The sequence below is a fragment of the Rhizobium mulingense genome, assembly GCF_029194105.1.
Classification (GTDB): Bacteria; Pseudomonadota; Alphaproteobacteria; order Rhizobiales; family Rhizobiaceae; genus Rhizobium; species Rhizobium mulingense.
Genome location: NZ_JARFVE010000002.1, coordinates 677,695 through 734,049 on the forward strand (window position 1 = coordinate 677,695; position 56,355 = coordinate 734,049).

The window sequence follows — 56,355 nt, forward strand, 5'->3', positions numbered from 1 at the left end:
GCATATAACCCTAAAGCCGGCCCACGTCAACGCGGATTTTCAAGCTTTCCGGCGGCAAGCGCCGAAAAGCGTTCAACGGTGATTAAAGGCAGGTTTGCGCTTCTCGACAAAGGCCGCCATGCCTTCTTTCTGATCATCGGTGGCAAAGAGGCTGTGAAACAGGCGGCGCTCGAAGCGAAGCCCTTCCTCCAGCGTCGTCTCAAAGGCACGGTTGACCGCCTCCTTAGCCATCATCACCGAGGGCTGCGAAAGGGAGGCGATCTTTTCGGCTGCGGCAAGAGCCTCATCGAGAAGACGCTCGGGCGCCACCACACGCGAAACGAGTCCCGATCGTTCGGCTTCCGCCGCATCCATCATCCGGCCGGTCAGGACAAGATCCATCGCCTTCGCCTTACCAACGGCGCGCGTCAGTCGCTGCGAGCCGCCCATGCCGGGGATGACGCCGAGGGTAATTTCCGGCTGGCCGAACTTTGCCGTCTCCGAGGCGATGATGAAATCGCACATCATGGCAAGCTCGCAGCCGCCGCCGAGGGCAAAGCCGCTGACGGCGGCGATCACAGGCTTGCGCGCCTTGGCGATGTCGTCCCAGCCGCTAATGAAATCACTCTTATAGATGTCGGCGAACTGGAGCGACTGCATCTCCTTGATATCGGCGCCGGCGGCAAAGGCGCGTTCGGAGCCGGTAATGACGATGGCGCCGATCGCCTCGTCGGCATGGAAGGCGGCGTAGGCCGCCTTCAACTCCTTCAGGACGGTGGAATTCAACGCATTCAGCGCCTGCGGGCGGTTCAGCGTGACGAGGGCGACATTGCCTCGGGTTTCGGCGATCAGGGTCTCGTAAGCCATGCTGGTCTCCCGGTTCTCTCTTATTTCTGGCAGGCGGCGCAATAGAAGGTGGAGCGACCGGCCTGGACGATACGGGCGACCGTACCGCCGCAGCCGGGCGTGCCGCAAGCCTGACCTTCGCGATCATAGACGGAGAAGGAATGCTGGAAATAGCCGAGCGATCCGTCCGTCTGGATATGGTCGCGCAGCGACGATCCGCCGGCGGCGATCGCATCGGCGATGACGTCGCGGATCGAGGCGACGAGCAGGCCGAGCCTTTCCTTCGGCTTGCCGCCCGGCGTCACCAGCGTGCCGGCGGCGCGAATCGGCGAAAGATGCGAACGCCACAGCGCCTCGCAGACATATATATTGCCGAGACCGGCAATATTCTTCTGGTCGAGAAGCGCGCTCTTCAAGGGCTGCGCCTTATCGCGGAAACGGTCGGCGAGATAGTCGGCGCCGAGATCGTTTCCCGTCGGCTCCGGGCCGAGATCGCGGAAGAAAGGATGGGCGGCAAGCTCGGCACGTCTTACCATATCCATGAAGCCGAAACGGCGCGGGTCGTTATAGACGACGCGGCACGGGCCGCCCGAGCCATCGAGATGAAAGACCACGTGATCGTGCTTCTCGTCCTTGGTGCGCGCATGGTGGAATTCGCCCGGCATCGCCGAGGTCGCACCCTCCTCGATGCGGAAGGAACCGGACATGCCGAGATGGGAAATCAGCGTATTGCCGTCGTCGAGATCGACCAGCAGATATTTGGCGCGGCGGCCAAGCCCAATAATGGTGCGGCCGGAAACCCTGTCCGCCAAGGCATCGGGAAAGGGGAAGCGCAGATCCCTGCGGCGCAGCTCCAGCCTCGTGACGCGAGCCCCCTCCATCGCCGGCGCCAGCCCGCGTTTGACCGTTTCGACTTCTGGTAATTCCGGCATCTTAACCCATCTATATCGAACGTGTTTCAACCGAGGACGATGTGCGCTATAGCGCCAGTGAGCCGCCGAGAGCGCGGCCCAGTGATAACGTCGCGCGCGGTCTTTCGCTATGGCCGCCATGCCCGAATCTTGAAGGAATGGAGCAGCCTGATGTCAGAAAGCCGCACTTCCGCCGATGGCGGCATGGAGACCTCCTACGGCTTTCGCGAAGTGCCCGGCGGCGAAAAGCAGGGCCTGGTCAACCAGGTGTTCCACAAAGTCGCCAAACGCTACGACATCATGAACGACGTCATGTCGATGGGCATGCACAGGGTCTGGAAGGATGCGATGATCGCCGCGCTCAATCCGCGCAAGGAACCGGGTTACAAGGTGCTCGACGTTGCCGGCGGCACCGGCGACATCGCCTTCCGCATCGTCGAGGCTTCGGGCCGGCAGGCGCATGCGACCGTGCTCGACATCAACGGCTCGATGCTCGGCGTTGGCGCCGAGCGGGCGGAAAAGAAGAAGCTTTCCGGCAATCTGACCTTCGTCGAAGCCAATGCCGAGGAACTGCCCTTCGAGCCCGCCAGCTTCGACGCCTATACGATCGCCTTCGGCATCCGCAACGTGCCGCGGATCGATGTCGCGCTGGCTGAGGCCTATCGCGTGCTGAAGCGCGGCGGCCGGCTGCTGGTCCTGGAATTTTCCGAAGTCGACATGCCGCTGCTCGACAAGATCTATGACGCCTGGTCGTTCAACGCCATTCCGCAATTCGGCAAGGCGATCACCGGCGATGCCGAACCCTACCAGTATCTGGTGGAATCGATCCGCAAGTTTCCAAACCAGGAGAATTTCGCGGCGATGATCCGCCAGGCCGGCTTTTCGCGCGTCAGCTACACCAATTATACCGGCGGCATCGCCGCACTGCATTCCGGCTGGAAGCTCTGAGGGGATGAAGAAAAACGAGACGAACCTCCGTCGCCGGGGCATTCCTGCATGAGCACTTTCGGAGCCTATTTCCGCCTTTGGCGCGTCGGCTGGGTGCTGGTGCGTGAGGGCGTCGTCTCGGCTCTTCCTTCCGAAGGCCTGCCGCCTTCGGTCGCGCTCGCCAAATCCTTCGTCACGATTTTCGAGCGAAGCAAGGCAAAACATCAGAAGCGCAGCGACCGACTGGCGCAGGCCGTCGAGCGGCTTGGTCCCTCCTATGTGAAGATCGGCCAGTTCCTAGCGACGCGGCCGGATGTCGTCGGCGTCGAATTCGCCAACGACCTGTCGCAGCTGCAGGATCGCATGGCCTTCTTTCCCTCGGCTGCCGCAAAGGCAAATATCGAAGGTTCGCTCGGGCGGCCGATCGGCGAACTCTATGCAAGCTTCGGCGAGCCGATCGCCGCAGCCTCGATCGCCCAGGTGCACCCGGCCGAAATCGAGACATCGCAGGGCCGCAAGAAGGTCGCCGTCAAGATCGTGCGACCCGGCGTGCGCCAGCGTTTTGCCCACGACATCGAGGCCATGTACCTCGTCGCCCATATGCAGGAGCGTTTCATGCCGTCCAGCCGGCGGTTGCGGCCGGTCGAGGTGACGAAGACGCTCGAACAGACGACGAAGGTGGAGATGGATCTTCGCCTGGAGGCGGCAGCGCTTTCGGAAATCGCCGAAAACACCGACAGCGATCCCGGCTTCCGCGTACCGAAGGTCGACTGGGAGCGCACGGGCCGCGACGTCATCACCATGGAGTGGATCGACGGCACGAGAATGTCCGACGTCGAGGGGCTGCGCGCGGCCGGTCACGATCTCAACCTGCTCGCCGACACGCTGATCCAGTCGTTCCTGCGTCATACGCTGCGCGACGGCTTCTTCCATGCCGACATGCATCCGGGCAATCTCTTCGTCGATGCCGGTGGGATGATCGTCGCCGTCGACATGGGCATCGTCGGGCGGCTCGGCAAGAAGGAACGCCGGTTCCTCGCCGAAATCCTCTACGGCTTCATCACCCGCGATTACATCCGCGTCGCCGAAGTGCATTTCGAGGCGGGCTATGTGCCCGGCCACCACAATGTCGAGAGCTTTGCCCAGGCAATCCGGGCGATCGGCGAGCCGATCCATGGACAGCCGGCCGAGACGATCTCGATGGGCAAGCTCTTGACGCTGCTTTTCGAAGTAACTGAACTCTTCGACATGGCGACACGGCCGGAACTGGTGATGCTGCAGAAGACCATGGTCGTGGTCGAAGGCGTGTCACGCATGCTCAACCCGCGCTTCAACATGTGGAAGGCCTCCGAGCCGGTCGTCGGCGACTGGATTCGCAACAATCTCGGGCCGAAGCGGATCGCCACCGATCTCAAGGACGGGCTGAAGGCGGCGGTCAAGCTTGCCGAAGCCGTGCCGGAAATTGCGGCAAAGACCGAAAAATTCCACCATCAGCTTCTGCATATGAGCGAGCACGGCCTGCGTTTCGACGAGGAGACAGCCGAGGCGATCGGCAAGGCGGAAGCACGGCACAACCGCTCGGCCAGGATCGCACTGTGGGTCATCGCATTCACGCTTCTCTATATTGCCTGGATGCTGAGCTGACCGCCTGCGGATAACATGCTGTGTTCGGCATTTAGGATATCCCATGTAACGGAGGGCTCGCTTAGTCTCACCGTTAGAGCATGATGCCGAAAAAGTGTGAGCGGTTTTCGGGCGACATCATGCTCTGGCTCTTTAATTTAGAACAGGATTCAGATTTTCGGCCGGACCGGCCTAAAATCATCCTGTTCTAGGAGATCTGGCACATGCAGCACGAACGCCCTGGCATCGAACTTTCCGGACGGCCGCTCGGTTTTGCCGAGATGGTGACCATCGGTGCGGGCAAGGTGGTGATTTCTGCTTCGCCAACCGGCATGGCGCGCATCGCCATCGCCCGCGAGATCGTCGAGGATGCGATCGCTTCCGGAATGCCGGTCTACGGCTCGACCACCGGTGTCGGCGCCATGAAGGATGTGGAGTGGTCGGCCGACGAACTCGACACCTTCAATCTCGGCCTGGTGCGCGCCCATCATTTCGGCACCGGCACGCCGTTTTCCTGCAACGTCGTGCGCAACGCCATGGCGATCCGCGTCAATACGGCGCTGACCGGCCAGGTCGGCTGCACGCCGGAGCTGATCGAGGCCTATATCACGATGCTGGGGGCCGATCTCATTCCGGTCGTGCGCCGCACCGGCTCGATCGGCTGCGCCGATATCGGCCTGATGGGGCAGATCGGCGCAGTGCTGACCGGCGTCGGCGAAGCGGTCTATCGCGGCAAGCGGATGCAGGCAGCCGACGCCTTCCGCGCGGCAGGGCTGGAGCCGGTGCGGATGGCGCCGCGCGACAGCCTCGCCTCGCTCAGCGTCAATGCGGTGAGCTTTGCCGCGGCCGCCGAAACGACACGCAATGCGGCGGCCTCGATCCGTGTCCTGCTGGCGACGGCGATGATGGCGGCCGGCGCGCTCGGCGCCTCCCGCGATCCCTGGAAGGCCGTCCGCCATGTCGGCACGGCGCGCGAGGCGCTGATCGGCGCCTGGCTCTGCAATGCGTCGGACGACTGGAACTGGCCTGTTGCAACGCATGTGCAGGATCCGCTCAGCCTGCGCATGATCGCCCAGGTATTCGGCGCCGTCATCGAAAACCTGCTGTCGACCGGCCACAAGATCCTTGCCGCCACTGGCCGCTCGGACGACAATCCCGTGGTGGTCGAAGGCAGGGTGATGACCTCGGGCGGATCGCTGCCGCTCGATGTGACCATTCTGCTCGAATCGGCCGCCCTCTGCATGGCGCATGCGGCGCGAAACGCCTTCAACCGCTGCGTCATTCTCGGCAATGGCCAGCGGCGCGACTTGCCGGTCAACCTGGTGCCGGCGGGTCGGATCGCCACCGGCTTCGGGCCGATCATCAAGCTCGCCGGCGAGATCTTCTCGCGCGTCCTGTCGATGTCCGGTCCCGTTTCGGCCCAGTCGCTGGTCGTTGCGGCCGGCCTGGAGGACGAGGCGGCCTTCCTGCCGCTCGTCATCGAGCGCTTCGAGCGGCAGATGCAGGCGCTGAAGCGGCTTGCGGCACTCGAGGCGCTGCTGTCGGCCCAGGCAATCGACATTCTCGGAGACGAACCGAAGGGCGTCGCCGGCATGCTTTATCAGGTCGTGCGCAAACACGCGGCTTTTTATACGGTCGACCGGCCACTTTCGGCCGAGGTGGAGGCGATCGAGGAAGAGCTCGGATCGGACGACTTTCTGGCAAAACTGACCGAGCAGGTGCCGATTGCCTCCTTCGATGATTTCTTCGCGCTCGGCTCGCCGGAGCCCATCGAGGAGCGGCTGGCCAGCCGAACAGGATGATGTCAGCCAGGGCCTGAAAATTGGGATCCTGTTCTACATTAACCACTCGGGGCACGAATGCCGTGCGAAAGACGCTCGCGCCTGGCACCCTGCCCCGGCCGGCGACGGTCTGACTTCAGTTAGGAGGAACGGCATGGACTTCGATCTCGTTCTACAGGGCACGGTGGTGCTGCCGGACCGCATTCTCGAAGAGGGCTATGTCGCCGCCCGCGACGGCAGGATCGCCGAGGTCGGACTCGGCGTGCCGCCTGCAGCGCGCGAACGGCATCTGCTCGGCAGAGCGCTGATCCTGCCTGGCGCGATCGACGCCCAGGTGCATTCGCTTTCCCAGAAGAACCAGGAGGACTTCGTCTGGTCGACGCGGTCGGCAGCGGCCGGCGGCGTCACGACGATCGTCGACATGCCCTATGACGAAGGCGATCTCGTCTGCTCGGCGGCGGCAGTCAAACGCAAGGTCGACCATGCCGGCCAACAGGCGCGTGTCGACTTCGCGCTTTACGGCACCGTCGATCCGGAAGAAGGCACTGCGCGGATCGGCGAGATGGTCGAGGCGGGCGTTGCGGCTTTCAAATTCTCGACATTCGGCACCGACCCCAAGCGCTTTCCGCGCATCCCGCCGGCCCTGCTCGACGCCTGCTTTGCCGCCATCGCGCCGACGGGGCTGACATCAGGCGTGCACAATGAAGACGACGAGGCGGTGCGCAGCTATATCGAGCAGGTGAAGGCACGCGGCATCACCGACTGGCGGGCGCACGGCCTGTCGCGGCCCCCGATCACCGAACTCCTGGCGATGCACACGATCTTCGAGACGGGTGCAGCCACCGGCTGCCCGGCGCATGTGGTGCATTGCTCGCTCGGGCGCGGCTACGATATCGCCCGCGCCTATCGGCATGACGGCTTTTCGGCGACCGTCGAATGCTGCATCCATTATCTGACGCTCGACGAAGAGAACGACGTGAAGCGCCTCGGCGGCAAAGCGAAGATCAACCCGCCGCTGCGGCCGCGCGCAGAGGTGGAGAAGCTCTGGCGGAAGGTGGCCGACGGCGATGTCTGGCTGGTTTCGACCGATCACGTCAGCTGGTCGGAGAACCGCAAGACCAATCCCGACATGCTCGCCAACGCATCCGGCGTGCCGGGTCTCGAGGTGATGGTGCCGCTTTTCGTCAAAGGCGCCGTCGAGCGCGGCATTCCGCTGACTTGGGCGGCCAGGCTGATGGCGGAGAATCCGGCGAAGCACTTCCGGCTCGACCATATCAAGGGCGCGCTGACGCCGGGCAAGGATGCCGATATTGCCGTGCTGGAACCGCGGGAAAGCATCTATGATGCATCGGCAAGCGGCAACAATGTCGTTGACTGGAGCCCCTATAACGGCGTGGCCCTGCCCTGGACGGTGGCGACAACCTACCTGCGTGGCGAAAAGATCGCCGAGGGCGGCAGGGTGCTGGCCAAACCGGGCACCGGCCGGTTCGTCCGGCCACCGCCGCGCCACGTCATTGCGGGAGCCGGTGCATGAGCCGCAATCTTCCCGTCAATGCCAAAAGGATCGCTGAGGATATCGAGGCGCTGGCCGCGATCACCGAGCCGGGGCATCCCTGGACGCGGCGGGCCTCGCCGCTCTTTCGCGAAGGCCGGAGCTATCTCGAAGCGCGGATGAAGGCGGCCGGACTGGAAACGCGGATCGACGCGGCCGGCAATCTGATCGGCCGGCGCACCGGCCGCAAACCATGGCTCGGCACGATCATGCTCGGTTCGCATTCCGACACGGTGCCGGACGGCGGCCGCTTCGACGGCATTGCCGGGGTGATCGCGGCGCTTGAGGTGGCGCGGGCGCTCAGCGACCAGACAATCGAGCTCGACCATGATCTGGAGATCGTCGATTTCCTCGCCGAAGAAGTCAGCATCTTCGGAGTGTCCTGCATCGGCAGCCGCGCCATGACCGGGCAACTGCCGGAGGCCTGGCTTTCGCGCGTCAGCGGCGATCTCGATCTTGCCGGGGGCATTGCCCAGATGGGCGGCGAGCCTGGTGTCCTGGCGCAGCAGAAGAGGCCGGATATTGCGGGCTTTCTCGAGCTGCACATCGAGCAGGGGCCGGTGCTCGAAGCCGAAAGGAAGGATATCGGCATCGTCACCGCGATCGCCGGCATCACCCGCATCGAAATTGCCGTCGAGGGGCGACCCGACCATGCCGGCACGACGCCGATGGACCGGCGGGCGGATGCACTGGTGGCGGCATCGCAGCTGGTGCTCGACATCCGCAACGCCGCCGCCGAACTTGCCAGAACGCCGGGGCATTTTGCGGCGACGGTCGGCGAATTCAGGATCGAGCCGAATGCCGCTAATGTCGTGCCGTCGAAGGTCGTGCTGCTGATCGACGGGCGCGCCGAAATCCGCGCCGACATGGAGGCCTTCTGCCGCTGGCTCGACGGCCATGTCGAAAAGCTGGCGACCGCCTATGGCGTGAGGATCGAAGCGCCGGACCGGGTGTCCGACAATCTGCCGACGCCGGGCGATGCCGGGCTGCTTTCGACGCTCGAGGCCGCCTGCGAGCGCGTCGGCGCGAAACATCGGCGCATGGCCTCGGGCGCCGGACATGACACGGCCTGGATCGCCAAGGTGGCGCCGGCGGCCATGATCTTCGTGCCCTGCCGGGCGGGCCGCAGCCATTGCGCCGACGAGTGGGCCGACAATGACGACATCGCGCTCGGCGCCGCCGTGCTGTTCGAGGCGGTGCGCGAGATGGACACGGATTCGAAGCGGGAGAAGGCCAATGGGACGCATACTGGTTGAGAAGGACGTCGAAGCGGCCGTCAAGGGCGGCTCCGTCTATGCCGCCGGCGGCGGCGGCTGGGCCGATCATGGGCGCATGCTCGGGCTGGCGGCCGTCAATGCCGGCAAACCGGAGCTGGTCTCGGTCGACGAACTGCGAGACGATGACTGGATCGCGACGGCCGCGGCCATTGGCGCGCCGGCCTCCACGACGCCCTGGGAAATGCAGGGCATCGATTACGTCAAGGCCGTGCAACTCTTGCAGGAGGCGCTGGGCGAAAAGCTTTCCGGGCTGATCATCGGCCAGAACGGCAAGTCCTCGACCCTGAATGGCTGGCTGCCCTCGGCGATCCTCGGCACCAAGGTGGTCGATGCCGTCGGCGATATCCGCGCCCATCCGACCGGCGACATGGGCTCGATCGGCATGGCCGGCTCCCCCGAGCCGATGATCCAGACCGCCGTCGGCGGCAATCGGGCCGAAAACCGCTATATCGAACTGGTGGTGAAGGGGGCGACGGCGAAGATCTCGCCGGTGCTGCGCGCCGCCGCCGATCAATCCGGCGGCTTCATCGCCAGCTGCCGCAACCCGCTGCGCGCTTCCTATGTCCGCAGCCATGCGGCGCTCGGCGGCATTTCGATGGCGCTCTCCCTTGGAGAAGCGATCATCGCGGCGGAGAAACGCGGCGGACCCGCCGTCATCGACGCGATCTGCAAGACGACGGGCGGACATATCCTCGCCGAAGGGGTCATCTCTCGAAAAGACGTCGTCTACACCAGGGAAGCCTTTGACATCGGCACGATCATCATCGGTTCGGGCGCAAAATCGGTGACGCTGCATGTGATGAACGAATATATGGCCGTTGACGATGCCGATGGCGGGCGGCTTGCGACCTTCCCCGCAGTCATCACCACGCTGTCTCAGGAGGGCGAGCCGCTCAGCGTCGGCCAGCTCAGGGAAGGCATGCGGGTCTTCATCCTGCATGTGCCGAAGGATATCATCCCGCTGTCGGCAAGCGTGCTTGATCCCACCGTCTATCCCGTCGTCGAAAAGGCGATGGGGATCGAGATCGCCCGCTATGCGCTTGAAACGAAGGCCTGAGCCATGACGCGCGATCGCGGCCTCGAAGAACTGCTGCGCGACGAACTCGGCGATCAGTCGGGGCTCAGCGAAAAATCGATGTTCGGCGGCCGGGCCTTCCTGCTGAACGGCAATCTGCTTTGCGGCGCGCGCAGCGACGGCATACTGATCCGCCTCGGCAAGGGCAATGACGGCTGGGCGCTGGCCTTGCCCGGCGTGATCCAGATGCTGTCGGGCGAACGGGTGATGCAAGGCTGGGTGCGGGCCACGGCCGAGGTTTATGGCGACGATGGGCTGAGACGGCGTTTGCTCGATGCGGCGCTTGCCTATGTGAAATCGCTGCCGGCCAAATAACCTGCCACTCCCCTCCTCCCTCACCGGGGACAAGGGAAAAGCAGAGAATCAAGTGAGGAAATCACCATGCCGAAGGCCAATCCACGCCATCCGAAATTTCCGATCCCCGGCGGGCCGGAGCTGCGCGCCAAGGGCTGGCGACAGGAAGCGTTGCTGCGGCTGCTCGAAAATGTGTTGTCCGTCGGCGAGGATCCCGAAAACCTGATCGTCTATGCCGCACTCGGCAAGGCGGCTCGCAGCTGGACGGCGCACAAGGGCATCGTCAAAGCGCTGACCGAGATGGAGGAGGATCAGACGCTGCTGATCCAGTCCGGCAAGCCGATCGGGCTGGTGAAGACGCATGCCAAGGCGCCACTCGTCATCATGGCGAACTGCAATATCGTCGGGCAATGGGCAAAGGCCGAGGTGTTCTACGAGCTGCAGCGCAAGGGACTGATCTGCTGGGGCGGACTGACGGCGGGCGCCTGGCAATATATCGGCAGCCAGGGTGTCATCCAGGGAACCTACGAGATCTTCATGCGCATCGCCGAGCGGCGCTTCGGCGGCGATCTCGCCGGCCGCTTCGTGCTGACGGCCGGCCTCGGCGGCATGGGCGGGGCGCAGCCGCTCGCCGGCCGCATGGCAGGGGCTGCGATCCTCTGCGTCGACATCGATCCGGAGCGCGCCCGCAAGCGCCAGCAGATCGGTTATCTCCAGGAGATCGCGCCCGATCTCGATACCGCCCTTGAGATGATCGATGCGGCGGTGAAGGACAGGCGGGCGCTCTCCGTTGGCCTCGTCGGCAATGCGGCGGAGGTCTATCCCGAAATCGCAAGGCGCGGCATCGTGCCCGACATCGTCACCGACCAGACCTCGGCGCACGATCTCGTCTACGGCTATGTGCCGAAGGGCATGAGCCTCGATCAGGTGAGAGAACTGCGCGACGATGGCCAGGGGCAGTTGATGGCGGCAAGCCGCGCCTCGATCGTCGAGCATGTGACGGCGATGCTGGACTTCCAGAAACGCGGCTCCGAGGTCTTCGACAACGGCAACCTGATCCGCACCCAGGCGAAAGATGGCGGTGTCACCAATGCCTTCGACATTCCGATCTTCACCGAGGCCTATCTGAGGCCGCTCTTTGCCCGGGCGATCGGCCCCTTCCGCTGGATGGCGCTGTCGGGCGAGGAGAGCGATATAGCCCGCATCGACGATCTGCTGCTCGAGATGTTTCCCGACAACAAGATCATCACCAACTGGATCCGGCTGGCCCGCGAGCACGTTCCCTTCGAGGGGCTGCCAGCGCGCATCGCCTGGCTCGGCCACGTCGAACGCACGATGCTGGCGCGGCGCGTCAATGCGCTGGTCGCAGGCGGCGAACTGAAAGGCCCCGTCGCATTTTCCCGCGACCATCTCGATGCCGCCGCCATGGCGCATCCCAATATCATGACCGAGCGGATGAGGGACGGTTCCGACGCGATCGCCGACTGGCCGCTGATCGACGCGATGATGCTGTGCTCGTCGATGGCCGATCTCGTCGTCGTCCATTCCGGCGGCGGCGGCTATGCCGGCTACATGACGAGCTGCGGCGTCACCGTCATCGCCGACGGCACCGAAGCCGCCGACGAGCGGCTCGACCACGCACTGACCAACGACACCGCCTTGGGCGTCATGCGGTATGCTGATGCGGGCTACGAAGAGGCGCTGGATGAGGTGGTGAAGAAGGACGTGCCCTATATCCGTCTGGATTGAACCCGCAAGCCGGTATCGGCCTATCGAGCGTCAGTCGATCAGATTCGAAACCTCGATGAGATTGCTGTCAGGATCTCGGAAATAAACCGAACGCAACCGTCCGGTGGCGCCGGTGCGTTCGACCGGACCTTCCTCAATCACAATGCCCGATGCCCGCAGATGGGCGATGACGTCGACAATCGGCGTTTCGGCGATGAAACAGAGATCGCCGGAGCCGGGGATTGGATGTCTGGCCTTGGGTTCGAATTCGTGGCCGGCCTGATGCAGATGGATCTTCTGGCCGCCGAATTTCAGTGCCGTGCGGCCCTCCGCGAAGGTTTCGACCGACATGCCGAGGATCTGGGAATAGAAATCGCAGGTGGCTGTGATATCGGCGACGGTCAGCACGAGATGATCGAGACGGTCGATGCGGATCATGTTTTTTCCCTTGCAAGACGCTGCGCGGCACAGGCGGAGATAAAAGCGAGCGTCAGCATGACAAGGGTGAAGGCGACGACGGCGGCCCAGCCGTCGATTGCGAAGAACCAGCCACCCGCCGACCCCATGAGGCTGGAGCCGACGTAATAGGCCAGCATATAGAGCGACGAGGCGTGGCCCTTGGTGCCATGCGCCAGCCTGCCGACGAGGCCGCTGGCAATGGAATGGCTCATGAAGAAGCCGGCCGTCAGCACAATAATGCCGAGAATGATCGATGGCAGCGCGGCGAAGAGCGTCAGGGCGCTGCCGGCGGCCGTCAGCGCCAGGCCGAAGAGCAGCACAGTGAAGTGCCCGATCCGATCTCCGATGAGGCCGCCGATCGACGCGGCGCCGATACCGAAGAGATAGACGGTGAAGATCAGGCCGAGTTCGGTCTGGTTGAGACTATAGGGCGGCGCCACGAGACGGAAGCCGGCATAATTGTAGATCGTCACGAAGGAGCCCATCGCCAGGAAGGCGATGGCGAAGACGAAGGGCAGCGCCGGATTTTTGAGATGGCCAAGCCAGGCCTTCGCATGGAAACGCGGGTCGAAGCCCGGCCGGCGGACGAAATTCCTCGACCGCGGCAGCAGGGCGATGAAGCCGAGCGCCGCGGCAAGGCCGATGGCGCCGATGAGGAACAGCGCCGGCCGCCAGCTGAGATATTCGGCGAAGATGCCGGTCAGCACGCGGCCGGACATGCCGCCGAAGGCCGTTCCGCCGACATAAAGGCCCATGGTGGCGCCGAGTCCGCGCGGATCGATTTCCTCGGCGAGGTAGGCCATGGCGACGGCGGGCACGCCGCCGAGAACGAAGCCCTGCAGGGCGCGAATGACGAGCAACAGTTCCCAGTTCGGCGCGAAAGCCGTGGCCACCGTCAACAAGGCCGCGCCGACCAGCGATATCGACATCAGGCTGCGGCGGCCAAGGCCTTCCGAGACGGCGGCGGCACAGACAATGGCGAGTGCGAGGAATCCGGTGGAGAACGACAGCGCCAGCGAGCTTTCCGCCGGGCTGACGGAGAATTCCTGCGAAAAGATCGGCAGCAGCGGCTGCACGCAATAAAGCAGCGAGAAGGTGGAAAAGCCGGAGAGGAAAAGGGCCAGGCTGGCGCGGCGATAAGCGCCGGTGCCGCGCGTCAAATAGTGCTTTTCTCCTGTGGGCACAGTCTTCACGACGTGCGCTGAGGGCGGCATATCTTCATCCTGACGAACCTTCGAATTCATGGATTATCCGCCATATCCCAATAGGGCGGATCGCCAAAACTCTTCTTCAGATGGTCGGCGATGGCGCGCAGCTTGGCCGAGGGATTCCCGGCGGGATGGGCCATGTAGATGAATTCGGCCTCTGGCCTGTGACCGACATCGATTTCGGCAAGCAGGCCCTCGCGGATGGCCGGGCCGGCAATGAAGGCCGGCAGCAGCGCAATGCCGAGGCCGGCGATCGCGGCATCGCGGAGCATATCGCCGTTGTTGATGCCGAGCGCCGGTTTTGCGCGGACGAGGATCGCACCCTCCGGCGTCTGGAAGCGCCAGTCGGCAACACCGCGATTGGTGTAAAAGATACCGCGATGGCTGTCCAAGTCGGCGAGCGAGGTCGGCATTCCCTGGCGGACGAGATAATCCGGCGACGCGCAGAGAAGGCGGCGGCTCGGCGCAAGCTTCCAGGCGACCAGCCTGCTGTCGGCGAGCGGGCCATTGCGGATGATGGCGTCATAGCCGTCCGACGCAGCATCGACACGGCGGTCGTCGATATCCAACGTCAGGTGGATGTCGGGATGTTCGGCGAGAAAGGGATAAAGCGCCGGACCGAGATGCATGCGGCCGAAGGTGACGGGTGCAGCAATGCGGATCGGCCCGGACAACGTGCCGCGCCGCTCAGCCATGTCGGCGGCGGCTTCATCGATCTCGCGCACGATGCGCCCGGCCCGTTCCAGGAAGACCGCACCGTCCTCGGTCAGAGCGAGTTTGCGCGTCGTTCGGTGCAGCAGCGTGCCGCCAAGCGCCTTTTCGAGTTCTGCCAGCCTTTCGCTGACGACGGATTTTGAGAGCCGCAGCCGCCGGGCCGCCTCGCTGATCGAGCCGGCCTCGACAACGGCAACGAAAGCCGCAATGCCTTCGATCCTGATCATTGTTCGATCTTTCCGAATTCGAATTCCCTGATCTGGAGACTAATCCGAACGAAAGGAAAATGCCATCTTCCATTCAACGGAAGGCACGGCAGGGGCCGCGCCGTTTCAACTAGGAGATGGAACCATGAACCGCCTGAACAACAAGGTCGCAATCGTCACCGGCGCAAGCTCCGGCATCGGCCGCGTCACGGCCAACCTCTTTGCCGCCGAAGGCGCCAAGGTCGTCGTCGGCGCTCGCCGAGAGCGCGAACTCGACAGCCTGGTGGCGGAGATCAAGGCCGAGGGCGGCGACGCCGTGGCCGTTGCCGGCGACGTCCGGTCGGAAGACTACCACAAGGCGCTGGTCGCGGCCGCGGTCACCAATTACGGCAAGCTCGACATCGCCTTCAACAATGCCGGCATCATCGGCGAGGCCGGTCCGAGCACCGGTGTCTCGGAAGCAGGTTTCAGCGAGGCGCTGGCGGTCAATCTCACCGCATCCTTCCTCGCCGCCAAACATCAGATCGGCGCGATGGCGGAAAATGGCGGCGGGTCGGTGATCTTCACCTCGACCTTCGTCGGCTACAGCTTCGCGTTTCCGGGCGTTGCCGCCTATGCCGCCAGCAAATCCGGGCTGATCGGGCTGACGCAGGCGCTCGCGGCCGAATTCGGACAACAGGGCGTGCGCGTCAACGCCGTGCTGCCGGGCGCCGTCGATACCGACATGTACCGCGACATGAACGATACGGCCGACAAGCAGGCTGCTGTCACCAATATGCATGCCTTGAAGCGTGTCGCGACGCCGGACGAAGTCGCCAGATCGGTCCTCTATCTCGCTTCAGACGATGCGAGCTTCGTCACCGGCACGGCTTCGCTGGTCGACGGCGGCATTTCGATCACGCGCAGCTGAGACGGCGCGGCATGATATCGGCCGGCGGGCTGGGGATCCATCTCCAGCCCGTTCGCGCGATTGCATGTTCTGCGCCAAAGGCTTAGGGTCGAGGCCGGGCAAAAAAGGCGACGGGTAGAAAGCCATGGCTCTTAGCGGCAAACGCATCCTCCTCATCATCTCAGGCGGCATCGCCGCCTATAAAAGCCTGGATCTGATCCGCCGGCTGCGCGAGCGCGGCGCAAGCGTGCGCCCGATCATGACCAAGGGGGCGCAGGAATTCGTCACGCCGCTCGCCGTCGGCGCACTGGCCGCGGATCATGTCTTCACCGATCTGTTTTCACGGCAGGATGAACAGGATGTCGGGCATATCAGGCTGGCGCGCGACTGCGATCTTGTGCTGATTGCGCCCGCCAGCGCCGACCTGATGGCGAAGATGGCGAACGGACTTGCCGACGATCTCGCTTCGACGGTGCTCCTGGCAACGGCGAGGCCGGTGCTTGCGGCTCCGGCGATGAACCCCAGAATGTGGGCACATCCGGCCACCCGGCGCAATGCGGCAAGGCTGAGGGACGATGGCGTCCGCTTCGTCGGGCCGATGGCCGGCGAGATGGCGGAAAGCCACGAGGCCGGGCTCGGCCGGATGGCGGAGCCGCTTGACATCGTCGCTGCCGCCGAAACCATGCTCGATGACGGGGAAAAACCGCTGAAAGGACGCAATGCGATCGTCACGTCAGGACCGACGCATGAGCCGATCGATCCGGTGCGCTACATCGCCAACCGCTCTTCCGGCCGGCAAGGCCATGCGATCGCCGCTGCCCTTGCCAAGCTCGGAGCTGAAGTGACGCTCGTCTCCGGGCCGGTGGCGATCGCCGACCCCGTCGGCGTCCACACCGTGCATGTCGAGCGGGCGGAGGAAATGCGTGATGCCGTGCTGGCGGCGCTGCCAGCCGATATCGCCGTCATGGTGGCGGCGGTGGCGGACTGGCGCGTCGCCTCGGCAGCCGACCAGAAGCTGAAGAAACATCCGGGCGAATCCATTCCGACGCTGGCGTTGACCGAGAACCCCGACATTCTCAAAACCGTCGGCCATCACACGATGCGGCCGAAGCTTGTGATCGGCTTTGCCGCCGAGACCCAGGACGTGGAAAGCAATGCCAAGGCGAAGCTCGAGCGCAAGGGCGCCGACCTGATCGTCGCCAATGACGTTTCTCCGGCGACGGGGATCATGGGCGGCAGCCGCAACAGCGTCAAACTCATTCGCCACGACAGTGTCGAGCAATGGCCCGACCTGACCAAGGAAGAGGTTGCCGAACGGCTGGCGGCGCTGGTCGCCAAGGGTTTCCACGCATAGCTAGAGCATGTCTCGCAAAAGTGTGCAGCGGTTTTGCGATGAAGACATGCGCAAAAGCAAAGACCTAAAGCGTGACAAGCGAATCTGAAAGATCGCGACACGCTTTAGAAAATCGCTTTCGATTTCGACGAGGATTATGCGGAGGCGGCCAAAGCCTGAAGCTTGGCGACGCTCCGATTTTCCGGCCGGAAATCCGCGACGTCGATGCCGTTTTTGCCGACCGTCACAGCGCTGCCATCGGGAATTTCCGTCCAGGCGTCGCCATCATCGTTCAACGGCTCGGAGACGAGGCAATAGCCGGCGCCGACCGGCGAGGCGTAAAGCGTCGGGGCCTTGCGATCCGTGGCATATCGGATCGCATAGAGCGTATTGCCGTCGGAGAAGGCGGCGGTAAAACGCAGCAGTATCGAGCCGATGATGTTTTCGGCCAGGTCTTCGACGAAGCCGACCATAGCGGCCATCGCGGCGATCGGCGCCTCGCGCAGGCCGAACTGCAGCGCCAGCAGGAACATCAGCTCGGAATCGGTCGTGCCGCTGCGGACATTGAACAATTCGTCGTCGAGCATCGCCTCCATCGGCCGGCGCAGGCGCTCGAAGCCCGAAATCTGACCGTTATGCATGAAGGACCAGGTGTCGTGGGTGAAGGGGTGGCAGTTGTCGCGGCGCGTGCCGCCACCCGTGGCGGCGCGGACATGGGCGAGAAAGAGCGGCGAACGGATCTGCCGCGCCAGGCTCTTCAGATTGCAGTCCGACCATGCCGGCAGGATATCGCGGTAGCGCCCGGGCTCGGGCCTGTCGCCATACCAGGCGATGCCGAAGCCATCGCCATTGGTCGACGTCTTGGCGCGTGTGGCGCAATGGGACTGCTCGATCAGCGAATGGGCGGGCGAGGATACCAGCTCCTCGAGATAGAGAGGGTCTCCGCGATAGGCTGCCCAGCGACACATGGCTTTTGCTCCGGGACCCGCCGCCGCTTCGGCGGGAATGCTGAAATTGTCGAACGTCAAGGCTAATAACAGCTTAACGTGCGGCGGGCTTGCAAGCGCAAGATGACGGTTTCGTGGCGCGCGGCGCCTTCAAATTCAGCAAAGCTCTGTGTTTTTTTGTGAACGGTCAGATCCGCAGAGGCCGGGCACAGACGGGGATTTCTACTTGCATCTCGAAAGAATCGGCCTACCTTGGGTCTATCAGCAACAGAACGAAAGGAAGGTGATCCAATGTCTAATGAGATTTCGGACCTCGTAACGGGCATGGAAGTGGTGATGAAAGCGAGGCAGCCCTCGCTCTAAGACCCGCCTTCCTGGGGCTGCATTGACAGTCCAGGCCAGTTCGAGGCCAAACTCATGGAAAGGGTCGCTGAGGCGGCCCTTTTTCATTGCCCGGATTTTGCTTTGACGAGAAGGAGAAAGTCCATTACTCATAAAGTCATCCGATGACTTTATGAGTGTTCCATGCGGGCGATCAGCAGGACAAATCTCGCCGATGCGGCAATCGAGGCGATCCGCGGCGACATTCTCGGCAAACGCTGGGCGGTCGGCGATAAATTGCCGAATGAAGCCTCGCTGTCGGCCATGCTGTCGGTCAGCCGCGGCACGGTGCGCGAGGCCGTACGCGTTCTCGTCTCCCAGGGCTATCTCGAAACGCGGCAGGGGTCGGGCACCTATGTGCGCTCGACCAGCGATGCCGGCCGGCCGCTGACGATGGCGCGGCGCGCCAGCCTGCGAGACCAGTTCGAGGCGCGCCTGGCGCTCGACGTCGAGGCCGCCCGACTGACGGCGATCCGCAAGACGCCGGAGACGGTAATGGAGCTTCGCCGGCTGCTTGCCGAGCGCGGCACCTACGACGGTGGCGACAAGGCCGGCTTCATCGAGCGCGACCTCGCCTTCCATAAGGCGGTCATCGCCGCGTCGGGCAACCGGGCGATGGTCGAGATCTACGATTTCTTCTCGGCCTCGATCGCCGAGACCATCGCGGCGACGCTGGGGAGCGATATTCCCGAACCGGATATGCAGGCGCATGCCGATATCGTCGACGCGATCGAAACCGGCGATCCCGACAAGGCGGATGCGGCGGTGCGCCGCTTCATGGCGCCGGTTCTCGCCGCCATTGAGCGGATGATCCTGTCATGAATGCGCCTTCCAACGATCTCACCGCCATGCTCGACCCGGCCGACGAACTGCTTATAGACGCCGAGGCCGGCAGCCTGCCGCCGCCGACACCGGTGGGTGGTGCCGCGGATCGATTTCTGCTTGGCGCCAGCCTCGTGCTGATCGCCTTCAACCTGCGGCCGGTCTTTTCAAGTGCCTCGGCGCTTCTGCCGGAAATCCGCTCGGAACTTGGTCTCACAGCACTCGGCGCCAGCCTGTTGACAACGCTGCCGGTCGTCTGCCTCGGCGCCTTCTCGCCGCTGGCGCCGCGCCTTGCCCAGCGCTTCGGTTCGGAGCGTATGCTGCTCGGCGTCCTCGTCCTCCTGGCACTTGGCACTGCATTGCGCGCGTTTTCCTCTGTGCCGCTGCTCTTCATCGGCACGGCGCTCGCCGGCGCCTGCATTGCCGTCGGCAACGTGCTGCTGCCGGGGCTGGTCAAACGGGATTTCGCCACGCGCACAGCGCTGATGACCGGCTTCTACACGATGGCGCTCTGCGCAGGTGCGGCAAGTGCCGCGGGGCTGACACTGCCGCTCGAGCACGCGCTCGGCGGCTCGCTTGCGGGTGCGCTCGCCATCTGGGCGCTGCCGGCGCTCACCGTCGGCCTGATCTGGCTGCCGCACGTTCTGCGCAGCAGCGGCTACGCAAGACGAAACGGAACCCACGTCAAAGGCCTCTGGCGGGACCGGCTAGCCTGGCAGGTGACGCTCTTCATGGGCCTGCAATCGGCGCTCGCCTATTGCGTCTTCGGCTGGCTGGTTCCGATCCTGCGCGAACGCGGGCTCGACGGCGTCACCGCCGGGGTGATCGTTTCACTGTCGGTGATGGTGCAGGCCGCATCCTGCCTTGTTGTGCCGCATATCGCCGTGCGCGGCCGCGATCAGCGGCTGATCAATGCCAGCCTCTGCGGCGTCGCTGTCGTCGCTCTGCTCGGCCTGCTCTTCGCGCCGCTGTCGACGGTCTGGCTCTGGGCTTTGCTGCAGGGCATCGGCCAGGGCGGGCTGATCGCGGCGGCGATGACGACGATCGTGCTGCGCTCGCGCGATCCCGATGTCGCCGCCCATCTTTCCGGCATGGCCCAATGCGTCGGTTATCTCCTTGCCGCCATCGGCCCGCTCATTGTCGGCCTCATTCGCGGCTGGACCGGCAGCTTTTCCTGGTGCGCGCTTCTCTTCGTCGCGCTCGGGCTCGCCGCCGCGATCAACGGCTGGAAGGCCGGCCGGCCGCTGGAGGTACATGTACGTGGGATCGGGAAGGCATCCTGAGTCGCTCGCTCACGCGCTCACTTGCTCACTCCGTTGCTCGCTCACCGGCCCATCACCATCTCTTGATGCCGATCGCCTGCCGCGGATGCTACGCTATCTCACCCGCATGCCGCACCGCCGGAGGAGACATTTTGCGTATACAACCCCTGTTTCTGCTGGCCGCGCTTGCAGCGTCTCTGGTCCCTGCCCTTTCTCCCGCACAGGAAGGCGATCAACCGAAGGCGAATGTCGAGGGCAGCGTGCGCGACGGCGTGCTGAAGCTGCTGCCGGCCGATTCCGTCACCGAACACGAACTGACGATCGGCGGCCGGAAGATCGCCTATACCGCAACCGCCGGCACGCTCGATCTCTTCGGCCAGGACGGCGCCCGGACCGGCGCGATCTTCTACACCGCCTATGTCGCGAAAGACGCCGGGGCCGACCGGCCGGTGACCTTTGCCTTCAATGGCGGGCCGGGGGCGGCTTCCGCCTTCCTGCATCTCGGGCTGGTCGGACCGAAGGTGCTCGATTTCGGACCTCAGGGACGCGACGGCGCCAATGCGAAGCTGGTCGATAATCCCCAAAGCTGGCTCGATTTCACCGATCTCGTGCTGATCGATCCGATCGGCACCGGCTGGAGCCGGACGGTCAAGGCCGACGACGCTTCCAACTATTACAACGTCAACTCCGACGCCCAGAGCATCGCCAAGGCGATCGCGCTCTATGTCGCGCACAACAACCGTTCCAACTCGCCGAAATATTTGCTCGGCGAAAGTTATGGCGGCTTCCGCGCCGCCAAGGTCGCGTCGCTTCTGCAGGAAAGCCAGGGCATCGTCGTCGCCGGTGCGGTGATGCTATCGCCCCTGCTCGAAGGCCAGTTGATGTTCAATGCCGATCAGTTCGCGCTCGGCGCGGCACTCGAGCTGCCGTCGCTGGCAGCAGCCGAACTCGACCGGCGCAATGCCTTCGACGAAGAGAAGCAGCGCGAGGCCGAGAGCTTCGCGCTCGGCGATTATCTGAAGACGCTCGCCGGGCCGCCGCCGACCGGCGCTAATGCCGCCGCCTTCTATGGCAGGATTGCTGGACTGACGGGTATCCCTGAGGATATCGTTACACGCAACCGCGGCTTCCTCGGCAACTCCTTCGTCAAACATTCGGACGGCGGCAGCGGTGAAGTGATGAGCCCCTACGACGCTTCCTTTGCCGCACCCGATCCCTATCCGGAATCGGACTACGACCGTGGCGACGATGCCATTCTCGACGGCTTCACCCGCGCCTATGGCGGCGCTTTTGCCGACTATGCCCGCAACGAGCTCGGCTTCAAAACCGAGATGACCTATTCGCTGCTCGACAGCGATATCAGTCGGCGCTGGGAATGGGGCGGTGGGCGCGGCGGCGGATCGCGAGCGCAGGTCAGCGCTACCGACGACATCCGACAGCTACTTGCCGCGAACTCGGCATTCCATCTTTTGATCGCCCATGGCTACAGCGATCTGGTGACGCCTTACGGCGTCAGCCGCTACGTGGTCGACCACCTGCCGCCGTCGCTCGCCGGCGGCCGCGTCGGGCTGAAACTCTATCGCGGCGGGCATATGTTCTATACCAAAGCCGATCAACGGGCCGCCTTCACGGCGGATGCCAAGGCCTTTTATGCCAAGCGGCCGGCGGCCTCGCCGGCAGATTGAGGACTTGCCGATGCATATCACCGGAGGATGCCATTGCGGCGCGGTCCGCTATCAAGCGGAGATCGACGCGGAGCGGGTTTCGATCTGCCATTGCACCGATTGCCAGCGGCTGACGGGTTCGGCCTATCGCGTCACCGCCCCGGTGCGATCGGAACGCTTCACGCTGAAATCGGGTGAACCGCGCGAATATAGCAAATATGGCGAGAGCGGCGGCCTCAGCCGGCAGTTCTTCTGCGCAAACTGCGGATCTCCGCTCTACCGCACCGATGAAAAAGGCAGCGCGATCGGCATCCGTCTCGGCAGCATCGACCAGCGGCGGGAACTGGCGCCGAAGAAACAGATATGGTGCCGTTCAGCCTTGCCCTGGGTGGACAATATCGGACCGTTGCCGCGGTTCGATCGCGAGGGCTAGCCTGGGGTCCGAAGCCATCACGCCGCCTTGGCGGCGTGATACTCCTTGATCGCGACCATCTTGATTGCCGGATAGCGCTCCGCCTCATAACGCAGCGAGAAGGCATCCTGGGCGAGGAAGACGGGATCGCCGTCGAGATCGCGGGCGATATCGCCGCGCTTGACGGTGACGAATTTTTCGAGATCCGCCGGCTGATCGGCGGAGATCCAGCGGCAGACGGAGAAACGTGACATTTCGAAGGAGACCGGCAGGCCGTATTCGGCCATCAGCCGCTCCTTCAGGACGTCGAGCTGCAGGGCGCCGACGACGCCGACGATCGCCGGCGAGCCGTCTTCCGGCGAAAACAGCTGCACGACGCCTTCCTCGGCCATCTGTTGCAGCGCTTCCTTGAGCTTCTTCGCCTTCATCGCATCTTCGAGACGCACGCGGCGCAGGATCTCAGGCGAGAAGTTCGGCACGCCCTGGAAGACCAGCGATTCGCCTTCGGTCAGCGTATCGCCTATCCTGAGCGTACCATGATTGGGAATGCCGACGACATCGCCGGCATAGGCGGTGTCGGCGAGCTGGCGCTGCGAGGCGAAGAAGAATTGCGGCGCCGTCAGGCCGAGCTGCTTGCCGGTGCGGGCAAGCCTCGCCTTCATGCCGCGTTCGAGCTTGCCGGAGCAGATGCGGGCAAAGGCGATGCGGTCGCGGTGGTTGGGATCCATGTTGGCCTGGATCTTGAAGACGAAGGCCGTCATCTTGTCGTCGGTCGCGTGCACCGTCCTGGTATCGGCGACCTGGTCGCGCGGCGGCGGCGCGAACGCGCCGAGCGCGTTGATCAGGTCGCGAACGCCGAAATTGCGCAGCGCCGAGCCGAAGAAGACCGGCGTCATATGGCCTTCGAGGAAGGAGTCGCGGTCGAAGGGGCGGCAGGCCTCGATGGCGAGCTCGGTTTCGTCGATGAAGGCCTGGCGCTCGTTTTCCGGCAGCCGGTCGGCGACCGCCTTCGGGCCGTTGACCGGCGTCGTCTCGACTTCTGTGTCGGAACCGCGGGCGGTGCTGTTGGCCAGATGATAGGAGCCGCAGAAGGTTTTCGAGCGGCCGATCGGCCAGGTGATCGGCGCCGTATCCAGCGCCAGCTTCTCCTCGACCTCGTCGAGGATCTCGAAGGGATCGCGGCTTTCACGGTCCATCTTGTTGATGAAGGTGATGATCGGGATATCGCGCATGCGGCAGACTTCGAAGAGCTTCAGCGTGCGCGGCTCGATGCCCTTGGCGGCATCGATGACCATGACGGCGGCATCGACGGCGGTCAGGGTGCGATAGGTGTCGTCGGCAAAATCCTCGTGACCGGGCGTGTCGAGGATGTTGAAGACATTGTCGTTATATTCGAAGGTCATCACCGAGGTGACGACGGAGATGCCGCGCTCGCGCTCGATCTTCATCCAGTCGGAGCGCGTCTGCATGCGGTCCTTCTTCGCCTTGACTTCGCCGGCAAGCTGAATGGCGCCGCCGAACAGCAGCAGCTTTTCGGTAAGCGTCGTCTTGCCCGCGTCCGGGTGGGCGATAATAGCGAATGTGCGGCGGCGGGAGACCGCCTCGGCGAGACTTTCGGCCATACTATGAATCCTGTGGAATTGCCGCGTATCTAACGATTAAAGCCCGGCTTTGCAATTGACCTCGACGCTGCGGGCGCAAAGTAATGGGCTATGACCATTCATCACACGCGCCCGACGCTGAACGTCATCCGCCTAGCCAACGGCGAAGGCCTTGACCTGCCCGCCTATGAAAGCAAGGGAGCGGCCGGCATGGACCTGCGCGCCGCCGTCGACGCGGATGCGCCGCTGACGCTTCTGCCCGGCAAACGGGCGCTGGTGCCGACCGGCTTCATCTTCGAAATCCCCGAGGGTTTCGAAGGCCAGGTGCGGCCGCGCTCCGGCCTCGCCTTCAAGTACGGCATCACCTGCCTCAACTCACCCGGCACCGTCGACAGCGACTATCGCGGCGAAGTGAAGGTGCTGCTTGCCAATCTCGGCGAGGACGCCTTTGTCATCGAACGGGGCATGCGCATCGCCCAGATGGTGATCGCGCCGGTGACCCAGGCGCGGGTGGCCGAGATCACAGCGGCAGGCGAAACCGCGCGCGGCGCCGGCGGCTTCGGCTCCACCGGCGTGTGATCGACGGCTCGAACAGTGAAGCAACCGAACGATTGATGAGCAGCGTTGTGGGACGCTTATGCTATTCAAGAGAGCGCCATAGGGCGTGGTTATGGGTCTGGCGGCAGCGCTGATTGCGGCGCCGGCGCTTGCGATCGATTCAACAAAGCTCCAGTCGATTCGCTCATCTTTATCTGCGGAACAGATCGTCGCATTTGCCATGGCGAAATCGACAGTGCCGATTCTCGACATCGACAAAACCATCGAGATGAACGTCGTCCTCAATGCGAAAGGCATGGAGAAGAGCGATATTCAATCCTTTCAGATTGAGCTTTTGCGCGTTTTCTCTGCGATCAGCGCTTACGCGGAGATCAGCATCAATCTCAATGCCAGTCGATCCATAGATTACTCGTCTGCTGTGCCATATGTGCCTTTCGGTGATCAAAACCAGCCGCCGAATACTCAGACACTCGACGCATTCCTCGATGGTGATGCGCTGGAACTGGCAAAATTGGGCCAAATAGCAGTTCACGATGTAGCCACGCTCCGAAGCAAGCCGGATACATCGACATGCTATCACGAGAGCGGAATCGGAAACCCGGTTATCAATGTGCTCGTGGACCGCGACATCAATCCGGTGGGCTGTCTTTATGGTGTTCTACTACAATCGGTCGGAGTTACGGATGCTTTTGGCCGAGATGCTGCGACTTTCAATCCCGGAAGAATTCCCGGTTTCAGAATTAACGCTGAAATGGCGGCAGCATATGCCATTCGCGAATGCCCGATCTCTCATCGACAAAAAAGTTCAGTTTGAAAAGTGCCTGAGACAAGTTCTCGATGATGGTAAGTCGGTACCGCGTTGACCAACGCCGTCAGCGGCGGCAGGCGGCGCTTGACCGACGTGTGATCAGCAGTTCAAACATTCAAGCTAATAATGGGTTGATCAGCGGCGGGAGCGGTGTTTGTTGGAGGCGCTTATGTCATTTAGGAAAGCGCCATGGCGCGTGATTGCGGGACTAGCCACAGCGCTGATTGCGACACCGACGCTTGCGATCGATTCAACAAAGCTTCAGTCGATTCGCTCATCATTGTCATTGGAAGAGATCGTCGCGTTTGCCGTTTCGAAATCGACAGCGCCGATTCTCGACATCGACAACCCAATCGACGTGAACATCATTATCAATGTGAAGGGCATGGAGAGGAGCGATATTCAAGCTTTGCAGCTAAAGTTTTTCCGCGTGTTTTTTGGGCTGATGGCTTACGCAGACGTTCGTCTCAATTTCAACGCCAGCCAGTCGATAGATTACTCAGTTGGAGCGCCATATGCCCCTTTCGGTGATCAGAACCAGTCGTCAAACGCCCAGACCGTCGAAGTGTTCGTTGATCGTGATGCGCTCAAGCTGGCAAAATTGGGCCAGATAGCAGTGCACGATATAGACACGCTTCGAAGCAAGCCGGACACATTAGAATGCTACCATGAGCGCCGAAAAGGATACCCGGTTGTCAACGTCGTCATCGACCGCGATATCAATCCGGTAGGCTGCCTATACACAGTCCTGCTACAGTCGGTCGGGATTAAGGGACCCTTCGGCGGGGTTGCAGCAACATATCGCGCCGGGGACGTTCCCGGCTTCAGACGCAATGCCGAAATGGCGGCAGCATATGCCATTCGTGAGTGCCGATCTGTCGTCGATATAAAGGATCAGCTTGAGAAATGCCTGAGAGGAGTTCTCAAGGAAGGGAACTAAGGACCGCGGATTGGCCGATGCCGCCTCGGGTTCCCGCGCGAGCCGCCTTCGATGGCGAATTTCCAGAGCTCCTGTTCAGCCAAGACCTACCTTTTCCGTGACAGCGGCGGCAGCCGGCGCTTGACGGGGGAGGCTTTGATCATCGCCGTGTTGGTCTCCGCACGTTCGGCGACCCTGTCCAGGAGGCCGTCAAGTTCCGCCATCGAGCGGATGACCAGGCGGGCGATAAAACAATCCTCGCCGGTCACCTTGTCGCATTCGACGATTTCGGGAATTTCCTGGATGAGGCGCTCGACGATGTGCAACTGCCCCGGCAGCGGACGCACGCGGATGATCGCCTGCAGGGGATAGCCGACGGCGGCAGGATCGAGATCGATGGTGAAGGCCTTGATGACGCCGCGCTCCTCCAGCCGGCGCAGACGCTCGGCAGCGCTCGGCGAGGAGAGCCCCACCTGCTGTGCCAGCTCCTTCAGCGAGATCCGGGCATTGCCGGCCAGCGCTTCGAGAATGGCCTGATCGATCTCATCAAGCGCCTGGGCATCGTTAGGCATGACCCCTTCTTTCCCTTTTATTATTAGGCCGCAGCGAGGAACTTCATCTTTATCATTATATAATTTCGCTTGTCGCCGCAATATTATCAACTCAGCAAAACGGAGGCGATCATGAGCGGCGATATCAAAAGAGGCACGGCGGAAATGACGGCAGCGATGCTGATCTCGGGGACGATCGGCTGGTTCGTCGTCATGTCGGGCCAGCCGGTCAGCGGCGTGGTTTTCTGGCGCTGCCTGTTCGGCGCGCTCACCCTGCTTGTCATCTGCGGCGCCCTCGGGCTGCTGCGGCCAGGCATCCTCACGCTGCGCACCTTCGCCATCGCCGTCTTCGGCGGCATCGCCATCGTCGTCAACTGGCTGCTGCTGTTTGCCTCCTACTCGCATGCGACGATCTCGATCGCCACCACCGTCTACAACACCCAACCCTTCATGCTGCTTGTGCTCGGCGCGCTGTTTCTCGGCGAGAAGATCACCGCCGCCAAGCTGTTCTGGCTGACGCTCGCCTTTGCCGGCATGGCTGCGATCGTCGAGGCGAAGCCTCAGGCGAGCGGCACATCGGATGGCTACGGCCTCGGCATCCTGATGGCGCTGGGCGCCGCCTTCTTCTACGCGCTGGCAGCGCTTGCCGCGAAGTGGCTGAAAGGCACGCCGCCGCATCTGATCGCGCTGATCCAGGTGGCAACCGGCATGCTGATGCTGGCGCCAATGACAGATTTTTCGCAGCCGCCTCAGGATGCCGGAAGCTGGGCAATCCTCGTTTCCATCGGCGTCATCCATACCGGGCTGATGTATGTGCTGCTCTACGGCGCCATCCAGCGGCTGCCGACCCATCTGACCGGGGCCTTGTCCTTCCTCTATCCGATCGCCGCGATCCTCGTCGACCAGCTGGCCTTCGGCCACGCGCTGCAGCCGATGCAGATCGCGGGCGCCGCCATCATCCTGCTTGCCGCGGCCGGCATGAACCTCGGCTGGACGCCGCGCTGGCTGCGGCCACGAGCGCTTCAGGGCTGACGAAAGGCGGGCAGGTACACGGCGGCAGGCATTTCTTCTGGTGATGGACCCATCAACGCCGACCGATTGATGGGAAGGGTTGGCGGATATAGAACAGTGGGAAAGAGGAGCCACACATGAGCCTTGCCGCCTTGCTTGCCTATGCCGGAGCGCTGTTCATTGCAGCAGCCATTCCCGGACCCGGGATTACCGCCATCGTCGCCCGCGCGCTCGGCTCGAATTTCCGCGAGACCTTCTTCATGGGTCTCGGCCTGGTGCTCGGCGACATGACCTATCTCACCGCGGTCATTCTCGGCCTTGCCTTCGTGGCACAGACCTTCACCGAAGTCTTCCTCATCATCAAGATCGCAGGCGCCCTTTATCTCGCCTATATCGCCTGGAAGCTCTGGACGGCGGGGCTGCTGCCGCAGGACATCACGGCGAAGAAATCCAGCAATATCGGCCTGTCCTTCTTCTCCGGCCTGCTGGTGACGCTCGGCAATCCGAAGACCATGCTGTTCTATGTCGCGCTGGCGCCGACGCTGATCGATATTGGCAATATCGGCTTGCGTGACTATGCGCTGCTGCTCGCCGTCACCTTCGTCGTGCTGATTGCCGTGCTCGTACCCTATATGCTGCTCGCCTCGCGGGCCCGCACGATGCTGAAACAGCCGCGCGCCCTGCAAGCGCTGAACCGGGTTGCTGCCGGCATCCTGGCGGGCACCGCCGCCTTCATCGCCACGCGGGCGGCCTGAAACAAACATCCGCCAAGAAGCGGTTTTCAAAGCTTTTTTTCTTCGTGTCCGGCTCTGCCGGCATCAGCGCGGGCTGGCCTCATTCGGCCTTTGCCCCTATTCTCCTTTCGATTTCAGGGACCAAGTCCAAAGGGAGGCATCCATGTCGCACAAGCCCGGCCGCGGCCGCATCTATTCCTCGATCACCGAGACTATTGGCGACACGCCGCTCGTGCGCTTCGACAAGCTGGCGCGGGAAAAGGGGGTGGTGGCCAACCTGATCGGCAAGCTCGAATTCTTCAACCCGATCGCATCGGTCAAGGACCGCATCGGCGTGGCGATGATCGAAAGCCTGGAAGCGCAGGGCAGGATCACCCCCGGCAAGTCCGTGCTGATCGAGCCGACCTCCGGCAACACCGGCATCGCGCTCGCCTTTGCCGCCGCCGCCAAGGGTTATCGACTGATCCTCACCATGCCTGAAACCATGTCGGTCGAGCGCCGCAAGATGTTGGCGCTGCTCGGCGCCGAGCTGGTGCTGACCGAGGGCGCCAAGGGCATGAAGGGCGCGATCGCCAAGGCGGAGGAGCTGGCGGAATCGCTTCCCGACGCCATCATTCCGCAGCAGTTCGAAAACCCCGCCAATCCTGAAATCCACCGCAAGACAACGGCCGAGGAAATCTGGAACGACACCGACGGCACTGTCGACATTCTCGTCTCCGGCATCGGCACCGGCGGCACCATCACCGGCGTCGGCCAGGTGCTGAAAAGCCATAAGCCCGACATCCAGATCATCGCCGTCGAGCCCGCCGATTCCCCCATTCTCTCCGGCGGCAATCCCGGCCCGCACAAAATCCAGGGCATCGGCGCCGGCTTCGCCCCGAAGATCCTCGACACCGGCATCTACGACGAGGTCGTCACCGTCACCAACGACGAGGCCTTTGAACAGGCTCGCCTGGTCGCCCGGCTCGAAGGCGTGCCGGTCGGCATCTCCTCGGGTGCGGCACTGACCGCAGCGATCAAGGTCGGCAGCCGTCCGGAGAATGCCGGCAAGAACATCGTGGTGATCATTCCATCCTTTGCGGAGCGCTATCTCTCGACGGCATTGTTTGAGGGGCTGGGGAGCTAAAGGTGGCTGTGGCCGGACCTTTCCGCCGGCAATCTATCCTGCAGAATATCGGGGCGCTTCGGCGCCCTTTCTCTAGTGCCGTCACCTGATCCCAATCGAAGTGGGACGAAAGTTCTGTGGTAGTCCTTAATAACGATGGTCGATGTCCCACCTGAGCTCGTTGAATGCAAATTTTTGCCAACCTTCTTCATGACTTCCGCCAGCGTCGCAGCAAACGATTCAGGTCAGTGTGCTCTCTCGCCTGCTTCGGAGAATATCGCGAGATGAGGTACTCACGCTTTGCAGTCATTGCCTCTAGATGCAGGGCGGTCTTTTTTCTCAGTTTGAGTTTAGCGACAAACATTGGCTCAACGAGGTTGTGCATCCGTTTTCGTATTTCCTCCGGAGCAACGCCCTCATGGCGCAGGAAGGCATTTAAGTAGAGTTCGATAGCGTGAATGGCGCACATTCGAGCCGGGGCAATGGCTAGTGCAACGTGCTTCTCACCCTCGCTGAACAGAAGTTCGGAAGCGCTACAGTAGGCATTCGCCAAATCAAGCACTTCCAAGGGGTTGGCGTTTGAGCCCGGGTATTCATTACTCATGGGCATTCCCGGCAACAGGCTTTCTCATCCGTCACCTCCGATCGACTATGTCGGAACGGACCGACATCCTTCCTGAAATTTTTCAGCGGAAGCTAATATTGTAAAGAGCGACGAAGTGACGAGAGGCCCTTACCCCTAACGGATAAGCAACTCAGTGGGATGCTCAAATCGGCGTCCAGGCAGCTTCGGCGCCGTATACGTCACATCCCCCTGCCAAGAGCGTTCGCGGCCGGCAGCCCGCCGCAATGGCAGCGATCAATAGCTGAGCCGGGATTCGCCAACGGCGACATAATCTCAAAATCGGGCAGCGCATCAGCGGCGATGTCGCTGACAGGCACTAGCGAGCGCGATCGGCAGATCGCTGGACGGCCTGGCAACTAATACTTCAAAAGATCTGCACGCACCCGCCCCTTCTTTTTAGGCCGCCGCCGTCAATCTCTCGCCAGCAATGCGGTAAGAAATCGCCTCGGCAAGATGCAGGCGGCCGACGGTCGGTTTGTCGTCGAGATCGGCCAGCGTGCGGGCGACCTTGAGGACGCGGTGGTAGCCGCGGGCGGAGAATTTCATTTTTTCGGCGGCGTCGCGCAGGAGCTGCAGGCCGCCAGCATCGGGCTCGGCGAGTTTCTCGATCATCGCGGTGGAGCAGCGGGCATTGGTGCCGATGCCTTTGGCGCCGGCCGCCTCGAAGCGCTCTTGCTGGCGTTCGCGGGCGCGGGAGACGCGGCGGGCGACGTCGGCGCTCGCCTCAGCGGCCATCGGCCGGATAAGATCGGCGGCGGAGACGGCCGGCACGTCGATGCGGATATCAATGCGGTCCATCAGCGGGCCGGAGATGCGGGCCTGGTAGTCGCTCATGCAGCGAGGGCCGCGGGCGCAAGTATGGCCGGGTTCGCCGGCCATGCCGCAGCGACAGGGGTTCATTGCGGCGATCAGCTGGAATTTCGCCGGATAGGAGACGCGGTGATTGGCGCGGGCAATGACGCATTCGCCGCCTTCGAGCGGCTGGCGCAGCGCATCGAGCGCCTGCGGCGTGAATTCGGGAAATTCGTCGAGGAAGAGCACGCCGTGATGGGCAAGCGAGGCTTCGCCCGGGCGGGCGCGCAGGCCGCCGCCGACAAGCGCCGCCATGGTGGCGGAATGATGCGGGGTGCGGAAGGGCCGGCGGTCGGACAGCTTGCCGCCGGAGAGCTCACCGGCGATCGAATGGACCATCGAGACTTCAAGCAGTTCGGCCGCCGAAAGCGGCGGCAGGATCGACGGCAGCCGTGCCGCCAGCATCGACTTGCCGGAGCCGGGAGGGCCGACCATCAGCATGTTATGTGCAAAAGACCTTACGCGAACAAAGGCTTTTGTGATATGTGCGTGACTATGAACGACCTGACCACGATCAAGCCCAAGGCCTATAGTTACATCCGCTTCTCGACCCCCGAACAGGAACGGGGTGACAGCCTCCGCCGACAGACTGAAGCAGCGGTTCGCTATGCCGCTCTGCACCGTCTGGACCTCGACGATAAGCTCACCTTTCGTGACCTCGGTGTGTCCGCCTTCACGGGCGCTAACGAGGAAACAGGACGCCTCGGTGAATTCCTCGAAGCTGTCCATCACGGCGACATCCAGAGAGGCTCCTATCTCCTCGTTGAGAGCCTTGACCGCCTCAGCCGTCAGAAGCCGAGGAGGGCTGTGAAGGTCTTGGAGCGCATCTGTGAGGCCGGGATCACAGTCGTCACGCTCGACGATGGCCGGGAGTACACCGAAGAGACGCTCGATGAAGACCCGCTGGCCCTCATGGTGGCTCTTCTGGTGGCATCACGTGCCCACGAAGAGAGCGCCAAGAAGGGGCGAAGGGTAGGAGCGGCATGGGCGAACAAGCGGGACAAGGCCAAGGCTGACAACAAACCACTGACCGCGCTGTGCCCCGGCTGGCTGCGACTGAATGCCGACCGTAGCGGCTTCGATGTCATCCCCGAGCGTGCCGATATAGTCCGCCGTATCTTCACTCAGACGCTGGACGGCATTGGGCAACATGGGATCGCCCAGAGACTGAACCGAGAAGGCGTCCCGGTATTTGGTCGAGGGCAGATGTGGCAGCGCTCATACATCAACAAGATGCTGGCAGACCATGCCGTTATCGGGAACTTCACGCCACACCGTGCCGAGAGGATTAACGGCAAGAAGGTCCGCATTCCGACTGACATTATCGAAGGCTACTTCCCTGCGATTATTGAACGCGAGGCTTTCGAGCGTGTTACCTCGATGATTCGCGCCCGACCAACGTCAACACGTGCGCCTGTAGCGAACATCTTAGCCGGTCTCGCTCGGTGCCCCCTCTGTGACACCACGATGACCCGCGTCAACAAGGGTTCAGGCACCAAGCAGGGGAAGCCTTACTTGGTCTGCTCGCGGGCCAAGGTAGGGGCTGGTTGCGATTATAAGCAGGTTCGAATGGAGAACGTCGAACACGCTATCGTTCACCATGTCGAAGAGTTGTTGGGCGGGTTGCCATCGCCGACCGAGGGGCTACAGGCGAAGTGGGAGGAACTGATTGTCCATCATGACGTGATCCTCGAAGAAATCGAGCGGTTGGTCGAGGCCGTGGCACGTGCGGGGCATTCCAAAGCGCTGCTCGACCGTCTCAGGAAGATGGAGCATGAGCGAGACGAGATCACGAAGAGGCTCGAAGGGGTCGAGGGATTGATAGCCGACAGCCTGACGAACCGAGTGCAGAACACCGTGAGGGAGTTGGTGGGGAAGGCACAGGACGAAGAACGCGATGCGGCGAAAATCAACGGGACCATGCGACAGTTGTTCTCGAAGGTCGTGGTTGACTACCGAGACGGCCAGCTATGGTTTCATTGGAAGCACGCCGAGCGGGAGCAGACAGGGATCGTTTATGGGACACCGCAGGAGGCGTGACCCGCTGTTATGCTTGTGACCCAAGCTTATGGCGACGCGATCTTTCGCCCGTCACATGTCCCCAGAGGCGAGCATTATTTGGCTTGTTACGGCGGGCACATATCAACGAGCGCATTCATCACCACGCCGAACGCTGGTATCGAAAGGTCTTGTGGATGGCGCTTCAGGTATTCTCTTGATACTTCAAGGAGGGTCTTGCTGTTAGCTCGACTTTCGATGACGCACTTGTGGATGCGCTCTCTCGATGGGTCGTTCTCATTCACAAGGCCAATTCGCATTTCAGTGACACCAAATACGTATCCTGACGCGAACTCGCGGTCTGATTGAAGTAGTTCAGCTCCGCTCATAGCGAAGCCTGAGGTTGGGATCGCAATACAGAGGGCAAGAGCTGAGATTAATTTCATATGGGCTCCGCGATAATTTTGAGAACTTACACGCGTGGTTGTATTTTGGCGAGATGCGCGATCGCCTATTTTTAGGCCCTTGCCGTGCGGTGAGTGGATCAGGATTGGCTTGTCTCTTGCGGCTACCCTAAATGGCTTGCTGCATAAAATCGTGCAGCAAGTCCAAGCCTATTCATTCAGCGTCCTGTTATCCACTACGACTTAGAAAACAGTTGGCAATTGGCGTAGCCATCAGCCGATTGGCGTCCTCCACAGCAATCCACAAATGCAGCCGAAATAGACACCTTGCAGGTTGGCTCATGCACGACTAGCGTCCGCTCTGCAGCTCATTCCCAGTGAGCCGTAAGGAGCCTCACCGCCCCTTCGCTAGAGGGTGAGAACGGGGGTCGCAGTGATTGACGCTGCGGCCCCTTTCGTTGCGACTACGGCGAGATCGTTATTCTTGCCAGACGGCGATGTTGATGCGAGTGCCTGAGCCACGCTATTCTTTGTTGGCACCGACGTGTGAACCCGAAATGGAGCATCAGCATGCCAACTCTCGCGCAGATGACCGGTTCACTGCATATCCACAATTTCTATATTGGAAAGCTGAAGGCAAAGCAGGAACAGCTTTTCGACAGCGACTCCGACCTAGCGATGCTTCTCGACAATGTGGCTGCCATTCTGTCCGAACACGCTGCGGCGTTGGCCGAAGACATCGCTGACATGGAAGATGACGACACGTGAGTTCTGTACACCCATCTCCCACTGAAACGGAGCTTCGCCGTGCCTGAAACGCGGCAACCGAAATCATCTCCCCGCCGTGTCGGCGTGCAGGAGTTTGCGACAAACCTGACGTCGTTCCTGAAGCAGGTCGAAGAAGGGCACAGGTTTGTCCTGATGGAGCATCACAGGGCTGTCGCCGAAATCGGCCCTCCGTCAGCCGACGCAGAAGTGCGCAAGCCTGGCGCTCTCCGTGGCAAGATCAGAACATCCCACGATTTCGACTTCCTGCCCGCAGACGTCCTGAAGGCGGTGGACGATGGAGAGTGACTTGCCGCTCGATATGGGCTCCAGAGCAGTCCATGTACGCGGCGCTGCCGCAGGCTATTGTGGCTTCTATTCGAGGTGCTGCGTCCTAATTACCGGCCTGCTGACTTCTAATTTCCGTCCCATCCAATTCTATTGACCAGGCCCGACAGTTCTAGGCCTCACTCTCGCCAGCCCAGCCCGAGGCCGCGATTTCGTTCATCTCTTCAATGGTCAACGGCTCTTTCGTCTTGCCAGCATGCCGCCCGATGAAATCATCGATGGTACCAGTTGGCCGAGCGGCCCTCATCCGCAGTTCGCCGCCCGGAAGCTTTTCCACTTCGATTTTCTCCCCCGGACTGACGCCAAGGTGCGTCAACAAATCCCGTCTCAGCGTGATTTGCCCTTTCATTGTAACGGTGAGGGAAGGCATCGGAAATCTCCAATTTCAGGCCGAGGTCACCAAGAAGTAACTCTGGTTCGCAGCATTTACAGCATTTACAGTAATGGCGTCCTTCCCACAGTCGAACCGAGCTTAACTGCAATAGAATGTTTTTCGATCCGCGACCGGTTTCCACACGGCTCAGGTAGAGGCGACGAGCAGCCGCACATATTGACTTCCGCGTTCGATGCTGAGCAATCTTTCCGAGGTCAGGGGTGTTATATGACCGGCAGCCTGCATGTTAGCTTGCCAGATGAACTGCTCGACTTCGTCAAAATGCGCGCCAACGGGAACAGTCGGTACAAGACGCCGAGCGAATATGTTCGTGCGCTCATTCGTGAAGACATCGAACGAGAAGAAGACCGTCGCTATGCGGTGCGGTCGCTACTGCGCGCGGAAGACGAATTTCGGGGTGGAGAGACGTTGGACCTGTCCACTTTGGACGCCATCAATGCGGACCTCGATAAAAACCTGCGCTAGGGCTCTCTGCTCCTTGCCCACGCAGTTGATATCGAAGCTTGGCATTCTGTGACCGTGCTCTCGATGACGCCTTTTGAGTCGCTCACCTGACCTCACATTTCGAGCCATGCACGGGCCTGTGTCGTTAAGGCCCGCCACATGGTCGGTCACATAGCGTACATGACGTGAGCACATATTCCTGCCGCAACATCAGCAGGAGAACACGCATGAGTGAAATCGCAACTATCGGATTGGACCTCGCCAAGCAGGTATTCCAGGCCCACGGCGCGGACGCACAAGGGTACACGGTGTTCAATCGGAAACTTCGCCGCGGTGAGGTGCTTCCGTTTTTCGAGAAACTTCCTCCTTGCATCGTGGGAATGGAGGCGTGCGGAAGTGCTCACTACTGGGCGAGAGAGATCAGCGCTTTAGGGCATGAGGTCAGAATACTGCCGGCACAGTATGTGAAGCCGTTTGTCATCCGTGGGAAAACAGATGCGACCGACGCCATAGCCATAAGCAAAGCAATGAAACACGCTGATATTCGCCCCGTTCCGGTGAAGACGGCAGCGCAACAAGCGGCAGCAATGGTTTTGCACACGCGAACCTTCTTTGTCCGCCAGAGAGTAAACGCGGTCAACGCGCTACGGGGCTATATGGCTGAGTTCGGCCTCGTTGCAGACAAGGGTATTGCGAACTTCCGCAAACTCGTCGCTGCTCTTCCAGAACGAGGCGACCCTCGCCTTCCGGCGCCGGCGCGTCTCCTGCTCGACGAGATACTAGCGGAGATCGAGACGCTAACAGCACGAATCCAGCGCATGGACGAACAGATCGCAGACCACGCAAAGCAGGACGAGGATATTCGCCGACTGGCGTCAATTCCGGGGATTAGAGCGCTGACAGCATCTGCAATTAAAGCGCACGTGCCTGATCCTCGCTCCTTCAAATCAGCTCGCCAGTTTTCCGCGTGGCTCGGTTTAACCCCCAGGCAAAATTCAAGCGGCGAAACGCGACGACAGGGGAGCATTTCCAGAATGGGAAACGCTGAGCTGCGCTCCTTACTCTATGTTGGGGCTATGGGTGTGATTATCGCGGCTCGGCGATTTGGAACGCGCTCCGCGTGGCTGCGGCGGCTTATAGACAGACGCCCCCTTAAAGTTGCCGTCATCGCGCTCGCTAACAAAACTGCGAGAGTTGTCTGGGCGTTGCTTGCAAAGGGCGGAATTTACCAGGCGCCTGCGGAATTAGCAGGAAGTTAAATTTCTAACCAAAGAGTCTTAGCGGGACACAATAGGTGCGGGAGCCGTCAGCGGCGGCATGACAAGTTCCAAGTAGGATAGGCTGGGCGTGGATTCGCACACCATCAGAGTGCGTCGAACATAATTGCCACCTACTTGCCGTAGAATGGTAGGGTCAGCGTCTGAAAAGCGTGACGACTAGACCGATATCGGTGTCGGGTCATAGCTGTAGCCGCTCCATATAATCCCGCACCGCGGGTCGTCCGGCGAGAGCTGGGCGGCCCGCTCACCACGATGCAGGCTGATTAGCAGGAGGACATTGCGATGATGTTCAGTGAAACGGCGCATGGATTGAAAACGTTCGGGCAAACTTTGCGCGCCAGTGCAGCAAGACACAATTCAAAACCCTCGACGCCTATGCGCAGAATCGCAACCACCCGAAGCTCAGATCAGTGCTTCGTTGGCCCGAGAGGTGGGACCTACACGATCACCGCCAGTGGCAACAAAAATTACGACGGCTGTTGAGAGGAAGCCACCTAAAGAATCTTCTCATCGACCAATCCACCGGTGCCACCGCTAACACATTGATAGTAGCCCCTTCCTGTCTCGATCAATGCACCAGTGGATTAAAGGCTTGAAATTAAACGTTCTTTTTCTCTTGACGACAGTTCGGGCGGGGAGTCTAACGGTGTCGTTCCGTTCGGGACAAAGAACAACTGGGGCATAGTGCAACACCATGAAAATGCGGTACTTCAAACGGACACGGTGGTTCGAGGCGTACTTCGAGATCGAAGAGAGGCGCATCCTCGACCGCTTCTATGACCGCCTTAGTGAAGGCAGCGATCATCAGTTCTGGATCGGCCGGTGCTATTTGGCCATTTCCCTCAATCGCCGCGAGACGCGGGCCGGCGAGAGCAACGCGGGCGCCGTCTGACAGCAGACATCATCGGCAGCCCCGTGGAGCTTCTGCGGGGCGGCCACTACTTATGCTTCGCAACCTGACTTTACTCTGCGCGGTCTTAGGCTTTATCGGAGGCGGCGCTCTCGCCGAGGAGTCCGTACCCAGTAGAATGTTTCGGTACGCTATCCTCATCGACCATCAAGAGCCAATTTATGGCGAGATGGCTTGCGCGGAGTACCCGTGCCAATTGGCTAACCACAGGCTACCTGACATCAATCTTTCATTACGCCGCTACGACGACGACTCAGTTCGTCCGATTGTCTCCTGCGGGATGAAGAACTGTTTCATCTCATATCGCCCGTCGAACATAAACTTGAGCCAGACGGGGAAGCTTTTAAAGTTCAACTTGGCCGAGGGTGCAGAGCCGGGCCATCACGCAGTCCTTTTAAGGAGCAGACAGATAGGTGAAATCATTATCTCGTTCTGACATTGATACCGACTTCGGGCTCATTTCTGCGGTCTAGATGACAACCGTGGTCGGCAAAGGTTCTTGGTCAACGTGGTAGGAAAACAGAGGGAAACCACATATCCAATTACCACCCACTTAAGGAAAACTCCGGAGGGGAGACCACCTGTTCAATTACCCCTCCCTTAAGGAAAGCCCCGGAAGGGGAAGACCAAGAATAAAGGATGAGGAGAGGGGACTGATGAAAAAGAGGTCTCTCTCCGAATGATCTTTATCATGGATAGAGGTGGACAGAACCTTCATCCACCAAAACCATCCCTAAGGAAGACCTTAAGGTGAACCTATAAGGGACGCCCGAACCTCCCGACAAACACGCGCACAGTCCATCAAATGGACCCTCGACACCCGAGAGTGCGCTGACCCACGGCTGAATTCATGGCCGTGGTCTCTCGTTCTCGTGGCTGTGGTGGCCATCGGTCCTCTTGTCGCATTGTCCTGCCGACGAGAGGGCCGGTCTTCCCCAATGCCGCGCTGATCACACACGACCACCACAAACCCACAAGAGCTGAACATGCACAACGAACCGTCCGCTAAAAGCGGCCGCGGCACACCCCTGCCGTTGAACGATATCCAAACCCTATCCCACCAATCCACCCCGATACGCTTTGCCATGGTCGACGGACGGCCTTGGTTTGTCGCCGCTGATGTCTGCAAGGCAGTAGGCGTCTACAACCCGCGCCACGGTGCTGCAAATTACGTCAGGGGAATCCCCGAAAGCGAGAAGACCCTTGCCCGTCTGCCCAGCGTTTCCCGAGGAGCGCCAGCGGTGCTGATCATTTCCGAAAGCGGGCTCGATAAGCTGCTCTGGCTGGCGCTGCACAGCGTGGCCAGCGCTTGGTCGGTTCTGTCGTCGCTCAGCGCCCAGGTGTCGGACTGCAAGGGGGCTTCTGATGTGTGTTGACCCCATTTCCGCGATTGGGCTTGCCATCGGCGCAGCGACCTCCATGGTCCAGTACCAAGGGCAGGTTAGCGCTGCGGAAGAACAGAATAAGCTTTACCGGGATAACGCTGCCCGGGCCAACCAGAATGCCCGCGACCAGATGTTCCAGACCCAGCAGCGCATGCTGCAGGAGCAAGAGAAAGCTGGCGCCGAACACGCGGACAACCTCAAAGAGGCCCGCGAGGCCAAGGCGACCGCGACCGTGGCAGCCGGCGAGGCTGGTGTGTCAGGCCTGTCCGTCGATGCCCTCCTGGCCGAGTTCGATGGCCGTGCGGCGCAAGCGAACGACCGCGTCGATCAGAACGCCGAATGGACCCTGAACCAGCTTAACAACGAAATGAAGGGCATCCGCTCCAATGCTGAAGACCGGATCAACTCGGTTCAGCGGGCAGCCAAGCCGTCCTTCTTCGATGCCGGCCTCAGGATCGTGGGCGAAGGCCTCGACCAATACGACAAGAAGCTGCAGCGAGAGGCTCTCGCTCGCCGCTGACCTCACCAACCCGACAAGGTCGGATAGCTTTTTCAACTCAACCGCAGCTCACCACAGCAACGAGTAATCTATGGAACATCCCCGCATCAATGCCATGTTTATTGTCTCACACGATGAGGCCATCCCGCCCATGCGTCTCCGTTTCGTGGAGATAGAAGACACCTCCCATTTCCTTGCCAAGGACATAGCCGAATACGCAGGCCTTCAGGCCGACGAAGACGGCGACTTCAGGTCGACGCTTGCAGCCCTTGGCGTCTCATTCACCGACTCTTTGGTTCACGACCGAGGCAACACCTTCGGCCCCGTCGCGCTGATCACTGAAGAGGGTGCAGCCTGTCTCAGAGCCGAAGCCGCCACGAACCAGAATAAGCACTAAGGAGACATTGGGGAAACGCACTTCCTCCTCGGCCTGCCTTACCCTCACACCAGCCATCATTCATGGTCATCGGGTTATCCAGGGGCAGGCCGAGGGGCGAAATATCTGCAACAAAAATTTCTGAGGTCAGATCAGATATAGGGAACCGGCAGTTCCCCCCGCTGCCCCTCTGTCCACACAATTCCACAGGCCGGTCGCTGCCGTCATTTAAAAATTGTCGTCCGATTCCAAAGAGTTATTGCAGCTGATTCGCTCCCTCGATACGATTCAAACCGACTGATGACTTGGCTGTTGTGCCTGTCGCGGTGGGCTTCAACCGACCTGTTGAAGCTCCTGATACCAAACCCACATCAGGGAACCACAGATGAATACACCTACCGTCGCGGACGATCCTCGGCCGATTCTCATCAAAGTTTTCCGGTTCATAGAAAAGCTACGCGAACTCTTCCCCGACGTTCCGATGCAGACGATTTCCATCTTCCTCATCATCGCGATGAAGCCCGGTATTTCACAAAGGGAATTGCTGAAATTAATGGGAACCAGTCAGGCAGGTGTCTCGCGAAACGTAATGGCCCTGGGGGATGTAAACAGGCATGGCAAGCCTGGGCTCGGTTTGATTGCCCAACTGCGTGACCCTTTCGACGCGCGGCAGGTAGGACTCCGGTTGACTCCTGCGGGTATCGCTCTGGCCAATCGAGTTGCGGCTCTGGGGCAGGCACACGATGGTGGTATCATTTGAGTGTACCTTGATCGAACTGCATTTGCCGTGGTTCGATATATCGCCATTGACAACTCAAATCGAACCACCGATAAGCGAACCACCCAAAACGAACTCAGGTGGTTTCCATGCATATTCGAGCTTACCTTCGCGCCAGCACCAAAGGCCAAGACGCCCACCGTGCGCGGGACGACCTCCTCGCGTTCGCTGAAGAACGTGGACTGAAAATCGCAGCCACCTACATCGAGAACGAGAGCGGGGCCTCACTAAAGCGCCCGGAGCTTTTCCGTCTTCTCCATGACTGCCACCCGGGCGATGTTCTCCTGATCGAACAGGTGGACCGCCTCAGCCGATTGAACGCTGAAGACTGGGAACTCCTGAAGACAGAGATACAGCGCCGTAGGGTGAAGGTCGTAGCGCTCGACCTGCCGACCTCTTGGATGATGGCCACCGCAGACAAGGACGCCATTCACAGCCGTATGATGGACGCCATCAATGGGATGATGCTCGACATGCTCGCTGCTATCGCCCGCAAGGATTACGAGGACCGCAGACGGCGACAGGCGCAAGGCATCGTAAAGGCCAAGGCCGATGGCCGCTACAAGGGCCGGCCTGAAGACGAGAAACGCAACGAGGGCATCATCAAGATGCTCGAAGCCGGAATGAGCTGGAACAGCATTGTGGCCGGAACGGGCTGCTCTCGGTCCACGCTGGCCCGCCTGGCAAAGCGTGTCTCGGGTGAGATCACGTCCTAATTCGCTGGCGTTCGTTTCTCTTACCCTGATTATGTTTGTTTTCGACTTCAGCCGTTCCTGAGATTTCGGGGGCGGCATTTTTGTTGATCGCCCCTCTAATTGGGTGGCAGTTCGAGACAGGATAGGTCCCTATCTGGTCAGGATCGGGGAAGCAGATGAATAGCGCGGGATAAATTGTGAAACGCGCCCTAGCCGCTCGCAGCACATGGTATACTTCGGGGGTTTCATCGCGAGTCGCCCATGACAGAAGCTCCAGCGCTTGGACCTCGCTTACCTCATATCGATGGCAGTACTGTCAGTGCGGTCTAGCAGAGGGCCGTGGGATTTGGATCAAGATACACTTGTGCTGACCGCTCCACGGCCCTTTTCTGACGCCATACGAGCATTGCCCGACTATGACCGCAAGCGGCTTGCGGAAGCCCTCTGTGCGAACGAGGCAGCGTTTCAACTGAACTATGGTCTCGATCCTGACGATATCCACGCTGAACCGAGCAACGTGGATCAGGTCGAGGGCTCGGAAGCCGCGCTGCCGAACCTCATCTTACAGAAAGAGATGATGATCAGCGTGGCAACGGGCGGTCAACGCATACAGGACGTCAACGATTACTACCGGGCGCGGCACGTGGACCTCAAATCTTCTGTGCCCGCGCTTGGTCTGTCGTACAGCAACCCTCATGATGATCTGTGGTCTTGGTACCACTATTGGCGGGCTCACCTGCCTCAATACGCCGACCGTCGCCAGTATGTCAGAGAACTGTTCGACCCTCTCATCGCTGCTGCGTCAAATCGAACGAGCATCGCTGTCGTCGAGCGAGAACCCACAGGATGGGAGCGGGTGGATAGAGCGCTTAGCAAGGCGCAAGCTCAACTCGCTGGAGCGACGAACGAGGAGGACTTCCAGACGGTGGGCATGCTCTGCAGAGAGGTGCTCATCTCGGTTGGACAGGCGGTCTACGATGGGAAGCGGCACGTGACGCTTGACGGCGTGAAGCCCAGTTCGACAGATGCGAAGAGGATGCTCGAAGCCTTCCTTCACAGCGTCTTTCCCGGGGACAGCTTCAAGGAGGTTCGTGGCCATGCGAGGGCTTCAGTGGACTTGGGCTTGAACTTGCACCACCGACGGACGGCAACTAGGCAGCTCGCTGAACTCTGCCTCGAAGCTACCGCGTCCACCTCGGCAGTCATGAAAATCTTGTCGCAGAACGCCCAGGCTATGTGACGATTTCGCGTCTTGGCGACAGCGTGTGGCGCGGCAATCCACCGTTTCGGCTACTTCTCCATCAACCGAAACCAATCTCGAACGGTAATCCGCAAGCGAAGCTCCTCGTCTTCGGCTAATGGGCAGCAGTGAGCGATGGGATTGCGGAGGGCATTTAGGCTGGCAATGACCTTCTCAAGGCCCTTCCGGCTGTTGAATAGCGAGCCAAATAGTGACCAATGAGAATTGATTATATCGTACAACTCGCCAAACGTTGTGTAGTCCAAGGCATCTTGAGAACGCCTGCTGACGCCAGCATCAAGCTCCTTCTGGACACGCTTGATAACCTCATCCTTGATAGCTTGCGGTATCTTTGAGCCGTTCCACCAGTCCTCACTCTGTGTCTCGGTTATTAGCGTGTCTCGAACCAATGCCCTAATTGAGCGTTCGAGCGAATAAAAAACCTCATAGTGGCGAGCCATCATAGCGCCTTCCGCCCGCACTGCTGCGTCGAGCTGAGGATAATAGTCGCTTTCCACCGTCTCGCTCTGCCCGCGAATGTGGCCCAGTTCGATGTTATATCGCCGTTCGATGGCGCTGATGTCCTCGGCAATCATCTGGTTTGTCATGCCGAAGGATTTGATTTTCTCCACCAGCGCCCTACTCACCATTCAGCAGATGCTCCCTCAAGCTGCGAAAGATCGCGTTGAACACGGCCTGATCTGATGTAGCCGGCAGGTTGAGATTGATGGTGTACGAGAGGTTTAGTCCGAGACTTTCTTGGTTGTTCGTGGGTGCTCGATACGTGGGCGTGGTAGGTGTGACCACCTCCTCGGGCATGGTATCGACCGTCTTTGACTTTGCATCGAAGTCAGCAAATGCCTTGAGGTTCTTGAATGTTGCGATGGTTAGCTCTGCCGTACGGCTAGCAGCAGAGGCACCAGTCGCTTGGCACACCAGTGACAGCAAGTCTTTGTCGTTGAGCGCGTAGCAATATTCGTTGATATCAAACAGCTCCCGATAGCCGATCCGAATTGCTTCTGCGATTGACGCGCCCGAAGTCTGGGTGTTGCGAAATCTCTTGTAGAGATCGGTCGGACTGGCGTCCGAGTTCACCAAACCGATCTTCTTGAGATAAGCGGCGATGCTGGCACCCGTCCCACCTTTGATGGCGAGCTTCGTTTGAATGAAGTCAGTTGTCACTCGATCTGGCGTCGCCGCATCACGTATGCGTTCAAGCGCGGTGCGTATTGAGCCCGGTGTAGGGAGATATGGAAGAGTGTCAGCCATCTAAGGTCCATTGATGAGGAGAGCCGAACGTTGAGATCACCACATTTATGGATTGAGTCGGGTTGAGTTTCAACGAGTCGCCGCAATCTGAAATACCTACCGATCCAAATCGATCCTAAAACCGGATCATTGGTCAGAATGGTTGGTCAGAATAAATATGAAAAAACGCTGTAATGCCTTGTTTTCAATTAATAAATCTATGGGTAATGAGGAATGGTGGAGCTAAGGGGGATCGAACCGCGAGAGACCTACAAAGGAACATAGCTACAGCCGCGAGCAAGTCGCTACTGAAGTCGATCTCTTCGGCAAGAGTGCGAGCGTGGCAGGGACCACCCGGGCCATAGCGAAACGACATGCAGGATAAAAAAAGGCCCGGCTGGCGGTAAAATGGCCCTGTCAAACTTGAGAAGGATACCGGGTTGGCTGATAGCGTCTTTTAGCCAAGTCGACCATTCCACACGTGGCGGCGCAGCTACCGCATTCTCGCGATCACAATCGAGATATTGTCTACACCGCCTTGATCAAGAGCTTCATTGAGCAAGTATTCGACACACTCTGATGGATCATTCTGTTTGCTTAGATGCTCCTCGAGCCTTTCTTCGGATATCATGTCCGTAAGCCCATCGCTGCACAAGAGGATAGTCTCGCCGTAACGAAGTGCTGGATGAGTGCGCACGTGCGGAAACACTTGGGTACGGGCTGACCTCCCTCCAAGGGACTGGGTTATTTGATGGCTTCTTTTTCTTATCTCGCCTTTGACGTCTGGAACATCATCGTGGCTCATCAAATTCAGCGTGCCAGATCTGTGTAAGTACGCGCGGCTGTCACCGACATTGAAACACATTACCCCCTCAGCGCGAATTGCGACGCCGACAAGCGTTGTCCCCATTCCGATAGTCTCGGGCCTTTTCAGCATGAAATCATAGAGCTCGTTGTTCGCCTCTCTAATCAGACGCTGCCACTCGAGTACGTCAAAAGGCGTCTCATGATTATGGATGAACTCAAGGGCCCGACTGCTTGCAATCTCTCCCCGGGCGTGACCTCCCATGCCGTCCGCAATCATTAGGAGGTGATCAGGGCCCTCTCGCAAAAATTCGATTTTCGCCTCGCGTCGCCCAGCCAGCATCTCACGGTTGACGCTAACTGCGTCTTCGTTGCGATCGCGAACTAAACCACGATGAGTTGCGGCCGAAATCTCAATGACTAAATTTTCAAACTGACCAGTCACTTCGGAAACCCTTCTTTGGGTTTCGGAGAAATTTTCATGATGCTTTGCTGCACGCGTCCGACAAATGACTCCACCAAATCAGTCCTCTGCAAAACATAACCAACGACATGGTTGAACGTTCTAACCTTGCCGATATTACCTAGCATCGGGCTGTTGCTTACGACTGCAAATTTATCATCGCAAACCACATGATAGAACGGAGTATGCTTGCCAATCTGCACAGTGAGATTCGAGTGTTCCCTACGAACTTGCTCCAATTCTATTTCGGCATTTGAAGGCTTCCCGGGCGACGTTTCGCTCAATGAGATTTGAACCTTGCACCCAGACTTAAGAATGTCTTTCAATTTCTTGAGGAACTGCGGGTTCACAATTGAACGATCTGCTGTTCGACTGGAGATCGCCAAGAACTTTGAGGACTGAGTCAGGGCAAGATCAAGAAACTCCGCCCTTTCGTAAGGAGCAATCGGACGAGCTGCAAATGAAGCAAGCTCCTCCACAGCCTGCGTGAGGCGCTGCCTTGCCTCGTTCAAGCCAGCACGTAAAATCGCGTGCTCGGGATGAGCAGACCCGCGCTCCGCGAGAACTTCGGCCGCCTGAAATTTGATCCTTGCCACTGAAACAGCCATCCTGCGCTCATCCAACTCTTCCGCATCAGGTAACATTCGATGAACGTCCGGACCTAGAAACTTCCTCAAGTCTGCCGCTGTTGCAGATTCATCAATAGCCTTCAAGAAACCCATTTTTTTTGGTCCGCCGCGCTCGGCGAATGTGTGCGAGATGGCTTCTTGACGAACATCGTCGACTACAAAATCAACTACGATCTCGGACGAGCGATTCTTTTTGTAAACTAGAGCAACGCCCTGACGGAAAAGACGAACTCGGCGAACGATCCTCTTCAATCGCAGAAGATCACGCCCAAATGCCGCTCGTCCTCCCGCCTGCTGCTCAAGTACCTTCAACACCTCTGGAATTGCAAGAGCCTGGACCTCAGGTCCCTCAGCCGGATACGCACGTATTTCGATTGTATGAAGCGGGTCCACTTGAGCGGGAACTAAAAGATCTGCCGTGACGATCCTGACCGGCTTTAGAAGTAAGCGATCATACAGGAATACGAGCATTTCGTCTTCAGGGGATGAAATTTTAGCCTTGGCTAGAATATCGGTCCCGCGCTCGGTCAGCATGAAAAATTGCTCGTCATCATCTAAAGGCGACACAAATTTATCTGTCTTAAGTTGCGTTAGGGTTCCGTCGACGACGGAGACATCCAAGCCGAGAAACCCCGCGATGTTTTTGGAGTCTTCGAAACCGACGTTTATCGCCTTCATTACGAATTCTTTTATCGGCGCGATATCTCGGTGAACCATCGTGATCGCATCAACAGTCAAGCGATAGAGTGGAAGCGCGACCGGTGAATAATCTATGAGGGTATATCCTGATTTGCGTTCGAAACGCCGTGCGACATCCTCGGCCCTCACTTCAGTTGCCTCCGCTCGCACTCATCAGTATGTCTCTCGATGAAATCAATCACTCTTCGGAACGGGTTTTTGCCATCCGCCGCCCTGCAGAAATCCTCGTCCCCGACTATGATCAAAGCGCTCCGACCTCGTGACAGTGCCACGTTTAGTCGGGGCTTCTCCCGCAGGAAGCCCAGGTGGCCGGACTCATTTGAACGGGTAACGCTATAAATACAGAACTCTGCTTCACTGCCTTGAAAGGCGTCGACACTGCTGCACGTGATTTCGATATTGGTCCATTCGTGCAGACGGTCCCGGATAACATCCTGCAGCGTTTTGACCTGAGCAATATATCCCGCGATAAGAGCGACGGTATAAACATCCTTTCTTTTCTTTGCGATGAAATTTATCCGTTCCAAGATGTCGCGGATAATTCGCGCCTCAGCATCGTTCTTAAAGCTTTTTCCGACTCGAGTTTCTGTCTTGTCAGCGATGTGGCTCGTCGACATCCACGTAACAGGCTTAGGAAAACTTCCGGTGAGGACGACATCGGGCTTTGTCTTAGGGCTTACCAGACCACCATCGTAAAATGCTTCACTTATCAAATCGCCTATCGGTTTAACCATTCGATGTTGATTAGCAAGCCGCGCAATAGATTGCTTGGGAAGGCGGCCTAAAAAGCGATCCAGTAGTGTTTCCCGAACCTCCTCTTCCTCGAACTCTTCCAGCTGAGTAACTGAATCGTCTTCAAAGAAGGGCGGTAGTTGCTCTGGATCGCCGACGAGAATCCACTTCCGGCTCCTGCTCATAGGCACGAGAAGTTCGGTCGCAGTCGCCTTCGACGCCTCATCGACGATGCAAAGGTCGTAAACGACATCCGACATGCCCTTTACGCCTGCCATCCCGACACACGTTCCAGCAACGACTTGAGCGGACGCTAGCATCGCCGCGTGGAAGTCTGAGGAACGTCCCACTCGTAGGACCCATTCCTCGTGTAGTTCCAAGAGATCACGGAACTGAGCAGAGCCATCGGTTTCGCCTAACAGCGCGTTTGACCATTCGCGAAGCTCATCTTCTAGTTCCTGTGAAGCCAACTCCTTGCCGAACTCACCAAGGTTGGAAAGCCGATTGCGCACCTCCTCGATCTCAGCGCGAACTCGGTCGCTGGCCACCCGCAGAGCCGTCGCAATTTGCTGAGCCTCTACCGAACTCTCGGTTAGTTCGGCCGACTCAGCCGAACCCGTCTCCGCCAGTTTCACTTCGGCTTGGTCATTCACTGTCTTCAACCGGCTATTTGCCTCGTTAAAGCGTTCCCTCAGGTCACCTTGGCGCTGTATTAGGAGGATAAGTCTCTCCGCGAGCATACCCACTTCTGTATTGATTCGATCAATGCCACGCTCGTCCGCCCACTGGGTCAGAAAATTGCTTGAGCTAGCAATCACCCCGTCAGCCCAAGCCTGAGCTTTTCGGTCGAGGATTAGGTCGCGGCTCGATATGCCAATCTTCTGGTCATCAACTCTGCCAATTCTTACGATGTTGATGGTCGATTGCCGGACGCGTAGGCGCTCAATGACGTTATCAAGTGCAACGTGGGTCTGAGCAGAAAGAAGTACGCGATGGTCGGGGTGGAGGGCTAAATACTGAACGAGTATTTCCTCTATGAGTCGGGTTTTGCCGGTCCCTGGTGGACCTTGGATCGCGAGAGCGTCCTTGACCCCCAGCGAGCGTTTAAGGATGTCAAGCTTCTCGGCGTCAAAGGGACCACCCTCTATACGCTTTGGCGGTTCGATCAATAGAGGCTCACGGCTCGTTGAAGGATCAGCGAGCAGCGCCCTCAATCTTGGGTTTGGAGATCTGTTGAAATTCACAGCGTCCAATGCGTACCGCTGGCGCTCTATTGCTTTCTCGGCAGCAACAGTATTCAGCTCGAGCGCGCCTTGCTTTGGCACCCTCGATGCATTGCCCGACGTCACTGATACGGTGATCTCTTCAAGATTGACATCAACGACATCGCAGAAGATGTGGCTACCACTAGGGAGCTTGATGACACGCGCCTGACCGACAACTTCAAACGGCGCAGGCAACTCGCTGACAAACACAACCTTGTTATCGTCAACTCGCCGGTCAATGTAATTTATCGCATTCTCGCGACGAGCCTCAAGGTCGGCCTTAGCTCTTAGAAAGGCATACCACAATCGAAATATTCGGTCCTGCTGGGCAGCGATTGCCCTATCTTTCTCCTCTGACTCAAATGCCTCAACGGCAAGCAGGAGTTCATCGATTACCTTTTCAGCGTCACGCGATGTTGAAGGAGGATCAAAGGTAAAACCGAACGCGGCCCTGAAGCTGGTTTCCCGACGCCGCTCCACTTCCGCCGGACGTACGGGCCAAGCCTTATCAAAAACCAGGACATCTCTATTCTTGTCATCGACAACACCCTCGAACACCCACGACACGGCGTAGATGCGAAGTCGTGTGGCTCCCCCTGGGAGCTCATCCACCATCCTTACACCAACACTAAGCTCGTTGAGCTCTTCAAGCATCTCCCGCTGGACTTGATCAATATCGTCATGCGAGAGAAGCCGTTTTAACTTTCGAGCAAGCACTGAGTCCAAGCGCACGTGGCATGCTTGGATAACCACGGCACTCCGCGCGAGTTGTGAAGACCACGCATCGATATCGGCCAACAAAGCGCTGGCTAAAGGAGGCCGTTCCGCCGGATCGTTCGAGAGCGCTGCCAAGAGAATCTCAGTGGGCACAAGGTCCGAGCTTAGCCCACGCAACGCAGTCTCCTGCGCCCCATAGTCAGCGGGGACGCAACCTGTGAGACAATAAACAGAAACGGCCACCCAAGAGAAACAATCTCTTGAGCAGCTATATTGTTGGGAATCATCCTCGGGCGGGGTGAAAGGAGCAGATCGGAACCCGTTGAACGTGAGCCCCAATGATGGTTTCTCGAATTGCTTGGCAATACCATAGTCTGAGATTTTCGGGATGCCATCCTTCGCAATCAAAATGTTCTGCGGCTTAATATCTCTATGGTTCCAGCCCCTACTTTGGGCAAAGCTAAGTGCCTCCAGCAATGGCCTACCGAATTTTTGATAATATTCGGCCCACTGGAGCCCGCCGGTCTTTGAAATAAATTCGCTTAGATTCGACTCCACCCACTCAAGAACAATATAATTACCATTAGCATCGACACCTGCATCGTATAGCTCAACAATATTTTGATGTTGAGACAAATCTGAAAGCGCAGAATACTCGCGATGAAAACTTTCCTTCCACCGAAGATCGGCTGACGATTCATTTTTCATTCGCTTTATAGCAACGAAACGGCTTTCTTTTATATCGAAAGCCTTCCTTACCGTCGACATGCCACCCTCGCGAAGAGGTTCGGACGTAAGGGCATATCTATTATCAACAAGTTCGGGTGGCGTAGGGGTCAATACGTTCGCGTCTGTCACAATTTTGAACTTCGCAGAATGATTCGCCAGGAATACTATGCAGAGAATATCTATCGTCTACAACTTTTGCTAGATCATAATTTTGAATGAGCCGATGCTTCACGCATAAAAGGTCTTTAATATACGATAGGTGGATAAAGTGGCCGGCCGCGGGCGTCTGCCTGAGAGTGGCGGCCCGGAACTACATGACCTCACGATGGACGATGCGGTGGCAGTTCGCACAGAGGCACTTTAGGTCTACCAAACGGGTGCGCGTGTTACCTTCCATTTTGGCAACTGCAACCGTGTCGTGGTGAACTTCGATACAGGCGTCACCATAAGGCCCAAGGCTTTTCGAGGGAATTAAACCGCAGCGCTCGCAGAAGAGGTGTCCGTGTTTCTCGATGAAGCGTCGCTTCTTCATTCGCGCGAGGCCCGGTGCGCGCTCACGGCGGAGGTGCTGGACGCGGACAAGCGAACCCTCGGCCCAAGACCGCTCATCATCGAACTCCGAGCGGGGCGATGACGTTTCCTCGTCCTTGGGGATGATTGGGTAACCCGCATCCTCGATGCTTTCGAAGCAAGGCGTCCCCATGCCCCCCGAGAAATCGCTCGGCATAGCGGGACGGCCGATCACCCCCGATAGAGCTATCCCGAAAACTGCCTTCGGTGGAAAACGCTCGCCCGTCGGCAAGAGTACGTCGTAGTCGGTTGAATCTTGGAAGCCGTGCTGCACACCGGACTTGAAGGCCTCAATCGCCTCGTCGATCATCCAAGGCTCGACACGCCTCAGCGTTTCCGCGGGGAGGCGTGAGGAACGAGTACGCACATCTGAATTGAGGAGCTTCACCAACTCTCCCGCTGATGCGCCCGAAACCCCAATACGGACACGCTTAGTGCTATTGCCGTGCCCCTTGGTCCCGATCGGGCGACCCATTGCCGCTCCGCGCTGGCCTATCAGTGTGACGAGTTCGTCAACCGGGAGGGTGAATTCCGCCGCGTCCAACAGTTGTCGGTCAAGTTCCGGCCAGTTCTGAGCAACGGTGCTGTCCAGCCAAACCCCGGAAAGTGTCGCATTGCCAGCCACAAGGCGCTCAAGGATCGTCCGGAGCGCCCGTCTGTAGTCAGGGTTTCGAAGGTTGGGCTTACCGAATGCTCCGCCGCGACTATGGACTGTGATGGCGTAGTCCTCCACCTCGACCTTAGCATTGAACGAGTTGCCATCAGCATCGAATATTGTTGTCAGCATGGAACGTGATTGGTTTGGAGAAACTGCATACGCAGCCCTAAGGCACCGTGGAAGCGACGCTGATAGCGGGGGAGTCGAGCTTCAAGATAAAGGCTGCGCGAGAGGTCTTTCGTCCACACTGTGAAGAGGTTGTGGCCGCCGGCCGCCGCCACCTCGAGCGCGCGCTTGGCGCTTTCCTGGCCCTTGATCTCGGCAAGGTCCGGCAGGTTGGCGGCATTGGCGCGGATCGACGCCTCCGGCCTCGACAGGACCTGGGTGCCGCGGAAATGATTGGCAAGGGCGATCAGGCTGCGCGGGGCGAGGATATTGACCTCGGCGCCGGCCCAGGCGGCTTCGGCGCCGCTTTCGGCCGGGCAGATCAGCCCCTTGCCGAACGCATTGGCGCCGATGGCGGCCGGCAGCGCGCCGGCGATGGCGGCGATCGTGCCGTCGAGGTTGAGCTCGCCGACGACGACATAATCCGACAGCGCATCGGCGGGAATGGCGCCGAGCGCGGCCATCAAAGCGAGCGCGATCGGCAGATCGAAATGACTTCCCTCTTTCGGCAGATCGGCCGGCGCCAGATTGACGGTCACCCGCTTGGCCGGCAGCGCCAGGCCGGAGGCGTGAAGGGCGGCCTGCACCCGCTCGCGGCTTTCGGCCACCGCCTTATCAGGCAGACCGACGATCTGCATGCCGATCTTGCCCGGCGCGATCATGACCTGGACCTCGACCGGCACGCCTTCTATGCCCTGGAATGCTACCGTACTGACACGCGCGACCATATGCCCATCCCCTGCCCGCCAACTCTTATACCGCCCGCAACCCTTCAGGGCCAGCGGTTGCAATCTGGCACGGAAGCCGGAATAAAACAAGAACGATCAAGGAACGTTTTCGGATACCAGTGGTGACAGGGGTTGTACCCGGTCACAGTAGGCGTCGGGCTGGAGCGCAGCCTCAGCCGCGCTTGCGCTCGATCGCATCCCAGAGCAAGGCGGCGATATCGGCGCCGCCGAACTTCCTGACCTCACGGATGCCGGTCGGCGAGGTGACGTTGATCTCGGTCATGTAATCGCCGATCACGTCGATGCCGACGAGCAGGAAGCCGCGTTCGCGCAACGCCGGGCCGATGCGTTCGCAGATTTCCTTTTCGCGCGGCGTCAGCTCGGTCGCCTCGGCGCGGCCGCCGACATGCATGTTGGAGCGGCTGTCATGCTCGGCCGGGACGCGGTTGATGGCGCCGGCGAATTCGCCGTCGACCAGGATGATGCGCTTGTCGCCCTTGCGCACGTCGGGCAGATATTGCTGGGCGATGAAGGGCTCCCGGAAAAGCTGGCCGAACATTTCCAGCAGTGAAGAGAGGTTGCGGTCGTCGCGGGTGGAATGAAAGACGCCGGCGCCGCCATTGCCGTAGAGCGGCTTCAGGATGATATCGCCCATCTCGTCGCGGAAGCGGCGGATTTCCGCCGGGTCCTTGGTGATCAGCGTCTTCGGCATCAGGTCGGCGAATTCGGTGACGAATATCTTCTCCGGCGAATTGCGCACCCAGGCCGGATCGTTGACGACGAGCGTCTTCGGGTGGATGCGCTCGAGCAGATGCGTCGAGGTGATATAGGCCATGTCGAAGGGCGGGTCCTGGCGCAGCAGCACGACATCCATGGTGGAGAGATCGACCCGTTCGGGTGCGCCGAGCTCAAAATGATCGCCCTTGACGTCGCGCAGCAGCATCGGCTCGACGCTGGCAAAGAGCTTGCCGTCGCGGAAACTCAGGCGTTCGGGGGTGTAATGAAAGAGCCGGTAGCCGCGCGCCTGGGCTTCCAGGCTCATGGCGAAGGTGGAGTCACCTGCGATATTGATGCCGGCGACATGATCCATCTGGACCGCTACATTGGTGATCTTGGCCATTTCCGTCCCTCGCTGAATGCCGGACAGATGTAGGTCGGCCCGGTATCAAACGCAACGGTCAATCAAGGCTTGCGGCCCCCACCGATGTTCAGGCAGCAATGCCCTGGTTGCCGTTGTTGCGCAGCAGGTTGCGTAGGCGATAGGCGATCGCCAAGGGCTTCGGGAAGGGCTTGCGCAGGAAGGCGACCTTGCGGACATAATTATCGACCCGCCAGCTTGCCCAGGTTCCGCCTGCGAAAAAGGCGACATCGCCGGCGCACAGGGTCCGTTCGGTGCCGTCCTCAGCGGTGATATGAACCTCGCCTTCGAGGATCATCACCGTCTCGTCCCAGCCGAAATACCAGCGGAATTCGCCTGATGTGCAGTCCCAGATCGCCGTCAGCGAGGCCTCGTCATGGCCGCGCGAATGTTCGGCGGTGCGCGCTTGCGGGTTGCCGCTGATGATCCAGTCGGGATTGATCGGCGTCGATTTCAGCGGCAGCCGGTCGCTTGCATGGGCGACGAAGGATTTGCCGGCCGGCTTCGCCACGGCATAAGGCACCGAACGCGCGGCCATGGCGACCGCACTTGCCAGCATCAGCTTCCAGGCCATGAAACAACCCCCAATTGTTACCCCAACAGGGATTGCGATAGCAGAGAGTCGTAAGAAGCTGGTTCAAACCGGCGCTAAAATTTTAACGATCCGGCAGCTCGGCGACGCGGGAATGACGAAAGCCCTTTGTTTTTATGCATGTCGTTGTCCCGGAACCGCTGCACACTTCCGGGCGACGTGCATCAAAACGCATCCTGAAAGTGGCGCGGCAACCGGCCGGGGGTGACCGCGACGATATCGTATCGCTGGGAAAGGCGGGCTCGATCCGCCTGGCGGGCGAGCCAGAGATCGCTTGCCGCCCGTATCCGCTTCTGCGCGGCGGCGGAGACGGCATCGACCGCCGCAGCCTCGCCGTGGCGGGCCTTGACCTCGACGAAGACGGCGAGATCGCCCTTGCGGGCGACGATATCGATCTCGCCGAGCCGGGTGCGGTGGCGTAGCGCCAGGATGCGATAGCCTTTCAGCATCAGGAAGACGGCGGCGACATATTCCGACATCAGGCCGCGGCGCAGCGCCTTTCTTCTGATGGCGGTTAGGTCGTTATCGCCCATCGGCGCCCTTCATTTCCAGCAGGCGCTGATAGAGCGCCTTGCGCGGCAGGCCGGTGAGACGGGCGGCCTCGGTGGCGGCCTTTGCCGTCGGCATCGTCTTCGACAGATCGGCCAGCACTGCCTCGACGTCGGCCTCCGGCGTTTCCACCGGCTGCGGCGGACCGATCACGAGAACGATCTCGCCCTTGACGTTGTCCACCTCCCGGTAATGGGCGGCGAGTTCGGCCAGCGTGCTGCGGCGGAACTCCTCATAGGTCTTGGTCAGCTCGCGGCAGACGGAGGCCGGCCGCGTGGCGCCCAGCACATCGGCGGCAGCGAGGAGCGTGGCGCCGATGCGATGGGGCGATTCAAAGAAGATCAGTGTCGCGGGGGCGGTGGCGAATTCACCGAGACGGTCTCGGCGGGCCTTGTCCTTGGCCGGCAGAAAACCGGCGAAGAGGAAGGCGTCGTTCGGCAGGCCGGAGCCGACAAGGGCAGCGAGCGGCGCCGAGGCGCCGGGGATGGGGACGACACGGTAGCCCGCCGCAATCGCCTGCTGCGCCAGCCGATAGCCGGGATCGGAGACGAGCGGCGTGCCGGCATCGGAAACCAGCGCCACCGAGCGGCCCGCCTCCAGCGCCTGCAGCAGCCGCGGCCCGGCCTCGTCGGCATTATGTTCATGATAGGCGAAGGGGCGGTTCTGGATGCCGTAGCGATCGAGCAGGACGCGGGTGACGCGCGTATCCTCGCAGGCGAGCACGTCGGCACCGGCCAGCGTTTCCAATGCGCGCAGCGTGATGTCGCCGAGATTGCCGATCGGGGTCGCCACCAGATACAGCGCCGGCTCCAGCGGCCGCGCCGGCACCGCCATATTGTGCAGGCGGAAGCTTTTCCGGCTGGCGGTTTCCGCTGTCGTTTCCTCATTCATGCCGTTTGCTTTCGTCCCGCCGGCGCCTTGCCGGTTCATCGGCCTTTATGGGCGAGCCGCACCGCTTCGGCAAGGGTTCGGATTTCTGTGAGGATTGCTTCGGAAAACCTGAAATGCGGGCCTCCCACCGCCCATGCCTCTTGCAAAGCGATGCTGAAGTCTGCCATTTTGCCCGTCCACTCCCCCGGTGTCAGGCCGGGACAGCATTCTTCGGGTGCTCGATGCGCCCGGACAGTCACGGTCGAAAGCGGTAGCATCCCATGCGTATTACTATTGAGCGGTCAAACCTGTTGAAATCGCTGAACCACGTCCACCGCGTGGTCGAACGTCGCAATACGATCCCGATCCTGTCCAACGTACTGCTCAAGGCCGACGGCCAGAACCTTGACATGAAGGCGACCGACCTCGACCTCGAGATCACCGAGGCGACACCTGCCAGCGTCGAGCAGGCCGGCGCCACCACCGTTCCCGCCCACCTTCTCTACGATATCGTGCGCAAGCTTTCCGACGGCTCGGAAGTGCTGCTGGCGACCAGCCCCGACGGCGGCTCGATGACCGTGCAGTCCGGCCGCTCGAAATTCTCGCTGCAGTGCCTGCCGGAATCCGATTTCCCGGATCTGACCGCCGGCACCTTCACCCATTCCTTCAAGCTGAAAGCGACCGATCTGAAGATGCTGATCGACCGCACCCAGTTTGCGATCTCGACGGAGGAGACACGGTATTACCTGAACGGCATCTTCTTCCACACGATCGAGAGCAAGGGCGAGCTGAAGCTCAGGGCGGTCGCGACTGACGGCCACCGGCTGGCCCGCGCCGATGTCGACGCGCCCTCCGGTTCCGAGGGCATGCCGGGCATCATCATTCCGCGCAAGACCGTCGGCGAACTGCAGAAGCTGGTCGACAATCCGGAAGCGATCGTCACGGTCGAAGTTTCCGACGCCAAGATCCGCATGACCATCGGCTCGATCGTGCTGACCTCGAAGCTGATCGACGGCACCTTCCCTGACTATCAGCGCGTCATCCCGACCGGCAACGACAAGGAAATGCGCGTCGACTGCACGAGCTTCGCCCAAGCCGTCGACCGCGTCTCGACCATCTCTTCCGAGCGCGGCCGCGCCGTGAAGCTGGCGCTGTCCGAGGGACAGCTGATGCTCACCGTCAACAATCCCGATTCCGGCAGCGCCACGGAAGAAGTCGCCGTCGGCTAC

Annotated in this window: 54 protein-coding genes and 2 pseudogenes (1 of these 56 only partly in view); 33 read left to right on the forward strand and 23 right to left on the reverse strand. The window is 60.3% G+C overall.

Annotation, left to right across the window (positions count from 1 at the left end; translation table 11 throughout):
• Nucleotides 1-72: 72 nt before the first annotated feature.
• Both PYR71_RS03435 and mutM read right to left on the reverse strand, forming a co-directional pair.
• A complete protein-coding gene (locus PYR71_RS03435; protein ID WP_275618216.1) occupies nucleotides 73-846 on the reverse strand; it encodes an enoyl-CoA hydratase in 774 nt (257 codons plus the stop codon).
• A 20-nt stretch (nucleotides 847-866) separates the two neighbouring features.
• Nucleotides 867-1,757: a bifunctional DNA-formamidopyrimidine glycosylase/DNA-(apurinic or apyrimidinic site) lyase gene (gene mutM / locus PYR71_RS03440; protein ID WP_275618217.1), complete on the reverse strand. Its 891-nt coding sequence runs from the start codon at nucleotides 1,755-1,757 to the stop codon at nucleotides 867-869.
• Between the two features lie 150 nt (nucleotides 1,758-1,907).
• Between mutM and ubiE the strand changes: the two genes are divergently transcribed.
• The 8 genes from ubiE to ertB all read left to right on the forward strand — a co-directional run bounded on the left by ubiE (nucleotide 1,908) and on the right by ertB (nucleotide 12,014).
• A complete protein-coding gene (ubiE, locus tag PYR71_RS03445; protein WP_183914091.1) occupies nucleotides 1,908-2,684 on the forward strand; it encodes a bifunctional demethylmenaquinone methyltransferase/2-methoxy-6-polyprenyl-1,4-benzoquinol methylase UbiE in 777 nt (258 codons plus the stop codon).
• Between the two features lie 48 nt (nucleotides 2,685-2,732).
• A complete protein-coding gene (ubiB, locus tag PYR71_RS03450) occupies nucleotides 2,733-4,307 on the forward strand; it encodes a 2-polyprenylphenol 6-hydroxylase (RefSeq protein ID WP_275618218.1) in 1,575 nt (524 codons plus the stop codon).
• Nucleotides 4,308-4,510: 203 nt separating this feature from the next.
• Complete coding sequence (locus PYR71_RS03455; protein ID WP_275618219.1) at nucleotides 4,511-6,088, forward strand: aromatic amino acid lyase; 1,578 nt, start codon at nucleotides 4,511-4,513, stop codon at nucleotides 6,086-6,088.
• Nucleotides 6,089-6,221: 133 nt separating this feature from the next.
• A complete protein-coding gene (gene ertD / locus PYR71_RS03460; protein ID WP_275618220.1) occupies nucleotides 6,222-7,601 on the forward strand; it encodes a hydantoin-5-propionate amidohydrolase in 1,380 nt (459 codons plus the stop codon).
• Nucleotides 7,598-8,875, forward strand: a complete 1,278-nt coding sequence (locus PYR71_RS03465) for a Zn-dependent hydrolase (protein ID WP_275618221.1) — start codon at nucleotides 7,598-7,600, stop codon at nucleotides 8,873-8,875. Before ertD ends, PYR71_RS03465 begins: the two co-directional genes overlap by 4 nt.
• Nucleotides 8,856-9,953, forward strand: coding sequence for a thiohydantoin desulfurase (ertC, locus tag PYR71_RS03470; RefSeq protein ID WP_275618222.1), 1,098 nt, complete (start codon nucleotides 8,856-8,858; stop codon nucleotides 9,951-9,953). Before PYR71_RS03465 ends, ertC begins: the two co-directional genes overlap by 20 nt.
• Nucleotides 9,954-9,956: 3 nt before the next feature.
• Entirely contained in the window at nucleotides 9,957-10,286 is a 330-nt protein-coding gene (locus tag PYR71_RS03475; protein WP_275618223.1) for a TfoX/Sxy family protein, read from the forward strand.
• A 66-nt stretch (nucleotides 10,287-10,352) separates the two neighbouring features.
• Entirely contained in the window at nucleotides 10,353-12,014 is a 1,662-nt protein-coding gene (gene ertB, locus PYR71_RS03480; protein WP_275618224.1) for a thiourocanate hydratase, read from the forward strand.
• A 30-nt stretch (nucleotides 12,015-12,044) separates the two neighbouring features.
• Here ertB and PYR71_RS03485 read toward each other — a convergent pair whose 3' ends face one another.
• The 3 genes from PYR71_RS03485 to PYR71_RS03495 are packed head-to-tail and all read right to left on the reverse strand — an operon-like array spanning nucleotide 12,045 to nucleotide 14,601.
• The gene (locus PYR71_RS03485) at nucleotides 12,045-12,431 is read right to left on the reverse strand and encodes a VOC family protein (RefSeq protein ID WP_275618225.1); all 387 of its coding nucleotides are present in this window, start codon (nucleotides 12,429-12,431) and stop codon (nucleotides 12,045-12,047) included.
• Nucleotides 12,428-13,666 carry an MFS transporter gene (locus tag PYR71_RS03490; protein ID WP_275618457.1) on the reverse strand — a complete coding sequence of 413 codons (1,239 nt, stop codon included), beginning with the start codon at nucleotides 13,664-13,666 and terminating at the stop codon, nucleotides 12,428-12,430. Before PYR71_RS03490 ends, PYR71_RS03485 begins: the two co-directional genes overlap by 4 nt.
• Nucleotides 13,667-13,692: 26 nt before the next feature.
• Nucleotides 13,693-14,601, reverse strand: coding sequence for a LysR family transcriptional regulator (locus PYR71_RS03495; RefSeq protein ID WP_275618226.1), 909 nt, complete (start codon nucleotides 14,599-14,601; stop codon nucleotides 13,693-13,695).
• A gap of 124 nt (nucleotides 14,602-14,725) precedes the next feature.
• On the opposite strand from PYR71_RS03495, the gene PYR71_RS03500 reads away from it, so the two are divergent.
• Both PYR71_RS03500 and coaBC read left to right on the forward strand, forming a co-directional pair.
• A complete protein-coding gene (locus PYR71_RS03500; protein WP_275618227.1) occupies nucleotides 14,726-15,490 on the forward strand; it encodes an SDR family oxidoreductase in 765 nt (254 codons plus the stop codon).
• Between the two features lie 124 nt (nucleotides 15,491-15,614).
• Nucleotides 15,615-16,823 carry a bifunctional phosphopantothenoylcysteine decarboxylase/phosphopantothenate--cysteine ligase CoaBC gene (gene coaBC / locus PYR71_RS03505; RefSeq protein WP_275618228.1) on the forward strand — a complete coding sequence of 403 codons (1,209 nt, stop codon included), beginning with the start codon at nucleotides 15,615-15,617 and terminating at the stop codon, nucleotides 16,821-16,823.
• Between the two features lie 134 nt (nucleotides 16,824-16,957).
• On the opposite strand, the gene PYR71_RS03510 is transcribed toward coaBC, so the two are convergent.
• Complete coding sequence (locus tag PYR71_RS03510; protein ID WP_275618229.1) at nucleotides 16,958-17,770, reverse strand: class II glutamine amidotransferase; 813 nt, start codon at nucleotides 17,768-17,770, stop codon at nucleotides 16,958-16,960.
• A 504-nt stretch (nucleotides 17,771-18,274) separates the two neighbouring features.
• Here PYR71_RS03510 and PYR71_RS03515 point away from each other — a divergent pair.
• The 4 genes from PYR71_RS03515 (at nucleotide 18,275) to PYR71_RS03530 (ending at nucleotide 22,311) form a co-directional block, all read left to right on the forward strand.
• Nucleotides 18,275-18,952 (forward strand): FadR/GntR family transcriptional regulator, encoded by a 678-nt coding sequence (locus tag PYR71_RS03515; RefSeq protein ID WP_275618230.1) that lies wholly within the window; start codon nucleotides 18,275-18,277, stop codon nucleotides 18,950-18,952.
• On the forward strand, nucleotides 18,949-20,235 hold the full coding sequence (locus PYR71_RS03520) for a CynX/NimT family MFS transporter (protein WP_275618231.1): 1,287 nt from the start codon (nucleotides 18,949-18,951) through the stop codon (nucleotides 20,233-20,235). Before PYR71_RS03515 ends, PYR71_RS03520 begins: the two co-directional genes overlap by 4 nt.
• A 131-nt stretch (nucleotides 20,236-20,366) precedes the next feature.
• Nucleotides 20,367-21,899, forward strand: coding sequence for a S10 family peptidase (locus tag PYR71_RS03525; protein ID WP_275618232.1), 1,533 nt, complete (start codon nucleotides 20,367-20,369; stop codon nucleotides 21,897-21,899).
• A 10-nt stretch (nucleotides 21,900-21,909) separates the two neighbouring features.
• The gene (locus tag PYR71_RS03530; protein WP_183914066.1) at nucleotides 21,910-22,311 is read left to right on the forward strand and encodes a GFA family protein; all 402 of its coding nucleotides are present in this window, start codon (nucleotides 21,910-21,912) and stop codon (nucleotides 22,309-22,311) included.
• A 17-nt stretch (nucleotides 22,312-22,328) separates the two neighbouring features.
• Here PYR71_RS03530 and PYR71_RS03535 read toward each other — a convergent pair whose 3' ends face one another.
• Nucleotides 22,329-23,912 (reverse strand): peptide chain release factor 3, encoded by a 1,584-nt coding sequence (locus PYR71_RS03535; protein ID WP_275618233.1) that lies wholly within the window; start codon nucleotides 23,910-23,912, stop codon nucleotides 22,329-22,331.
• Between the two features lie 90 nt (nucleotides 23,913-24,002).
• Between PYR71_RS03535 and dut the strand changes: the two genes are divergently transcribed.
• From dut to PYR71_RS03550, 3 genes are all read left to right on the forward strand, one after another.
• A complete protein-coding gene (dut, locus tag PYR71_RS03540) occupies nucleotides 24,003-24,470 on the forward strand; it encodes a dUTP diphosphatase (protein WP_275618234.1) in 468 nt (155 codons plus the stop codon).
• 91 nt (nucleotides 24,471-24,561) lie between these two features.
• Nucleotides 24,562-25,263, forward strand: coding sequence for a hypothetical protein (locus PYR71_RS03545; protein ID WP_275618235.1), 702 nt, complete (start codon nucleotides 24,562-24,564; stop codon nucleotides 25,261-25,263).
• A gap of 163 nt (nucleotides 25,264-25,426) precedes the next feature.
• Entirely contained in the window at nucleotides 25,427-26,197 is a 771-nt protein-coding gene (locus PYR71_RS03550; RefSeq protein ID WP_275618236.1) for a hypothetical protein, read from the forward strand.
• Nucleotides 26,198-26,283: 86 nt separating this feature from the next.
• Here the strand turns inward: PYR71_RS03550 and PYR71_RS03555 are convergent, their stop codons facing one another.
• On the reverse strand, nucleotides 26,284-26,748 hold the full coding sequence (locus PYR71_RS03555) for an Lrp/AsnC family transcriptional regulator (RefSeq protein ID WP_275618237.1): 465 nt from the start codon (nucleotides 26,746-26,748) through the stop codon (nucleotides 26,284-26,286).
• A 111-nt stretch (nucleotides 26,749-26,859) separates the two neighbouring features.
• Between PYR71_RS03555 and PYR71_RS03560 the strand changes: the two genes are divergently transcribed.
• The 3 genes from PYR71_RS03560 to cysK all read left to right on the forward strand — a co-directional run bounded on the left by PYR71_RS03560 (nucleotide 26,860) and on the right by cysK (nucleotide 29,598).
• Nucleotides 26,860-27,759 (forward strand): DMT family transporter, encoded by a 900-nt coding sequence (locus tag PYR71_RS03560; protein ID WP_275618238.1) that lies wholly within the window; start codon nucleotides 26,860-26,862, stop codon nucleotides 27,757-27,759.
• Nucleotides 27,760-27,875: 116 nt separating this feature from the next.
• Nucleotides 27,876-28,493: a LysE family translocator gene (locus tag PYR71_RS03565; RefSeq protein WP_275618239.1), complete on the forward strand. Its 618-nt coding sequence runs from the start codon at nucleotides 27,876-27,878 to the stop codon at nucleotides 28,491-28,493.
• Nucleotides 28,494-28,635: 142 nt separating this feature from the next.
• Nucleotides 28,636-29,598: a cysteine synthase A gene (gene cysK, locus PYR71_RS03570; protein WP_275618240.1), complete on the forward strand. Its 963-nt coding sequence runs from the start codon at nucleotides 28,636-28,638 to the stop codon at nucleotides 29,596-29,598.
• 187 nt (nucleotides 29,599-29,785) lie between these two features.
• On the opposite strand, the gene PYR71_RS03575 is transcribed toward cysK, so the two are convergent.
• Complete coding sequence (locus PYR71_RS03575; protein ID WP_275618241.1) at nucleotides 29,786-30,181, reverse strand: hypothetical protein; 396 nt, start codon at nucleotides 30,179-30,181, stop codon at nucleotides 29,786-29,788.
• Nucleotides 30,182-30,598: 417 nt separating this feature from the next.
• Nucleotides 30,599-31,501, reverse strand: a pseudogene (locus PYR71_RS03580) (YifB family Mg chelatase-like AAA ATPase); the annotation flags it as partial.
• Between the two features lie 48 nt (nucleotides 31,502-31,549).
• Here PYR71_RS03580 and PYR71_RS03585 point away from each other — a divergent pair.
• The gene (locus PYR71_RS03585) at nucleotides 31,550-33,094 is read left to right on the forward strand and encodes a recombinase family protein (RefSeq protein ID WP_275618242.1); all 1,545 of its coding nucleotides are present in this window, start codon (nucleotides 31,550-31,552) and stop codon (nucleotides 33,092-33,094) included.
• Between the two features lie 86 nt (nucleotides 33,095-33,180).
• On the opposite strand, the gene PYR71_RS03590 is transcribed toward PYR71_RS03585, so the two are convergent.
• Nucleotides 33,181-33,498: a Rap1a family protein gene (locus PYR71_RS03590; protein WP_275618243.1), complete on the reverse strand. Its 318-nt coding sequence runs from the start codon at nucleotides 33,496-33,498 to the stop codon at nucleotides 33,181-33,183.
• A 528-nt stretch (nucleotides 33,499-34,026) separates the two neighbouring features.
• Here PYR71_RS03590 and PYR71_RS03595 point away from each other — a divergent pair.
• Nucleotides 34,027-34,224, forward strand: a complete 198-nt coding sequence (locus PYR71_RS03595) for a hypothetical protein (protein ID WP_275618244.1) — start codon at nucleotides 34,027-34,029, stop codon at nucleotides 34,222-34,224.
• 39 nt (nucleotides 34,225-34,263) lie between these two features.
• Entirely contained in the window at nucleotides 34,264-34,530 is a 267-nt protein-coding gene (locus tag PYR71_RS03600) for a type II toxin-antitoxin system Phd/YefM family antitoxin (protein ID WP_275618245.1), read from the forward strand.
• A 151-nt stretch (nucleotides 34,531-34,681) separates the two neighbouring features.
• Here PYR71_RS03600 and PYR71_RS03605 read toward each other — a convergent pair whose 3' ends face one another.
• The gene (locus PYR71_RS03605) at nucleotides 34,682-34,939 is read right to left on the reverse strand and encodes an AbrB/MazE/SpoVT family DNA-binding domain-containing protein (RefSeq protein WP_275618246.1); all 258 of its coding nucleotides are present in this window, start codon (nucleotides 34,937-34,939) and stop codon (nucleotides 34,682-34,684) included.
• Between the two features lie 231 nt (nucleotides 34,940-35,170).
• On the opposite strand from PYR71_RS03605, the gene PYR71_RS03610 reads away from it, so the two are divergent.
• The 9 genes from PYR71_RS03610 to PYR71_RS03650 all read left to right on the forward strand — a co-directional run bounded on the left by PYR71_RS03610 (nucleotide 35,171) and on the right by PYR71_RS03650 (nucleotide 42,570).
• The gene (locus PYR71_RS03610) at nucleotides 35,171-35,428 is read left to right on the forward strand and encodes a ribbon-helix-helix domain-containing protein (protein WP_275618247.1); all 258 of its coding nucleotides are present in this window, start codon (nucleotides 35,171-35,173) and stop codon (nucleotides 35,426-35,428) included.
• 206 nt (nucleotides 35,429-35,634) lie between these two features.
• Complete coding sequence (locus tag PYR71_RS03615; protein WP_275618248.1) at nucleotides 35,635-36,666, forward strand: IS110 family RNA-guided transposase; 1,032 nt, start codon at nucleotides 35,635-35,637, stop codon at nucleotides 36,664-36,666.
• A 715-nt stretch (nucleotides 36,667-37,381) separates the two neighbouring features.
• Nucleotides 37,382-37,579, forward strand: coding sequence for a hypothetical protein (locus PYR71_RS03620; protein WP_275618249.1), 198 nt, complete (start codon nucleotides 37,382-37,384; stop codon nucleotides 37,577-37,579).
• Nucleotides 37,580-38,583: 1,004 nt separating this feature from the next.
• Nucleotides 38,584-38,973 (forward strand): BRO-N domain-containing protein, encoded by a 390-nt coding sequence (locus tag PYR71_RS03625; protein ID WP_275618250.1) that lies wholly within the window; start codon nucleotides 38,584-38,586, stop codon nucleotides 38,971-38,973.
• Entirely contained in the window at nucleotides 38,963-39,502 is a 540-nt protein-coding gene (locus tag PYR71_RS03630; RefSeq protein WP_275618251.1) for a virion core protein, T7 gp14 family, read from the forward strand. The genes PYR71_RS03625 and PYR71_RS03630 overlap by 11 nt, the downstream gene beginning before the upstream one ends.
• 70 nt (nucleotides 39,503-39,572) lie before the next feature.
• Nucleotides 39,573-39,878: a hypothetical protein gene (locus PYR71_RS03635; RefSeq protein ID WP_275618252.1), complete on the forward strand. Its 306-nt coding sequence runs from the start codon at nucleotides 39,573-39,575 to the stop codon at nucleotides 39,876-39,878.
• A gap of 364 nt (nucleotides 39,879-40,242) precedes the next feature.
• Nucleotides 40,243-40,617, forward strand: coding sequence for a MarR family winged helix-turn-helix transcriptional regulator (locus tag PYR71_RS03640; protein ID WP_275618253.1), 375 nt, complete (start codon nucleotides 40,243-40,245; stop codon nucleotides 40,615-40,617).
• Nucleotides 40,618-40,724: 107 nt separating this feature from the next.
• Nucleotides 40,725-41,351, forward strand: a complete 627-nt coding sequence (locus tag PYR71_RS03645) for a recombinase family protein (RefSeq protein ID WP_275618254.1) — start codon at nucleotides 40,725-40,727, stop codon at nucleotides 41,349-41,351.
• A 385-nt stretch (nucleotides 41,352-41,736) separates the two neighbouring features.
• Nucleotides 41,737-42,570: a hypothetical protein gene (locus PYR71_RS03650; protein ID WP_275618255.1), complete on the forward strand. Its 834-nt coding sequence runs from the start codon at nucleotides 41,737-41,739 to the stop codon at nucleotides 42,568-42,570.
• 50 nt (nucleotides 42,571-42,620) lie between these two features.
• On the opposite strand, the gene PYR71_RS03655 is transcribed toward PYR71_RS03650, so the two are convergent.
• From PYR71_RS03655 to rsmI, 11 genes and pseudogenes are all read right to left on the reverse strand, one after another.
• Nucleotides 42,621-43,220, reverse strand: coding sequence for a Swt1 family HEPN domain-containing protein (locus tag PYR71_RS03655; protein ID WP_222037236.1), 600 nt, complete (start codon nucleotides 43,218-43,220; stop codon nucleotides 42,621-42,623).
• Nucleotides 43,210-43,839: a DUF5343 domain-containing protein gene (locus PYR71_RS03660; RefSeq protein WP_222037235.1), complete on the reverse strand. Its 630-nt coding sequence runs from the start codon at nucleotides 43,837-43,839 to the stop codon at nucleotides 43,210-43,212. Before PYR71_RS03660 ends, PYR71_RS03655 begins: the two co-directional genes overlap by 11 nt.
• Nucleotides 43,840-44,311: 472 nt before the next feature.
• Nucleotides 44,312-45,067, reverse strand: coding sequence for a PP2C family protein-serine/threonine phosphatase (locus tag PYR71_RS03665; RefSeq protein WP_275618256.1), 756 nt, complete (start codon nucleotides 45,065-45,067; stop codon nucleotides 44,312-44,314).
• Nucleotides 45,064-46,542: a hypothetical protein gene (locus tag PYR71_RS03670; protein ID WP_275618257.1), complete on the reverse strand. Its 1,479-nt coding sequence runs from the start codon at nucleotides 46,540-46,542 to the stop codon at nucleotides 45,064-45,066. The genes PYR71_RS03665 and PYR71_RS03670 overlap by 4 nt, the downstream gene beginning before the upstream one ends.
• Nucleotides 46,539-49,985, reverse strand: coding sequence for a serine/threonine-protein kinase (locus tag PYR71_RS03675; protein ID WP_275618258.1), 3,447 nt, complete (start codon nucleotides 49,983-49,985; stop codon nucleotides 46,539-46,541). The genes PYR71_RS03670 and PYR71_RS03675 overlap by 4 nt, the downstream gene beginning before the upstream one ends.
• 181 nt (nucleotides 49,986-50,166) lie before the next feature.
• A complete protein-coding gene (locus PYR71_RS03680; RefSeq protein ID WP_275618259.1) occupies nucleotides 50,167-51,213 on the reverse strand; it encodes an HNH endonuclease in 1,047 nt (348 codons plus the stop codon).
• 68 nt (nucleotides 51,214-51,281) lie between these two features.
• Nucleotides 51,282-51,977: pseudogene (locus PYR71_RS03685) on the reverse strand (magnesium chelatase domain-containing protein); the annotation flags it as partial.
• 172 nt (nucleotides 51,978-52,149) lie between these two features.
• Nucleotides 52,150-53,097: a glutathione synthase gene (gshB, locus tag PYR71_RS03690; RefSeq protein ID WP_275618260.1), complete on the reverse strand. Its 948-nt coding sequence runs from the start codon at nucleotides 53,095-53,097 to the stop codon at nucleotides 52,150-52,152.
• A gap of 88 nt (nucleotides 53,098-53,185) precedes the next feature.
• Nucleotides 53,186-53,689 (reverse strand): cupin domain-containing protein, encoded by a 504-nt coding sequence (locus tag PYR71_RS03695; protein ID WP_275618261.1) that lies wholly within the window; start codon nucleotides 53,687-53,689, stop codon nucleotides 53,186-53,188.
• Between the two features lie 182 nt (nucleotides 53,690-53,871).
• Nucleotides 53,872-54,240, reverse strand: a complete 369-nt coding sequence (locus tag PYR71_RS03700; protein ID WP_275618262.1) for a YraN family protein — start codon at nucleotides 54,238-54,240, stop codon at nucleotides 53,872-53,874.
• Nucleotides 54,230-55,147: a 16S rRNA (cytidine(1402)-2'-O)-methyltransferase gene (gene rsmI, locus PYR71_RS03705; RefSeq protein ID WP_275618263.1), complete on the reverse strand. Its 918-nt coding sequence runs from the start codon at nucleotides 55,145-55,147 to the stop codon at nucleotides 54,230-54,232. The genes PYR71_RS03700 and rsmI overlap by 11 nt, the downstream gene beginning before the upstream one ends.
• A 260-nt stretch (nucleotides 55,148-55,407) precedes the next feature.
• Here rsmI and dnaN point away from each other — a divergent pair, with 260 nt between their 5' ends.
• Nucleotides 55,408-56,355, forward strand: the 5' portion of a protein-coding gene (dnaN, locus tag PYR71_RS03710) for a DNA polymerase III subunit beta (RefSeq protein WP_275618264.1). 171 nt of this gene lie beyond the right edge of the window; 948 of the gene's 1,119 nt are visible here — the first part of the coding sequence; it begins with the start codon at nucleotides 55,408-55,410; the stop codon falls past the right edge of the window.

Coding starts and splice junctions, on each gene's coding strand:
- PYR71_RS03695 (WP_275618261.1), bottom strand. CDS start 53,689: ATGGCCTGGAAGCTGATGCTGGCAAGTGCGGTCGCCATGGCCGCGCGT.
- ertD (WP_275618220.1), top strand. CDS start 6,222: ATGGACTTCGATCTCGTTCTACAGGGCACGGTGGTGCTGCCGGACCGC.
- PYR71_RS03590 (WP_275618243.1), bottom strand. CDS start 33,498: ATGAAATTAATCTCAGCTCTTGCCCTCTGTATTGCGATCCCAACCTCA.
- PYR71_RS03680 (WP_275618259.1), bottom strand. CDS start 51,213: ATGCTGACAACAATATTCGATGCTGATGGCAACTCGTTCAATGCTAAG.
- PYR71_RS03640 (WP_275618253.1), top strand. CDS start 40,243: ATGAATACACCTACCGTCGCGGACGATCCTCGGCCGATTCTCATCAAA.
- PYR71_RS03560 (WP_275618238.1), top strand. CDS start 26,860: ATGAGCGGCGATATCAAAAGAGGCACGGCGGAAATGACGGCAGCGATG.
- PYR71_RS03545 (WP_275618235.1), top strand. CDS start 24,562: ATGGGTCTGGCGGCAGCGCTGATTGCGGCGCCGGCGCTTGCGATCGAT.
- PYR71_RS03490 (WP_275618457.1), bottom strand. CDS start 13,666: ATGCCGCCCTCAGCGCACGTCGTGAAGACTGTGCCCACAGGAGAAAAG.
- PYR71_RS03625 (WP_275618250.1), top strand. CDS start 38,584: ATGCACAACGAACCGTCCGCTAAAAGCGGCCGCGGCACACCCCTGCCG.
- PYR71_RS03605 (WP_275618246.1), bottom strand. CDS start 34,939: ATGCCTTCCCTCACCGTTACAATGAAAGGGCAAATCACGCTGAGACGG.
- PYR71_RS03595 (WP_275618244.1), top strand. CDS start 34,027: ATGCCAACTCTCGCGCAGATGACCGGTTCACTGCATATCCACAATTTC.
- PYR71_RS03555 (WP_275618237.1), bottom strand. CDS start 26,748: ATGCCTAACGATGCCCAGGCGCTTGATGAGATCGATCAGGCCATTCTC.
- PYR71_RS03465 (WP_275618221.1), top strand. CDS start 7,598: ATGAGCCGCAATCTTCCCGTCAATGCCAAAAGGATCGCTGAGGATATC.
- PYR71_RS03610 (WP_275618247.1), top strand. CDS start 35,171: ATGACCGGCAGCCTGCATGTTAGCTTGCCAGATGAACTGCTCGACTTC.
- rsmI (WP_275618263.1), bottom strand. CDS start 55,147: ATGAATGAGGAAACGACAGCGGAAACCGCCAGCCGGAAAAGCTTCCGC.
- PYR71_RS03635 (WP_275618252.1), top strand. CDS start 39,573: ATGGAACATCCCCGCATCAATGCCATGTTTATTGTCTCACACGATGAG.
- ubiB (WP_275618218.1), top strand. CDS start 2,733: ATGAGCACTTTCGGAGCCTATTTCCGCCTTTGGCGCGTCGGCTGGGTG.
- ertC (WP_275618222.1), top strand. CDS start 8,856: ATGGGACGCATACTGGTTGAGAAGGACGTCGAAGCGGCCGTCAAGGGC.
- PYR71_RS03495 (WP_275618226.1), bottom strand. CDS start 14,601: ATGATCAGGATCGAAGGCATTGCGGCTTTCGTTGCCGTTGTCGAGGCC.
- PYR71_RS03475 (WP_275618223.1), top strand. CDS start 9,957: ATGACGCGCGATCGCGGCCTCGAAGAACTGCTGCGCGACGAACTCGGC.
- PYR71_RS03550 (WP_275618236.1), top strand. CDS start 25,427: ATGTCATTTAGGAAAGCGCCATGGCGCGTGATTGCGGGACTAGCCACA.
- PYR71_RS03630 (WP_275618251.1), top strand. CDS start 38,963: ATGTGTGTTGACCCCATTTCCGCGATTGGGCTTGCCATCGGCGCAGCG.
- gshB (WP_275618260.1), bottom strand. CDS start 53,097: ATGGCCAAGATCACCAATGTAGCGGTCCAGATGGATCATGTCGCCGGC.
- PYR71_RS03530 (WP_183914066.1), top strand. CDS start 21,910: ATGCATATCACCGGAGGATGCCATTGCGGCGCGGTCCGCTATCAAGCG.
- PYR71_RS03585 (WP_275618242.1), top strand. CDS start 31,550: ATGAACGACCTGACCACGATCAAGCCCAAGGCCTATAGTTACATCCGC.
- mutM (WP_275618217.1), bottom strand. CDS start 1,757: ATGCCGGAATTACCAGAAGTCGAAACGGTCAAACGCGGGCTGGCGCCG.
- PYR71_RS03620 (WP_275618249.1), top strand. CDS start 37,382: ATGAAAATGCGGTACTTCAAACGGACACGGTGGTTCGAGGCGTACTTC.
- PYR71_RS03645 (WP_275618254.1), top strand. CDS start 40,725: ATGCATATTCGAGCTTACCTTCGCGCCAGCACCAAAGGCCAAGACGCC.
- PYR71_RS03615 (WP_275618248.1), top strand. CDS start 35,635: ATGAGTGAAATCGCAACTATCGGATTGGACCTCGCCAAGCAGGTATTC.
- PYR71_RS03565 (WP_275618239.1), top strand. CDS start 27,876: ATGAGCCTTGCCGCCTTGCTTGCCTATGCCGGAGCGCTGTTCATTGCA.
- ertB (WP_275618224.1), top strand. CDS start 10,353: ATGCCGAAGGCCAATCCACGCCATCCGAAATTTCCGATCCCCGGCGGG.
- PYR71_RS03700 (WP_275618262.1), bottom strand. CDS start 54,240: ATGGGCGATAACGACCTAACCGCCATCAGAAGAAAGGCGCTGCGCCGC.
- PYR71_RS03535 (WP_275618233.1), bottom strand. CDS start 23,912: ATGGCCGAAAGTCTCGCCGAGGCGGTCTCCCGCCGCCGCACATTCGCT.
- PYR71_RS03500 (WP_275618227.1), top strand. CDS start 14,726: ATGAACCGCCTGAACAACAAGGTCGCAATCGTCACCGGCGCAAGCTCC.
- PYR71_RS03660 (WP_222037235.1), bottom strand. CDS start 43,839: ATGGCTGACACTCTTCCATATCTCCCTACACCGGGCTCAATACGCACC.
- coaBC (WP_275618228.1), top strand. CDS start 15,615: ATGGCTCTTAGCGGCAAACGCATCCTCCTCATCATCTCAGGCGGCATC.
- PYR71_RS03435 (WP_275618216.1), bottom strand. CDS start 846: ATGGCTTACGAGACCCTGATCGCCGAAACCCGAGGCAATGTCGCCCTC.
- ubiE (WP_183914091.1), top strand. CDS start 1,908: ATGTCAGAAAGCCGCACTTCCGCCGATGGCGGCATGGAGACCTCCTAC.
- cysK (WP_275618240.1), top strand. CDS start 28,636: ATGTCGCACAAGCCCGGCCGCGGCCGCATCTATTCCTCGATCACCGAG.
- PYR71_RS03655 (WP_222037236.1), bottom strand. CDS start 43,220: ATGGTGAGTAGGGCGCTGGTGGAGAAAATCAAATCCTTCGGCATGACA.
- PYR71_RS03455 (WP_275618219.1), top strand. CDS start 4,511: ATGCAGCACGAACGCCCTGGCATCGAACTTTCCGGACGGCCGCTCGGT.
- PYR71_RS03520 (WP_275618231.1), top strand. CDS start 18,949: ATGAATGCGCCTTCCAACGATCTCACCGCCATGCTCGACCCGGCCGAC.
- PYR71_RS03515 (WP_275618230.1), top strand. CDS start 18,275: ATGCGGGCGATCAGCAGGACAAATCTCGCCGATGCGGCAATCGAGGCG.
- PYR71_RS03575 (WP_275618241.1), bottom strand. CDS start 30,181: ATGAGTAATGAATACCCGGGCTCAAACGCCAACCCCTTGGAAGTGCTT.
- dut (WP_275618234.1), top strand. CDS start 24,003: ATGACCATTCATCACACGCGCCCGACGCTGAACGTCATCCGCCTAGCC.
- PYR71_RS03510 (WP_275618229.1), bottom strand. CDS start 17,770: ATGTGTCGCTGGGCAGCCTATCGCGGAGACCCTCTCTATCTCGAGGAG.
- PYR71_RS03485 (WP_275618225.1), bottom strand. CDS start 12,431: ATGATCCGCATCGACCGTCTCGATCATCTCGTGCTGACCGTCGCCGAT.